Below are 57,671 nucleotides of genomic sequence, written 5' to 3'. Positions count from 1 at the left end.
ACTCCGTGATCTGAACGACCAGCGATAGAGGCTGTGTGCTCCCCTCCACGAAGAATCCTGGTGCGAGACAGTTCCTGCGGGTCCGCTGTCGCGCTAATCCCCAGCACATAGGTCACGAACTCGTCCTCGGTGTATCCGCGATAGTGCATGGTGTGCGTCGCCTGCACCACCCCAACGAATAAAGGCTCATCGCCGTCATAGGTGTAGGAGTACTGTTCAGCCGTGATCTTGTAGTTGTCGCGATCAGGTAGTGCTACGAGGTCCGGCCCGGTGCCGAGTAATTGGTTCGCGTCAAGCCTGGCAATCGTGCCATCAGGCAGTTTCACATCACCAGAGCCAGTCATGCCAAAATCGGTGCTCACGCGCTCAGGCAGTTCAAAAGGCCCTACTGCTGCCCATTCCGTGGTCGTGCTGGCGTTCGATTCCACCTCACCGGGTTGGTTGTCTGCACATCCTGCAAGCAGCAACGCACCGGTCGCGAATAACGCGGCCAGTGCGAGCGTTGATCGGGGCCGGCCAGTTACTAGATGCATAGCTGCGGCCCAAGCTCTTCGGTCTTCCCGTCCACCATGATGGTTGCCAGACCGCAAATTCGTGCTGCCGTGTCTGGTTCAATAATCATTGGAGTGTACAGCGATTGCAGCCCAATGTCAGTGCGTGATTGAGCTCTCGTGCTTTGCGGATCGTCAAGCGGCCAGACGCGCATGGACATCGTATTTCCATCAGTTTCGCCGTCGTATCTCGTTACCCGCCCCCACACCGCCATGCAGTCGTTCGAATACATCAGCTGCACGTGCACCTGATTGTCGAGTCTTGCTTCAGAGGCTGCGATGACGGCATCGTCACGGCACGAGGTGAGCATCGGGTCGATCCCGTTGGCCGGTTCAGAAAGATGTCGGCCACCCTCGGCCAGAGCAGGTTCGCTGGCACCAAACCCGTTCATCGTGACGACCGTGCCGAATACTCCTAACACTGCGGCAACCGCGGCAATAAGGGCTGTCTGAAGGAGTGAGAACCGGCGTGACCGATCCATTGATTCTGGCGCAGGATCTAGAACCGTGCTTCGTGGCGCGAGTGCGTTTCTTCGGCTTCTCCACGTCTTTGGGTCGCCGCCGAACAAGCCGACGAGCTTGAGGACGGTGTTCTCTGTCGGAAGCGACTTGCCAGAAAGCGCGACTGAAATCACGCTCTTAGAGACTCCGGTCTGGTTGCTAATTGCCGCGAGCGTTGGGTTGCCCGCTGCAGTCTTGAGGTCTCGCAACCCCTCCGCGAACGCCTCTACCGTGTCGACGGGTTCCCCTAGATTGGCGCCGGACTGCGGCGCAGTCGAATTCGACATTCATCCTCCCCATGACGAGTTCAAAACCTCGAACGCTTGTGTTCGGCTATCAAAACACGATGTTTTGCCTACTTGAGCAACCATATATTGATCCAAGAAAGCGAATGCCGTTGCCAGGGATATTCCAGTCGTTGCCCTGGAGTTTTGGCACCAATACAAGGATCCCGATATTTCGTTCGATGGCCGAACGAACCTCCTTGCGTAAGTTTTGTCGAGAGCGGCCTGCGCGAGGCCCGCCGATAGGTAGCCGCTCACAGATGGGACAGTTTGTACGCGTCAGAAGGGTCTAAAGCGCACAAACTGTCCCATCTGTTGCGTGGAGTGGCACAAGCGGCCACGGGCCGTCGCGCGGCCCACCCGATCCGATCAGGAGCGGTCCGACTACTGCGCGTGCACCACGCGGCCGTCGACCACCGTCAACACGAACGGAATCTCAGGCAGCTCGTCTGTCGAGGCCTCGACCGGGTCGCTCCCCCACACCGTGAGGTCGCCCACCGCTCCCACCTCGAGTACGCCGCGGTCTGAGAATCCTCGAGCCAGCGCGGGCCACAGCGTGTACGCAAAGAGGGCTTCTTCGCCGGTGAGGCACTGATCCGGCTCGAACACATGGGCCGCAGAGTTACCGGGCGTGTGCCGCCCACGCGCCCAGGCCATACCGAGCCGGGGGTCGTACTGCGCGACCGGCCAGTCAGAGCCGAGGGTCACAGTGACGCCCGCGTTGAGCACGTCGCGCACGCGGTAGCCGGTGGCGGCGCGCTCTCCCAGGCGCTTCGCCCAGGGGTCGCTGTCGTCGGCCGCGCGCCACTGCATGTGCAGCGGCTGCATCGACGCGGTGACGCGGCTCGATGAAGCTCCGCCAAAGCCGCGCAGCTGCTCAATGTCTGAGTCAGAGAGCACCTCGAGGTGCTCGATCGAGTGTGCGGGGAGGCCCGGCCTAGCGGGTAGTGCGCCGTAGACGTCGAGCACGCGGCTCACCGCGTAGTCGCCCACGGCGTGCGTCGCGATCAGCATGCCAGCGTCGTGGTAGGCGCGCACGACCTCTTCGAACCTCGCCCACGACGGCCAAAACGCGGCGCGGCCGTCGCCGCATGCGTCGGCCTCGTGCAGCCAGGCGGTGCCCGTGTCGATCACGCCGTCGCTAAACAGTTTGATTGCATTCTGGTCCCAGAGCCGCCCGGCCGTGCCACGGGCGGCAATGCGAGCAGCCACGTGAATGTCGGTGTCACCGACGGCGTGCCAGTGGTGCACGGTGAGGCGTTGGTCGAGCTCGCCACGCGATTCGAGCTCGGCAAGCAAGGTAGCGGTCGCGGGCTTACCATCCATGACGGCGCCGCCGGTGAGGCCAACAGCGGCGAGAGAGCGCAGCATGTCGCGCAGCGCATCGCGCTCGTCGTCGTGGGAGCGCGTGGGCGCCGCCGCAAACAGCAGGTTGTAGGCGCTCGGCTCGCGCAGCATGCCCGTGGGCTTGCCCTCGGAGTCGACCACGATCTCGCTCGCGTCGGCAAACTCGCGCGTGCCCGTAATACCGGCCGCCGCGAGCGCCGGGCCCGTGCCCAGCGCGGTGTGCAGGTCGTAGCAGATGAGCGCGACGGCCCGGCCCGGGGCGGCGCTTTCGATCAGGTCGCCGCGCATGCCGGTTTCTTCGAACGGCGCGTAATCAAGGTTCCAGCCGCGAAGCCAGGCACCCTCGGGCAGCCGCTCGTGCTCTGCGGCGAGCGCCTCGCGCAGCTGCTCGATGGTGACGAGCCCGGCGAGGTCGATGCCCGCGGTGACGTCTGCCGCCCAGTGCGGGTGGGTGTGTGAGTCGAAGAGGCCGGGGGTGACAGTCGCGCCCGCGACGTCTCGCACCTCAATGCCGAAGGCGGCGGCGCGCTCACGCACCTCGTCATCGCTGCCGATGAGGGTGATGCGACCGCCCTCTACGAGCAGCGCGGTGGCGTCGCATGCGCGCCCCAGGTGGGCGTTGCTGCGCAGGTTTGCGCCGGTGATGGCGAGCGAGCCGCCCGCGGCGGCGAGCTCGGCGCCACTACCCGCGGCGGTATCGATGTCGTTGCCGTTCAAGGTCATCAGCTGCTCCTCGTGTGTCTGGTGGTCTCAGTGCCGGCCAATGGCGCTGTAGCCGGTACGGGTGGTCACGCCCCGAAACCGTGCCGGGTTCCAGTGGCGCTGAAACTCGGGGTCGCCCGCGCCGCCCTCAACGAGGTCGGTGAGATACTGCCCCATAAACGCAGCGTACTTGAACCCCTCGCCCGAGTCACCGCAGGCGAGCACAACGTTCGAATGCACGCGGCCGACGACGAAGTCGCCGTCGCCCGAGTCCGTCCACGTGCACACCTGTGTGGCGAGCACGTACGGTTCAATCGCGGTGAGATCACGCGCGACGCGCGCGCGGATGATCTCGGTGCGCTCTGGCACCGCGGCGCGGTCGAGGTCTTCACCCAGCGTGCCGCCCGCGAGCGGCCGCAGCGGCTGGTCGAGGCCGACCTTGTACCCGCGCTCTGCGTCTGGCATCGCGTAGATGCCCGGCGCGTCACCGATCGGGCAGTCCACGAGCCCCGGCAGCGCCGGCGCGGGCCACTCGGGCGGCTGCGCGGCGGGCGACCCCAGGTGCACCACCTGTTCGATGTAGGGCGTGAGCGGCAGCTCGAGGCCCAGCCCCGGTAGCAGCTCGCGCGTGCCGGGGCCCGCGGCGACGAGCACCTGCTCGGCCTCGAGCACTTCGCCGCCCGCGATCTGCACGCGCGCGGCGCGCGGCGCGGTCCCTGCAGCATGATCCGGATCAATGCCGGTCACCCGTGTCGCGGGCCGGTAGTCGCCGCCCGCAGCGATGAACGCGGCGAGCGCGCCCGCAAGCAGCCTGTCGGCGTGCACGACCCCTGCCTGTTCGACCCACAGGGCCGGGCGCCCGTCTGGGCGCAGGCCGGGAAACGCGTCGCCCACCTGGGCGGGGGCGAGGCGTTCGACCGGCTGGCCGATTGACGCGAGCGCCGCCGCGACCGCTGGCAGTGATTCGTCGTCACGCCACACGAGTCCGGTCGTGCTGTGGATGGAGGCACCGAGGCGCTCACCCAACCGCTCCATGGCGGTGCGTGTGGCGATCATGCCACGCGCCCGCCACGCTTGCGTGTCGGCGAGCCGCCACAGGCGTGAGCTGCCGCCGCTTGACGCGTACGGGCTGCCGGGTGCGAAGCGTTCGATGAGGGTGACGTGCCAGCCACGGTCTTGGAGTTCGAGGGCGGCCGGGAGCCCCCAGGCCCCCGCGCCCACGACGATCGCTCGAGAGTGCGTCATGTTGACTTCGGTTTAGTCCTGGATCGTCGTGTAGTGCTTGCGCAACGGTTCGGTGACGTGCCAGGTGCCCTCCCAGCCCGACGGCATCACCATGATGTCGCCTGGGCCAAACTCGATATCTGCCTCGCCCGCCACCTCGACGGTGACACGGCCCGAGAGGATCGTGCAGATCTCGGTGTAGCCCTCGCGGTGCGCGGTGAAGCTGCCCGTGGTGCACTCCCAGAGGCCCGTGTCGATATTGCCGGCTTGCCACACGCTCGTGCCAGCCTCGGTGAGGCCCGCGGTCGTGGCCGTGGGTTTAGGCGCGTGCGGGCCGAGGTCTTGCGCTGCGGTGTCGTGGGCTCCGATGGTGGGTATCTGGGTCATTGCTGCTCCTTTGCAACGGGATGGATTGATGGGTGGATTGATGGGTGGATTGATGGGTGGATTCTGCGACTCGTTCCTCGCGCAGAATGACGTTTGTGTTTTGAGGCGCAGTGCTAGCTGCGGCCAGTCACGATGTCTGCGAGGTGCGCGATGGGCGACGTTTTCTGCTTACCGCCCAGCTCTTGCTTGTCTGCGAACCCGTAGGCTGCGTAGAGGCCCTTCGTCGCGATCCAGCGCAGCGGCTCGGGCTCCCACTTGCGTACGCGGTGGTTCACCCACGGCAGCCCCGCGATCTCGGTGTCGTTGCCGAGGATCAGGTCGGTGATGGTGCGGGCCGCGAGGTTCGTCGATGTGACCCCCGTGCCCACGTAGCCGCCGCCCCAAGCGATGCCGGTCTGCTTATCGAGGCCCACCGTGGCGGCCCAGTCGCGCGGCACGCCCAGCACGCCCGACCACACATGATCGATCTGTGCGCCGCGGGTCGCCGGGAAGAACCGGTTCATGATCTCATTCAGGGTGTGCGCGGTTGAAGCGGGGGTCTGCCCGTCGGTGTCGGTCTTTGAACCAAACTTGTAGGGGACGCCGCGGCCGCCGATTGCGATGCGGTCGTCGGCGGTGCGCTGCGCATACATGTACACGTGCGCGAAGTCGCCGAGCACCTCGCCCTTGTTCCAGTTCAGCTCGTCCCACACCTCTGCGGAGAGCGGTTCGGTTGCGATCAGCGACGAGTTCATGGGCAGCCACAGCCGGTGCAGCCCCTTGAGGTTGGCGGTGAAGCCCTCTGTTGCCCGCACAATGTACTCGGCCGATACCGTGCCGTGCGTCGTGATGACGCTGTGCGGGGCGATCTCGACGACGCGTGTGCGCTCGTAGATCTCAACGCCCAGTCGCTCGCACGCCTCGGCGAGACCGCTCACGAGCTTGGCGGGCTGAATGCGCGCGGCGTGCGGGTGCCACACCGCGGCGCGGGTGCCCGTGACGTTGATCTTGGCCTTCGCTTCGGCCGCTTCGAGGAGTTCAAGGTCGGTGTAGCGCCACGACTGCTCTTCGGCTGCGAAGGCTCGAATGCGCGCCTCCTGCGCGGGCGTGTAGGCGACGTTAAACTCGCCGCCCTTCTTAATGTCGGCGTCAATGCCCTCGGCTTCAGTGACCCGGATCACCTCGTCGACGGTCTCGTTCATGGCACGTTGAAACCGCTCAGCGGCGTCGCGGCCGTGGGTGGGCTCGTACTGGGCGCGCCCACCCGTCATGGCCGAGGTGAGCCAGCCGCCATTGCGACCCGATGCGCCGTACCCCACGTGCTTCTCTTCGACGACGACGACCCGCAGCTCGGGCTTCGCCTGCTTCAGGTAGTACGCGGTCCACAGCCCCGTGTACCCGGCGCCCACGATCGCGACGTCGGCTGCGAGATACCCGGGCAGCTCGGGGCGCGACTTGGGTGAACCGATTTGTTGCCACCAGTGCGAGACGTTGCCGTTGATCATCGTTGATTCCTTTGCGAGGTGTACTGCTGTAAATGATGCATGTTCTGTGCCCGCTTAGAGGGCAAACTGCGAGGCGAGTGTGGGGCGCCAGCTCAGCCAGGCCTCAGCGTTATCGCCGCTGAGCCACGGAAGCTGTTCGCTGCCGCGCACAACCCCGGTGCTGCCGTCTGGCAGTACAATCTCGTACTTCCAACCCGACCCCAGGTAGATCGCCTGCCGCACGGTAACCGGCACAGCCGCCTGACCGGCGCCAGCTTCTGCCGCCGACGCATGCAGCAGCCCGTGCTCGGGGCGCACCACCGTCACCGCCCGACCGTCGTCGCTCTCAACCTTCGTCGATTCGCCGATGAACCCCGCGACGAACAGTGACGCCGGCTTCTCGTACAGCTCTTTCGAGGTGCCGACCTGTTCGATGCGGCCCTCGTTGAACACGGCGATGCGGTCTGAGAGTGTCAGGGCTTCTTCTTGGTCGTGCGTCACGAAAATGAATGTGCGCCCCACCTCGCGGTGTACGCGCCGAAGCTCGAGCTGCAGACGCTCGCGCAACTGCTTATCGAGCGCACCGAGTGGCTCGTCAAGCAGCAGCACCTTCGGTTCAAACACGAGGGCGCGTGCGAGGGCAACGCGCTGCTGCTGTCCGCCCGAGAGTTCCTTCGGGTAGCGGTCTTCGTAGCCCGCGAGCCCGGCGGTGACAAGCGCCGCGCTCGCCAGCTTCGCCGCCTCGGCCTTGCCGACCTTGCGCTGGCGCAGCGGAAACGCGACGTTGTCACCCACGGTGAGGTGCGGGAAGAGGGCGTAGTGCTGGAACACGATGCCGAGACCCCGCTTGTGCACGGGCACGTCGTCCATGCGTCGGCCGTCGATTTCGACGTAGCCCGTCGTGAGGTCGGTGAACCCGGCGATGAGGTTGAGCGTCGTGGTCTTGCCCGAGCCTGAAGGCCCGAGGAAGGTCATGAACTCCCCCGCCTTGACGTCAAGCGACACATCATCGAGGGCGATGGACTTGGGGTAGTGCTTCGAGACGCCCGAGAGTCGAATCTCGGCGCCACGCTGGCTATGCTTTTCGGCCACGGTTTTTCCTTCCGGTCAGCACGAGCGCCCCGAGAACGAGCGTCGTGGTGAGCACGAGAATGACGGTCGCGGCGGCCGCGAGCGTCGGGTCGGTATCGCGAGTCACACTCGCATACATGAGAACGGGGAGAGTGTTGAGGTAGGGGCTCTTAATAAACAGAGACAGCACCACCTCGTCAAACGAGGTCACGAACGCGAAGAGCGCGCCCGAGACGAGCCCTGGAATAATGTTGGGCAGGGTGACCTTGAAGAACGTCGCCAGCCGCCCGGCACCGAGGCTCAACGCGGCAAGTTCAAGCCGGTCATCGAACCCGGCAAACCCGGCGGTAATAGCGATCACCGTGAACGGCAGCGCAAGCACGGTGTGCGCAAACACGAAGCCCGCGACGGTGCCCACCAGGCCGAGCTTCAAGAACACGGCGTAAATGCCGATCGCCACCACGATCCCGGGCACGACCATGGGCGTGAGCAGCCCGATCCGGAGCGAAGAGGACAGTTTCTTGCTGGTGAGCGCGCGCAGGCCGAGCGCCGAAAGCAGGCCGAGCACGGTCGCGAGCAGCGCGACCAGGAGGCCGATGAGCAGCGAGTTTGACAGTGCCGCCGTCCATGCCGGGTTCGTGAAGAACGACTCGTACCAGCGCAGCGACCAGCTCTCTGGCGGGAAGACGAACGAGGCTTTGCCTGTGAAGCTGAGCGGAATAACGACGAGGGTGGGCGCGATGAGCCAGAGTGCCACGATCATGCTGATCGTCCACAGGACTACGCGTGTGAGTGGGCGAATGCGAATCATCTAGAACACCTCCACGGCGAGACCCTTGCGCTTCGCTGAGCGCACGACGAGGGCTATGAGGCCCAGCATCACGAAAGTTGACACGAGCAGGATCACGCCGAGCGCACCGCCGCGGCCCCACTGCAGCAGACTGCTGACTTGGGCGTAGATCGCTTGTGCGAGCATGCTGTCGGAGGGCGACCCGAGCAGCGCAGGGGTGACGTAGAATCCGAGCGCCTGGATGAACACCATGAGCGCGCCAGCCGCGATGCCGGGAATCGACAGCGGCAAAAACACGCGCAAGAACGCGATCGAGGGGCGCGCACCGAGCGACCTGGCGGCGGTCACGAGGCGGCCGTCGATGCCGCTCATGACGGCGTACAGCGGCAGCACCATGAACGGCATGAGCACCTGGCTGAGGCCAATCATCACGCCCGTGTTTGACCGCAGCAGCTGCATCGGGCCAATGCCCACGGCCTCGAGGATCGTGTTGATGACGCCCGAGTCTTGCAGCAGCACGATCCACGCGAACGTGCGCACCATGAGCGAGGTCCAGAACGGGATCAGCGAGATCACGACGAGCGCGGTGCGGGCTTTGGGCCCCACCACCGTCATGAGAAAGGCGTAGGGGTAGGCCAGCAGCAAGCAGATGAGCGTGGCGAGAAACGCGTTACCAAAGGTGCGCGCGAGGATCTGCAGGTTCTGCGGGTTCTGCAGCGCCCACTCGTAGTTGCCAAACCCGAGCGTCGGGTCGCTCACGCTGCGCCACATGCTCTCGAACACGGGGTAGGCGAACACTCCGAGCAGCAGCGCGTACGCCGGCAGCAGGAGGAGCAGGGCCCGCAGTGGTGCGCGGCGCGAGGTGTTCGCCCCGCGCACCACGGGTAGGTTGGTGGTTGTCACGATTAGCCCTGCAGCCAGGTCATCCAGCGGTCGAGCTCGGAGTCGTAGTTCTCAGCCCACCAGGTGGAGTCGGTCGCCACCATCTGCTTCGCGATCTCGGGTGCCGTCGTGAGGAACTCCATGCCGAGCGGGCTGAGCGCAGGCTCGGCCTCAGTGTTGACCGGCGAGTACGAAGTGAGCTCGGTGAGGGTCTCTTGCTGCTTCTTACCCAGGTAGTAGTTGATGAACGCCATCGACGCGTCGGGGTTCTGGGCGTTCTTCGGTACAGCGAGCGCCTCGGTGATCTGCAGCGCTTCGTTCCAGACCGGCTTGTAGTTTGCGCCGTTCTCAACCGCCGCATAGCCGCGACCCGACCACACCAGCGCCATGTCGGCTTCGCCCGACTCGATCATCTGCTGTGATTCGGCGCCTGTCTTCCAGTAGATCAAGCTGTCACGAATCTCGTCGATCTTGTCGTAGGAACGATCCATGTCGAGCGGGTAGAGCTCGTCGGGCTTCACACCGTCTGCGAGCAGTGCGCCCTCATAGATGCCGGGGCCGATGTCTTCAAAGCCCGCGATGCCGCGCTTGCCCGGAAACTTTTCGGTGTCGAAGAAGTCGGCCCAGCCGGTGGGCGGGGTCGGGTACTTGTCGACGTTGTACAAGATGACGTAGCCGTACTGCATCGCGGGCACGAAGCAATCGCCGGTGAGTCCCTCGGGGACTTTCGACGTGTCGACAATCGACGTGTCGATGTCCATGAGTAGCCCGTCTTCGCCGCACTGCTTCTGGGCCCAGATGATGTCGGTGTCGACGACGTCCCAGGTGACCGCATTGTTGTCGACCTGCGCTTTGATCTTGGCGTACTCAGTGGGCCCGTCTTCGAGCACCGTCGCGCCAGACTCCTCCGCAAACGGCTTGCCTGCCGCCTCCATCTGCCCCTCCTGGAACGTGCCGCCCCAAGAAACGAACGTGAGGGTGACGCCGTCGAGTGCGCCAGCCTTCACCGTGCCAACCTCGGCCGGGCCGGGGCCCAGGTCGATGTCGACGGCGGGGCCTGCGGCCGAGCATCCGGCGAGCAGGGCGCCGACGCCTGCGATGGCGAGCCCCGTCATGACCTTGCGGCGCAGAGATGTGTGTTGCAGAGATGTGCGTTGCAGAGATGTGTTTTTCAAGGTGTGATCCTTCTTCATTGATGATCAGTTGGTCTGTGGCTTGTGTCTGTGATTGGTGTCTGTGATCTGTGTGGCCGCGCGTGAAGCGCGAGCTACGAGACTTGCGCGTGTGGTGTCTCGTCTGGCGTGGGCGGGCTGTTGATCCAGATCACTTTTGCCGGCGCCGCTGATTCGTTCAGCACCCGGTGCGGCACAGAGCTCAGAAATTCGATCGAGTCGTCGGTCTGCATGACGTAGCGTTCTTGACCAAGCTCGAGCACGATTTCGCCTTCAGTGACGATCAACATTTCTTGTGACTGACCGTGGGTGTAAAAGTCGCTGCCCGTTGAACCGCCGGGCTCAAAGACACCCGCGTACACTTCGAGGTTGCGCAGCGGTGGCAGTGAAACCACAAATTTCTGTGCGCCCTCGAGCGGCAGCGTTGGCCGCCCGGCCGCTGCCAGCACCCCGCGGGTGTGAGCTGGGCTGTCGTCAAGCAGTTGTGCCGGGGTGACGCCGAGCGCGGCCGCGATCTTGCGCAGCGAGGCGACGCTGGCGTTGGTGCGGCCGTTCTCGAGCTGACTCAAGAAACTTGAGCTCACCCCTGCTGCCGCGGCGAGCGAACGTAGGCTCAGGCCGCGCACTTCGCGCAAGAGGGCGACGCGCTCACCCAGCTCGGCTTCAACTTCTACTGGCACCGTTCCTCCTTGAACGAGTAAACCCACAACCCCAGTTTGCTGAACACCTTGTTCAGTGAGGTTGGCAACAGCGTACACTCTGGCGAACGACGCGGCAAGTGGGTGGCAGCGTATGCCTCCGCCAGTGACAGCACACGGGCTCGATCGGGTGCAATCGGGGACGGGGCATCGAGTGCCGGAATCTCCGCCCGCCGGGCGTGAGACTAAAGCGTGACGCGAACTTCGTGAGCTCTTAGCAGTTGTTGAAGGCTCACAATTTCGACATCGAGATCTTGACGTTCAAGACCAAAGTCTCGACAAATGAGCTCATCCGTACTATCGGTTTCTAAGTAGTGTAGGAGCAACAACTGGCGCTCAGTGAGGGAATTGTCTGCAAAAGTCTCGGTTTCATCGCTCATCAAAGCTTCGCGCTGCCGTTCAAGCCACGAGAGCCCCCGCACCTCTCGTTCAAGGCATTCAACGATGGCGCTCGCTTCTGCGCGGTTCCCAGCGCGATGCAACATCTCGGCGTGGGATAACTTCGTGCCCACATACTCAGGGTCGGCCAGCTCAATTAATTGTTGCGCCCGCTGCAGGTCGCCATCTCGCAGCGCCAACTGCGCCGAGAGTAACGAAATAATACTCCCGCTTAACCCTTCGCCTGGGTGCGCCGGAAACGGCATTGCCGAAATCTCTTCGAGACGCCTTGCCGCATCAGAGAAACGTGCAGAACGCGTGAGCACGATATACCAAGCCCATGCATAAAATGGCCATAGTTCACCAAGCTCACGTGTGCTTATCGATTCAAGCATCTGCCCCGCGCGCCGCGAATTTCGCGTCTCGAGGAGAGCGCACACGATGGCTTCACTCGTGTCGAGAATACCTTCTGCCCAGCTGCTGGTTCGTGGAATTTCTCGGGCACGATCAAGCAAGCTCCGCGAGGTGTCATTCTCACCAAGAATAGCGTGGATCATGGCTGCCCGCACATACGCGTCACGGTGCAAAAAACCAAGTTCTGGCGCAAGAGGCAGACTTTGTGCTTCAGAAAATTTGCCAATTGCTAATTGGAAATCACCGGCAAGCATCGCGGTGATAGCGTGCTGCACTGCCCCGAATGCACGCCACCCTCTACTCGTGTCATGAATACTCACAGGCCCCAACTTGTGAAGCTCAATGTCTTGCCCAGCTAGAAGACCCTGCACAGGTCTTCCCTGCAGCCGAAACCACAGCATTTTGCCCAATTGCACAAAAAGTCGCGCGCGCAAACGATTGCTCTGCAGAAGTGCGTTCATCTCGCCTACTTGCCTGCGAGACAAGGAAGCGGCGCCCAAGAGAAAAGACTGCACCATCTGGGTGGTTGACCCCAAAGCGACAGCATTGCCAGTGATCACATCAAGGGTTTTCAACAGTTCGGCTGGTTTGAAGTAGTACCAGCACAGCAGAAGCTCGCCTTCGATGACACGAGCAGCCTCGCCAAATTCTCTAGCTGACATATGACGCTCGACCTGGCAGATCTCTGCTGGTCGCAATGCATTGTCTTGCGTAATTGGTTTCTCCCCCGCCTCTTTGATGCGGTCAACTCTCGTTTACGTCTTAGTTCGACCACGTCTTGCGCGCCACCACTGACACCGCAGGACTTCACCATATAACAATGCGGCAAAAGCCATGAGGGTGGGAGTGTGGGGGATCTTCTTAGGGGTAGATCCCCCATTGACGCTATTTCGGTGTATAGGCGACATATCTTGAAGAAGCTTCAACGAGATTTGAAGACAGAGACGAGCACGAAGCCAGCATGCTTGAGCGGGTTTACCGCATGCCGTCGTCTCAAACCAGCTGTCATACAAGGAGGAGTGTTCGGTGCCGTTACCACGTATTACTCACAGGGGTAGGCGTCGTACAGCGACCGCCCTTGCGCTCGGACTTGTTTTACTCGTGGGTGGCTTTGCTCAGTCATTCGAGCCGTTCGCGGCAAATGCGGTCTCGAACGAGCCAACTGACGTGGACCCGACCGTAGTGCCGGCAGACGATGAAGATTCTGTCGATAACGACGCTTCGAACGTAGGGGACGCCTCAGAGCCCGAAGCTGGTGCCGAGTCCAATAAGGAGGCCGACTCCAGTGAACGGACGACCAGAACAACGACACCATCTCCCCAGCGTCAAGGCACAAAGACGCTAAGGGAACCTTCGTTGCTCTCCCTCGATGTCGATGACTTTTGCGTACCTAACACTTACTTTGCCATTGACCAAGCGGCAAACGATGCAACAAACACCCGCATTCGCAGAGTGACCCTTGGCACCGGCGCCAATGTAAACAAACCTAACGGCGCGACAGTCCCGATTCCATCTGCTGGAAACATTGTGCTCTCCGGCTCAAGCGCCCCCGCGGGCTCGGTCAATAGCGTCACGAACGCACTTGGCGTCACCCCAGAAGGAACTTTTTACTTCGTTGGACAGACAAAAGACACAACCGATGGCCCGACCGCAAGCTACAGAGTTTACAAATACGACCTCACGAATTACGCCTCTGGGAATATCACCGGCACTGCGACGGTAGAAGGCAGCTTCACCATGCCCACTTCTGCGGGCAACCATCGCTGGATCGTCGCTGGCGCGGTAGACCCCCACACTGGCGATTATTTCTACGGATACTATGACGCGGCTTTCCAAGGGGGCCAAGGCTCAGTCACTTTGCACCTTTACCAGTTTGAGACGGACACAAAGAACGCGATATACATCGGAGGATTCAAAACTCCCGGTACCGATCTCCACATCGGAAGCACGACAGGTAACGGTGACATTTCATTTGATGGAGCAGGTAATCTCCTTGCACTCGTGAGTAACAACACTGGCGCAAATGCACGTCAAATCACTGTGACAAACTCGCTCCTCAGTGCAGCTGCTCAGTCACCAGGCCAGATTCGCACACTGAGCGCAGGAGCTGTCACTGCCCCACTAACGAACCTGTACGGCAACAACGAATTCAACGGCTCAGCGTTCAATGCGGACGGCCGCATGTTTTTGCAGCGTCGCGGAAACGGCGTAAACAACAACATGACCGTGAACCCCCTCACGATGACCCTTATGGGTCCTCAGTCCACCTCTGCGGGAAACATCGAACCCTCGAATCGAGTAATGAACGACCTTGCTTCGTGCGGCACTCCCCCCACGCTCACGCTGAAGAAAACGTTAGACGGCAAACGGGCCCAGCCCACTGACCAGTTCAAACTTGAAGCAAAATGGCATGCAGCTCAGACCGGCACCAAAACTTCATTTGGATCCGTAACGACAACCGGTTCAGACATCGGACTACAGAAGGATCAGCTCGGGCCTGTCCCTGTGCTGTCGGGCAACTGGTACACGATCTCTGAGACCGGGGTCAACAACGCTGACCTCCAAAACAACTATGAAACATCTTGGGCTTGTTTTGTGAACGGCAACCCCGAACCCGCGTACAAGGGGATCGGCACTACAGGAACGTTCCATTTTCAAGCTTCAAATAGTTACCGTGGCGGAGAAATTGAATGTGAATTCACCAACCGATCGATGCTGCCGAACCTCGTGGTTTCTAAGCAGTCGGACCCTGCTTCGGGTGTCGCGGTCGACCCTGGTAACACGGTGAAGTTTTCGCTCGCATTCGACAATACGGAGGGCTCGGCGGCCGCTACTGAACTGAGTTACACCGATCACCTCGCAGATGTACTCGACGACGCCAACTTCGTAGGCAACTCACTCAAGGTGCGCGACGTTACAGCGACAGACCCGGCTGACCATACTGATATCACAACCGGTTTCTTTGCCTTCTACGATCAGGCTGCCAAGAAGATCAAGATCGCTGGCGCTGCAGACGGCACAGGCACTGCAACGGTGCCCGCCGGCAAGAAGTACGCGGTCGTCTATGAGGTCACGGTAAAACAAAACGTAGACGCCGAGGGGAACACGCGCGAGAGCGGTACGGGAACTACCGCATACCGTCTTACGAACTACCTCGTCAAAGGCAACGAGACCCCGCCCACCACATGCACACCGCCGGCACAGGAAGACGAACAACCGCTGTGCTCCGACCACCATGTGCGCTCTTGGACAGCCTCCAAGAAGGAGTCCAGGCCGGCATCGGGCGCTACGCTGCACGCTGGCGGCAACATCTACTACTCTCTCGAGGTTGAGAAGGCCGACGCGAGCTACCCGATCGATGGCATTGTCGTCACTGATGATCTAACTGACGTCTACGATTACGCTACCTGGGACGCGAGCGCACCCGACCTTTCAGCGCAGGGTGCCCTTACTCGAGGCATCTACTTCTTCAATGCCGCTGGCAACGTCGTGCGAACCATTAACCAGGGTGACCTGCCCACAGGAACGACGCTCGATGAGTGGGTGCCAGCACCGACCGAAGCAGGCGGCAAGTGGACTCTCGCTACCAAACCCTTCGAACTCGAAGCCGGTGAAGTCAAAGCCCAGGTATGGTTCGCCGTGAAGATCAACAATCCCCTCACAGGAGAAGTCGGCGCGCCCTTCATCAACACCTATTCAGCGCTCGCGGGTAGCAGTGAGCCCAAGCCCAACCAGTGCGAGACAGGCGAGCCTTCGACGCACAAGGCCGCATGTAAAACGTCGCATCAGGTCGCCGAAGACTTCTTCGCGATTCGTAAAGACGGCACCGGTACGCTCGCCGACGGCACACGTGGCCCACTCACGAACCTCATCGGTCACCAGTTTGAGATCCGCGTAGATGACAACGGGACTATGGGCACCAATGAACCCGCCAATAAGTGCGACGTCACAGGCTCGAACGCACAGACGTGCTGGTCATTCGCACCGATTGCATCGGGCGAACAGGCTGGGCGTTGGCGCGCCGACAGGCTCCCCGCAGGCACTTACTGGTTGCTTGAGACGCAGGCCCCTAAGGAGCAGCGCGTCGATGCAAACACCAAGCGCTCTGTGACAGGTGTGCAGCTGCTCGCCGAACCCATCAAGTTTCGTGTGGCAAGCTCTGCCGAATCTGGGACAGATCACCCGGCCCCCGGCGTGCCCGATAAGAACGTGATCCTAGGCCAAGTTGACGTGTTCAAACCAGGAGCAACTACGTTGCTTGACCGATGCGATGCCGACGGCACAGATGCTCGCCCCACCGCCTGCAGTAACCCCACCGGGTACCTCATGGTCGTGAGTGACCCAGGCGCCCTGCCGCTCCCCTTCACCGGCGCGGCAGCTCCCTGGCTGCTCGGCGTAGGTGGTCTCGCAGGCCTCGGCCTACTGATCGCAGGTTTCTATTACTGGAGTTCACGGCGCCAAACGCGCGAGCTCTAAGCCCACAAGCTTGTCGAGTCATTGCTCGACATCACCTAACCCCGGTTTGGACCCCCCTCCAGGCCGAACCCAGAAAGGAAAACCGTGAATACACCATCACGTAAACGCGGCCTTCTGGCTGGGATCACTGCCATCGCCGCCTCGGCGATGCTGATCCTCGCCGGCGGCTCCGCAGCGCACGCAGCCCCCTCCGTCGTCGACCCCGACGCCAAGGGCTCGATCACGTTCCACAAGTTCGACCAGCCCGCAGGCGTCACGAACCTGCCGAACGACGGCTCTGCTATCGACCAGGACGCCATCGACGCAGCGAACCTCCAGGCTCTCGGCGGCGCCAAGTTCACAGCCACCCGCGTGGGCACCGGTGCGAACACGAACGTCGCCATCGACCTGGCAACAAACGCGGGGTGGCAGACCGCACAGGACCTCACCGTCGCAGGCGCCGCCACGCAGCTGCTCACTGGTACCGGCAATGTGTTCGAGTCAGGTGCGACTGACGCCGCGTCCGGTGAAGCTTCGGTCACGAACCTGCCCATCGGCCTCTACTACGTGCAGGAGACCACGACGCCTGCCGGTCACATGACCTCGGCGCCGTTCCTCATCACGGTGCCGCTCACGGACCCGGCAGACCAACAGAGTTGGCTGTACAACGTGCACGTCTACCCCAAGAACTCGGCCGTGGGCACCAAGACGGTGAACGATGAGAACGCAGTGAAGCTGGGTGATGAGATCGTGTGGACGATCACCGGTAACGTGCAGGCCCCTGCGCAGGGCCAGTCGATCGACGGCTACGCAATTGCCGATAAGCTCGATGAGAAGCTCGGTTACGTCGCCGCCGACGCCAGTGCGGCTCCGATAAAGCTCGGCGCTGTCGCAGCAATCACGATTCCCGCCGCCGCAGGCCAGCTGACCGCTGACGATTACACGGTCAAGCACTTCGCTGACACCAACACGGTCGTCGCAGTGCTCAAGGCCTCAGGTCTTGCAAAGCTTGACGCAGCGAAGAAGGCAAATGCAGCCACGCAGGTGACCCTGACTGTACCCACGGTGGTCAACCAGGTCGGTGAGATCTCGAACACCGGTCTCATCTTCCCGAACAAGGACTACGTTGACGCGAACCTCGGTGACGACCCCACCGACCCCACCGACCCGACGGATCCCCAGAACCCCTGCGAGGAGTTCTGCCCCTTCGAGACCCCCGAGTCGGTCACCAAGTTCGGTAACGTGAACTTCACGAAGACCGGCAAGGACGGCGACAAGGCTGCCGCGCTCGCTGGCGCTGAGTTCCAGGTGTTCCTCACCGAGGCCGACGCCAAGGCGAAGACCAACCCGGTCGAGTTCACGAAGAACGCAGACGGCACTGCAACAGCCCCGTCACCGAAGGACACCTTCACGTCAGACGCTAACGGTAAGGTCAACATCGAGGGTCTGCGCTACTCCAAGTGGGTCGACGGTGCAGAAATCACCAGCACAGACCCGGTCGACGGTTACCAGGCGTACTGGATCGTCGAGACGAAGGCGCCCGATGGTTACGAGCTGCTTGCTGAGCCCATCAAGGTCGAGGTTAACAGTGCCGATCAGGCTCTGATCGTCAGCGGTGCGACCGGCACCGATGACCTGCTCGGCAATGTCGTCAACAAGCAGAAGAATGCTGGCTTCGAGCTGCCGCTCACCGGTGGTGCGGGCACCTGGATGCTCACGGCCGCCAGCCTGCTGCTTGCAGCGGGCGCGATCACCATGGTGATCCGGCGCCAGAAGCGCGGCATCGCAGCTTAAGCTGTTCTTGCCTAGCGCATAATGTGTGGCGGCTGCAGTGCTCACTGCAGCCGCCACACACCCATTTTTCCCTTTTACATTCACGAAAGCAGCCGTGGCTAAAGATCGTTCACCTCGCAAACGTAGTGTCCAGGTACTTATCCGTGCGCTTCTCGTCACGGTATTCGTTGCTGTTATCTTGTTCACGAGCGGCACTATAGGCCTCGATGTACGCGAGATGCCGCCCAGGCTGTATCTTGCTGCCGGCCTCGGCCGACTGTTCCTCACACTCGCAAGCATCATGCTTGGCCTCGGTGCGCTACTGATGATTCGAAAGTTCAAGAAGGTCAACGATGAGTCTTGACACCTCACTTTCGGGCTACCAAGAGCCATTCTCACCCCGGGTAGCTACACCGGTTCGCAAACGCGGTGATCTCGTAAATGCGATCATGATCCAGGTTATGATCATGGGTGCACTGGTACTCGGTTTTTATGCTCCGGCCGCCGATTGGTTTTCGGCCCGTACGCACAACTCTGAGATTTCTGGCTACGTCGACGCCGTCGAGGCTTCAGACCCTGAAACTCTCAAGCGTGCTCTCGAACTCGCTTATGCCTACAACGACCATATGCCTCAGGGGCCGCTGCGTGACCCTTATACAAGCACCGTGGACCCCGACGGCGATGCTGCCGCACTGCGCGCGTATGAAGACCTCCTGCGGGTAAGCCCGTCAGATTCCATCGGTCACATCACCTATAACGATACAAACATCTCGCTCCCGATCTACCACGGCACTTCGGATCGAGTGTTGCGTAAAGGTGTCGGGCATTTGTATGGCTCTTCCTTGCCCGTGGGCGGTCCTTCTACCCACTCAGTGCTCACGTCTCACTCTGGGCTTGTCAACGCGAGCCTGTTCACGTCGCTTCCCAAGGCAAAATTGGGCGACGTTTTTAGTGTGCAAGTGCTCGGTGAAACGCACTGGTACAAGGTAGACGATATTCGTACGGTACTGCCCGACGAAACAGATGCTCTGCGCATTGTCGATAACGCTGACTACGTCACGCTGATCACTTGTGTGCCTGTAAGCGTCAACACACACCGCTTGCTTGTGCGCGGAACCCGAATCCCGGCCCCTCAAAATGAGTACGATGGTACGGTTGCGGGCGACGGAGTTACTGCCGGGTTCCCGTGGTGGGCTGCCGCAGTCCTCGGCGGATCTGCGGCGAGTGCCTGGTTCTTATTCATCTATCCTAGACATACTCGTAAAATGCACAGTGTTAAAGAACTGGCAGGTATGCCTTAAGTAACTGCACTGTCACTCCTCGTGTTGTTAAGGAAGAATGAACTCGACTCCTTTTGTGCCTAGCCCCCGTACCAGGCAGGTCCAAAGAACCCATCTGGTTCATGTAGCTTGTTCTGCCAGGCCTGCACTTGTGATGGTGCGGGGAGCACGAGGAATGGGCAAGTCCGCGCTTGGTGTGCAACTTGCGCAGGCCGCGCATGAGCGAGGCTCGCACGTTGTATGGGCTGACTGCGCCGGGAACGTAAAGCTCTGGACAGCAATTTCGGCCACTCTTAAGGCTGCCAGACTCGTTGAAGAGGGCGACCTACCGCCTTTGTTTCCGTCGCCTCACGAGTTCCCTGACTGGAATCTGCTCCACACGCTCGCCGCGCGACTTGAACGTCTCGTCATTATTGTCGACAACTACCCTGGCCCTCAGTTTCCACTTCATGATGAGCTCGTACTGACGACGCTCGAACGATTGCCAAATGTTCATCTGATCCTGCTTGGCCATGACATGGGCACGCTAGATGCACCATTGTCTCGTCTTCGCGTCTCAAGCGCGGTAATTGACGACGATATGCTCCAGTTCACTGTTGGTGAAGTGCAGGAACTTCTCGACCTGAAACACGCAGACCTCGCGCCAGACTCAAATGACGCCGCCAAGCTAACGACCCAAGCTGCCCACATCGTCGATGCGACCGCGGGCTGGCCGCTCGCGGTCTTGGGGCAGATTAACCACGGAGAAGCGAGCGCCGGGTTTGCACGAGAGTTCATCACGCACTACGCATCGCAAATGTCGCCTGCGATGCAAGAACTTACGCGTGTAGCTTGCAGTATTGAAGAGATCTCGCCAGACTCACTGGCATCCATTGCGGGCGTGCCTGAATTTGACGCAGCTCGCGTGCTAACGCAACTGTCTGCAACGTTCATGCGCCAGCGCATTGACTCAAATGGAACCCGTTGGTACTCGCTACAAAAGGCCCTCCACCAAGATATTTGGATGGTGATTCGTCCCGACAACGAGGGCAACAACCTTCACAAAGGCGAGGCCTCCCAAAAAATCTCGACAGAACGAGCCGTCGCACTCGCGCTTCGATCGCCCTACCCTGAGCAAGCGCTTCAGGCAGCGTTCGCCCAAAAAAACTGGCATTTGGTCAATGAGCTACTGCTCAGGTGCACTACCATTTCACTGGTAGATCCTGCCAGCGGATTGCTGAGCCTACTCAGCAGCATTCCAGTAGAGGCACAGCACCGGTACCCAATCCTCAGATACAGCATTCTTCTTCCTACCGTTCTTAATAGTGGGGCACCTCGACCTGCGGACGCACTTCGTGCGGGTGAGATTGCCGAGGTGTTGAACGAGGTACCTCACCATCAGGCAGACGTTCTCACGATCGCGATCACTGCAGCCAAAATCCATGCGAGTCGTTTGCAAGGTGATGAACGTACTTGTGTGGACGCGCTCACTCAGTTACAGAAACAATTTGATTCACTCACGAAGGCGGATCTGCGCAGATCGTGGCCCACGTTTGCGACAATCGCTTGCCATGCTGCTGTGACACACATCGCGCTAGGCAATTTCAGTGATGCTGAGTGGTGGAAGAATCTGGCCATCACCATGACACAGGTCATCCCACGCACGCATGGTCTCTCGCCCTCAAGCTCCGTGTACGCTGAGGCATTAGGCGCGCTCATTTCGGCAGCTCGGGGCGATTTACGCTCAGCAGTGACTCGAGTTGAGGAGTGGGAGCGAGCCCACGGTGAGCTAGACAAGCGGAGAAACTTTTCCACTAAGCCGCTTGAGATCGCCAAAGCGATTGTCGCTTTTGAGCGTAACCAAACTCAGCAGGCCTTCGCGTTCTGGCGTTCACTCAACGAACGGGTACGATCACTCGAACTTCGACCATTTGTGATCTGGCTTGGTGCTCAGCTCTCGGCGCAAAGATACGGACCTGCTCAGGCAGCAAAAGAACTCAGCGTTCAGATCCGGGCGCTAAAGCGCGTGGCCATACCGATGCGAGGCAACGATGAGCTACTCAGCGAGCTTCTTGCGCGGCTCTCATTCCTCGGCCAGCAGGATTCACCACATCCCGTCAAAGGTTCGGTCCCCCATTTGGCAAACGCGTACGCCGCGTTTGAAGTCCGACAGTATGCTCGCGCACGGTCGATTGCACGTAGAGTGCACGACCGAGCTATCCAGAATACCCACCTCCGACGATCTGTTGAGGCGCTCCTCTGTGTCGAAGCAGCTGATCTCATGATCGACGGCACGCATGTGCCGCCTGGGCCCTCTCAAAGCCTTACAGCGACGACGAGCGACAGCGGCCGTTTGGCTCGACGTTTGATATGCGACTATGGATTCGTTTCATCTGGCCTTAGCGCCTCCCTCCGCCCCCTTGTCTCCTACGACAGAATTACGACGCCCGCTTCTAACGCTGATGATGCTGTGACTGCCGCAACCGGGCACTCTTCAAGCGCTCAAGGGTCCAATCGCGAAAGCACCGCGTCTCCCGCCAGAACGTCAGTACGCCGTCTCACGGCCGCAGAACTCCGGGTGCTCCAGTCAATCTCAGTGCACGGCACCGCCCCAAACGTTGCCCGGGAGCTCAACCTCAGCGTGCACACCGTGCGTGATCACCTGAAGTCGATCTATCGTAAATTTGACGTTTCAAGTCGAGATGACGCCCTACACGTGGCCCATCAAATTGGCCTCTTGCTGTAACTGCCGCGAACGCACCCCACAAACCCCGTAAGCTAACGGGAGGATCCCACAAGGAACCACGTCTTCAATAGCGCAGGTCATCTCACCACATCGACGTTGCGGGGCTCGCGCTTTCTTCGATCCCCGAAAGTCTCCCCTCTTGAGCACTACGCCCGCTACACCAGCCATACCCACAAACCAACAGGCCCGTACACCGCGCAACTCGACCTCGCGCGTGATTCTCGCGAGCCTCGTCGGCACGACGATCGAGTTCTACGACTTTTACGTCTACGCGACCGCGGCCGTCCTGGTGTTTCCGCACCTCTTTTTCCCCACCGGCAACGAGACGACCGCGCTGCTCGCATCGTTCGCCACGTTTGGCGCGGCGATGCTCGCCCGCCCCGTCGGTGCGATCTTCTTCGGTCACCTGGGTGACCGGCTCGGCCGCAAGACCACGCTCGTGGCATCGCTCATCACGATGGGTGTGGCAACCTTCTTGATCGGTATTTTGCCCACGCACGATCAGATCGGCATGTGGGCAGCGGTGCTGCTGCTCGTCATGCGCCTCGCCCAGGGCTTTGCGATCGGCGGCGAGTGGTCGGGCGCAGCGCTCGTGGCCACCGAGAACGCCCCCGAGGGTAAGCGGGCCTGGTACGGCACGTTCCCGCAGCTCGGTGCCCCCATCGGCTTCATCATCGCGAACATGCTGTTCTATGTCATCAACATGGGCCTCGCCGACCCGACAAAACCCGGCATCGCGTCAGACGCGTTCCTCGCCTGGGGCTGGCGCATCCCGTTCTTGTTCTCGGCCGTGATGGTGGTCGTGGGCCTGTGGGTGCGACTCAAGCTCGTCGAGTCGAGCGCGTTCGAGCGCACGAAGGAGGCTGGCAAGGTCACCAAGATGCCCATCGCCGTCGCGTTCAAGGAACACTGGCGCGCGCTCATTCTGGGCACCTTTGCGATGCTCGCCACCTATGTGCTGTTCTACCTGATGACGTCGTACACGCTCACGTTTGGCACGCGCCCCGGCCTCGAGGTCGCCGAGAAGGCCGCGAACGCCGCAGGCGTCGACTTCGACGCCGCCGCCTACGTGCCCGGACTCGGCTACTCGTACAATGACTTCATTCTGATGCTCGTATTCGGCGTTGTCTTCTTTGGCATCTTCACGCTCGTGTCGGGCCCGCTCGCCGACCGCTTCGGCCGCCGCAAGACGCTCATCTGGGTCACGATCGCCATCGCGCTCTTCGGGTTCTTGTTCGTGCCGCTTCTGGGCGGCGGCACCGCGCTCGTCATGTTCTTCCTCGCACTCGGGTTCACACTCATGGGCCTCACCTTCGGCCCCATGGGCGCGTTTCTGCCCGAGATGTTCCCCACGAACGTGCGCTACACCGGATCAGCCGTCGCCTACAACGTGTCGTCGATCTTGGGCGCCGCCCTCGCACCGATCATCGCGGTGTGGCTGTGGGGTCTCGCGGGCGGCAGCCCGATCTACGTTGGGTTCTACCTCACGGGTGCCGCGGTGCTCACGCTCATCTCGCTGATTCTCACCCGCGAGACCAAGAACATCGACATCGAGGCGTAGCTCCCCACCACCTACGTCATGGATTCTGCGACTCGCTTGGCGCAATGGCGCCAACGTGAATTGCGACAAACGCTGGCGCGTTTCTCCTTAGCAATCCACGCACGCAGAATGACGGAAAGGGTGACACAAGCTCGCGCAGAATGACGAAGGAGGGCACCGCGCGCTTCCCCTCGTCATCCTGCGCGACGAAGGAGTCGCAGGATCCACAACCCTCGTCATCCTGCGCGACGAAGGAGTCGCAGGATCCACACGAACGTGGGTTCTGCGACTCGCTTGGCGCAATAGCTTCGACGTGAATGACCAAGTGAAAGCTCCCGCGAGATGACCACGGAAAACCTCCGCAGGTCGCCTGACGTCGATGCTACCGCGTAGTTAGTCGCGGGGGCAGGTGCAGCGGTCTGCCGCCGCGACGCCCTCGAGCGCCTCTTCAATGTGCTGGCCGCAGCCAGCCCAGGTGGTCTTTTCACACGTCGCGCAGCGCACGGGAGAGCACATAGTTGTTCCTTTCGTCAAAAACCCTTACAGCCTAACCTGCGTCTGCAGTTTCAGCTTGGATACGGCTGGTACCGTGAGAGAATTACGCCACTTCGTGGGGTACGGAAAGGGTTGAAATGACGTCTGCAGAACTCGAACAGCGCATGGCCGAGGCCGAGGCCTGGGCTGCGGCAGACATTGACCCTGCGACCAGGCACCAGGCCCGTTCACTCGTCGCGCGTGCGCGCGAGGGGCAAGAGAGCGCGATCACCGAGCTGCACGACGCATTCGACGGCCGCCTCGCGTTTGGCACTGCCGGGCTGCGCGGCAAAATTGGCGCTGGCTCCAAGCGCATGAACCGAGTGGTCGTGTCGCAAACGAGCGCCGGGTTCGCCGCGTTTTTGCTCGAGCGTGCAAGCAAGGCCGACGCGCTCGCGCAAGACCCGCCCTCTGTCGTGATTGGCTACGACGGGCGCACGGGGTCAGCCGTATTTGCCCGTGACGCCGCTGAGGTGATGGCTGGGGCCGGGGTGCGCGTGTTCATGCTGCCCGAGCCTGGCCCCACCCCTCTCACCGCGTTTGCGGTGAGACACCTGCAGGTGTCAGCGGGCGTCATGATCACGGCGAGCCACAACCCTCCCGCCGACAACGGTTACAAGGTCTACTTGGGCGGGGCCGACGAGGGCGCCCAGGTCGCGCCTCCCATCGACGCAGAGATCGCGTCGCACATTGAGCGCGCCTCACAGATCACGCCGGGCGCCATCTCGCGCTCATATGACATCGTGAAGCTCGGTGCGGGTGTCGCAGACGCCTACGTGGCCGAAACGGCCTCTGCGGTGCTGCTTGGACTGCCGCAAGACCCGAAGCGCCCGGGCCGCGCCCGCGGCGATGACACCGACCTGAAGGTCGTGTACACGGCCATGCACGGCGTCGGCTCTGCCACCGCTCGCCGGGTGTTCTTGTCGGCAGGGCTGCCGAGCGTCACCGTCGTGGCAGAGCAAGACGAGCCAGACCCGTCGTTTCCGTCCCTAGAGTTTCCGAACCCCGAGGAGCCGGGTGCGCTCGACCTCGCGTTTCGTACCGCGGGCGACATGAATGCCGACTTGGTGGTGGCCAACGACCCCGACGCCGACCGCGTGGCGATCGCGGTGAAGGCGCCCGTCCGCACCGCTCAGCCCGCTGTGCGCACCTACCGGCAGCGACCCCGCTTTGCGGCGAACCAGTACCGCAGGCTCACCGGCAACGAGCTCGGGCTGCTGCTCGGCTGGCGTGCGGCCGAGCGCGAAACCGCCGAGGCAAAGCTGCGCGGCCGCACACCGCGTGGCACGCTCGCGTGCACCAACGTCTCCTCCCCCGCGCTGCGCGCCGTCGCCGAAGCTTACGGCCTCGACTACGCCGAGACGCTCTCTGGCTTTAAGTGGGTGGCCCGCGTACCGCGGCTGCTATTTGGGTTTGAAGAGGCGATCGGCTATCTCACCCACGCGGGGCACGTGCGCGACAAGGACGGCATCTCGGCCGCTGCCGACGCGATCGCGATGGTGCGCGAGCTCCACGCCGAGGGGCGCACGGTGTGGGATCTGCTCGACGACGCGAGCGAGCTCTTTGGCCACTTCGCGAGCAGCCAGGTGACGCTGCGGTTCGAGTCAATGGCCGAGGCAACCGCGCTCTCAGCGAAGGTGCGCGAAATGCAGCCCACGGAGTTTGGTGACAGCAAAGTAACTCGGGTGCGTGACCTGCTCACCCCCGGTGAGGCGGCGGTGCCCGCCAACGTGCTGCGCTACGACCTCGAGGGCGGCAGCCGCGTCATGATTCGCCCGAGCGGCACCGAGCCCAAGCTCAAGGTGTACCTCGATACGTTTAGCGATGACGGCGATGCAGTTGCGCGCAGGCAGCATGCCGAGGCAGCGCTCACCCGCCTCGAGTCTGCCGTGCGCGGCTACGTCGACGGGCTCAGGCTGTAGCGTTTGGCGGGGCCGCGCTAAGCCGCTGCGGCGGGCGGCCGTGCGCTGTCGTCACCCGACAGCCACCTGATCCACCACTTGCCAGGGTCGCCCTCAAACAGCAGTGCCCGCACAAGCAGCGTCAACGGAATCGACAGGATCGCGCCGAGCGGCCCGATCACAAGCGTCCAGAAAATCACCGAGAAGAAGCTCAGCGTGAGGCTCAGGTCGACGGCGTCTGCGACAAACTTCGGCTGTACCATCACCTGCAGCACCACGTTCACGACGCAGTAGATCGCTATCACGGCGAGCATCAGCGGCCAGCCGCCCACCGCGAGCGCGACAAGCGCCGGCGGCACGAGCCCCAGCACGAAACCAATGTTGGGGATGAAGTTGGTAATGAAGGCGAGAATCGCCCACACGAGCGGCGCGGGCACGCCGAGCGCCGACAGCGCAAGCCCATCGATCACCGCGACGAGCAGGCCAAAGCTCGCGTTGACCACGTAGTAGCGGCGCACGCTGCTGGCGTACCCCGCGAAGCGCTGCATTGTGGGGGCGACGCGCTCACCAAACTCGTTCGTCGCACGGGCGTAGCGTGCGCCGTCGATCGCGATAAAGATGACGTACGCGAGCACGAAGAAGAACCCGGTGAACACGCCGATCATGAGCCCGCTGAGGTTTGAGACGTAGGCGATGATCGTTTCGGGGCGCAGCACTGACACGAGCGCGTCAGACGCTTGCTTCTCGAGGCCCAGGTCTTGCAGCAGGTGCATGATCTCGGTCACGGTCTTTTGAAACTCCGACGCCGAACTGCGCACGAGCGCCACGAACTCGGCGCCCGCGTAATAGAGCAGCGCGGCCATCGCCGCGAGCACAGCATATGCGACGAGAATCACCGCGGTGGTGGCAGCCCAGCGTGGCAGCCCGATGCGCTCGAGCGGCCTGCGCAGCGGGTGGCAGATCATCACGATCACGACTCCCAGCGCGAGCGGCCCAATCACACCACGGGCCACCCACACGCCAAACAGCACGACCACGGCCGACGCGAGCCCCACGAGCAGCATGACGGCGCTGCCCGGAGCCGGGCTAGACGGAGCCTGGCTAGACTGAGCCGGGCTCGGTTGCGGAGGCCTGGGTGTTGGATTCACGTTACTAGCGTAGTGCCGCCCTCGCTGACAGCACGCCGTGCTCAGTCCTCTTCGGGCAGCCCCAGCGTCTTGTCTTCGCCCACCGCGATCCACGATGCGGTGAGCAACAGCGTGCGGCACACAAAGTTGAACCACAAGAGCAGGGCGACACCGACAGCAAACGTGGCCAGCAGCGGGTTGCGCGACGCCCCGCCCAAGAGCGACGCGCCCAGCAGTTTCAGCACGAGCAGGCCGCCCGCCCCCAGCGCGCACCCCATTAACAGGTGCAGGCGCGGCACGACCACCTCGGCCAGGTACTTGTGCATCGCGACCAGCAGCAGCAGGTCAAACAGGTACACCGCCCCATACCGCGTCACTAACCCCAGGGTGCTAAACAGCCAGTTGCCTTCAGACAATCCCGTCCACCCGAGCACCATGTGGGCGAGACTCGACATCAAGATCGTGAGCGCCGCCGACACCACGATCGCGGCCGAAAACAGCAGCGCGAGCAGAAAGTCACGCAGCTTCAGCAGCACGGCGTTGCGATACTGCTTCACTTCGAGGCCAAAAATGATCCGGATCGAACGCCTGGTGCCCGTGAACCAGTTGAGCGCGATCCAGAGCAGCGAGGCGCTCGCGATGATGCCGCTCACGCTGAGCGCGCGCGCTTCGAGCAGCCCGTTCAGCTGCACCGCCCCATTCTTTCCGAGCAGGCCCGGCACGAACAGGTTGATCTGCTCGACGATCGTCGCGAGCAGTTCTGGGTGCTCGCGCAGCCAGATGCCAAACACGCTGAAGCCCACGTACAACGCCGCAAACACCGCAAACAGGGCCTGGTAGCTCATGCCGCCCGAGAGCACGCTGCCGCCCACGTCGGTGAAGTGCGACCAGGCGCGCACCGGGCGAAGCGCCATCACGCGGTCCTTCAGTCGTGTCCACCGCGCTTTCTGCATATCCAACATCCTAGGGCGCAAGCGGCATCGCGAGGCCGCTCGCGAACGAGCGCGCCGCGCCCGAAACCGGGTCGGTGAACGAGAGCCTGCTCGCGAGCAGCTGCAGCGGGGTCGTGAAATCGTCGATCGCAGCTCCCCGATCTACGGGGTAGAGCGGGTCGCCCACGATCGGTACGCCCGCGGCCCACATGTGCAGCCGCAGCTGGTGCGTGCGTCCCGTGTGGGGCGTGAGCCGGTACAGTCCGAGGGGCCGCGCCACGCCTGGACTCGCCTCGCCACAGGCCTCGCTGGGGGTGTCGTAGCTGCGGGCGTTGGCTGCCTCTGCCGCGGTGAGCTCGCGCTCTAACGCGATGCCGGATCGCGCATTGACGGGCGCACCCGGCACAATTTCGGCGTGCATCACGCCGTGCTCTTTGGCGAGGTGGTTCTCGATTTCGACGGGCAGCGGCAGGGCGGGGTCGATGGGAGCGACCGCGTGGTAGGTCTTTTCGATGGCGCCGGCACGCTGAAACATCGACTGGTACGGCCCGCGCCACCGGCGGTCGGTCGTGAGCACGAGCAGCCCCGACGTAACCCGGTCGAGCCGGTGAATGGGGGTGAGCTCGGGCAACCCTAGTGCGTTGCGCAGCCGCACCACGACGCTCTCTTGCACGTGTTTGCCGCGCGGAATGGTCGACAAGAACGCGGGCTTGTCGATTACCACGAGCCGTTCGTCGTGGTGCACGATGCGAATCTGGCCGGGCACCGGGGTTTCGGGGGCCAGGTCACGGTGGAACCAGACGAAAAGGTTATGCCGGTAGGGATCTTGCGGCTGCACCGGGTCGCCTGCCTGGTAGACGAAGCGGCCCTGCGCAATAAAGTCGTCGACGTCGATGTGCATGCCAACGCGGGCGTGTAGCCAGTCGCGCACAAGCCGCCACTCGGGCGCCCCGCCCGGTACACCGTCGGTCGTGCGCAGCCAGGCGGCGTCAAGGCCGAAGCGCTGCGGCAGCGGGGAACGAGGGGGCACCACACGAGTCTACCGGCGATACGCGAAGCGCCCCGCCCGTCCCCCGGTAGGGGCTGGGCGGGGCGCTTGTGCGTCGCAGGATCTAGCTGGTCTTACCCGTGATGATCGCGTTCTTGACCTCGGCGATAGCCTTGGTCACCTGAATGCCACGGGGGCACGCGTCGGTGCAGTTGAAGGTTGTGCGGCACCGCCACACGCCTTCCTTGTCGTTGAGCACGTCGAGGCGCACCTGGGCGCTGTCGTCACGCGAATCAAAGATGAAGCGGTGCGCGTTCACAATCGCGGCGGGGCCAAAGTACTGCCCGTCCGTCCAGAACACGGGGCACGACGAGGTGCACGCGGCGCACAGAATGCACTTGGTGGTGTCGTCGAACCGCTCGCGCTCCTCAGCCGACTGGATGCGCTCCTTGCCGCCCTCGGGCTTGTTGCCCGCAATGAGGAACGGCTGTACGGCGCGGTACGCGTCGAAGAACGGCTCCATGTCGACGATGAGGTCCTTTTCAAGGGGCAGGCCCTTGATCGCCTCAACATAGATCGGCTTCGTGATGTCAAGATCCTTGATCAGGGTCTTGCACGCGAGACGGTTCTTACCGTTGATGCGCATCGCGTCAGAGCCGCAGATGCCGTGCGCGCACGAGCGGCGGAACGACAGCGTACCGTCCATGTCCCACTTAATCTTGTGCAGCGCGTCAAGAATACGGTCCGTCGGGTACATCTCGACGTCGAAGTCTTCCCAGTATGCCTCCCGGCCCGACTCGGGCAGGTAGCGGCGCACGAGCAGGGTAACCGTGAACGGCTTGATCCCTGCTTCTTCCGAAGGGTTTCCCGGAGCGTGTGAGTTGCTCATGACCTAGTACTTCCTCTCCAGCGGCGGGTACCGCAGCTCGCCGTTTTCGTCCTTCGTGAAGACGACCGGCTTCCAGTCCAAGCGAATGTGGTCCTCGGGGTTGGCCGACTTTGCATCGCCCGTGAGGTACGCCATGGTGTGCTTCATGTAGTTCTCGTCGTCGCGGTTCGGGTAGTCGTCGCGCATGTGGCCGCCACGGCTCTCCTTGCGGTTACGCGCGGTGTACGCGAGCACCTCGGCGAGGTCGAGCAAGAAGCCGAGCTCGATTGCCTCGAGCAGATCGGTGTTGAACCGCATGCCACGATCCTGCACGCCGACGTTCTTGTACCGCTCGCGCAGATCGTGAATCACGCCGAGCACATCGGTGAGCGTCTCGTGGGTGCGGAACACCTGAGCGCCGCGGTCCATGTTCTCCTGCAGTTCACGCCGCAGGTCGGCAACACGCTCGGTGCCATTGCCCTCGCGGAACTGCGCGACCATCTTGATGACCTCGTCGGCGGCGCCCTCGGGCAGCGGCACAAACTCGGCCGTCTTCGCGTAGTCAGCGGCGGCGTTACCGGCACGCTTACCGAACACGTTGATATCGAGCAGCGAGTTGGTGCCGAGGCGGTTCGAGCCGTGCACCGACACGCACGCGCACTCGCCCGCAGCGTAGAGGCCGGGAACGACGGTGTCGTTGTCCATCAGCACCTCTGCCTGCACGTTGGTGGGAATGCCACCCATTGCGTAGTGAGCGGTGGGGAACACCGGTACCGGCTCGGTGACGGGGTCGACGCCCAGGTAGGTGCGCGCGAACTCGGTGATGTCGGGCAGCTTGGTCTCGAGCACCTCTGCGCCCAGGTGGGTGCAGTCGAGGTAGACGTAGTCCTTGTGCGGGCCAGCGCCGCGGCCTTCGAGCACCTCTTGCACCATGGAGCGGGCGACAATGTCGCGGGGAGCGAGGTCCTTAATGGTGGGTGCGTAGCGCTCCATGAAGCGCTCGCCGCTCGCGTTACGCAAGATCGCGCCCTCACCACGGGCACCCTCGGTGAGGAGGATGCCGAGGCCGGCGAGGCCGGTCGGGTGGAACTGGTAGAACTCCATGTCCTCGAGGGGCAGGCCCTTACGCCAGACGATGCCCACGCCGTCACCCGTGAGGGTGTGTGCGTTTGACGTCGTCTTGAAGATCTTGCCGAAGCCGCCGGTCGCAAACACGATCGACTTAGCCTGGAACACGTGAATGTCGCCGGTGGCGAGGTCGTATGCGACGACGCCTGACGCCTTGCGGTCCTTGCCCTCGCCCGTCATCACCAGGTCGAGCACGTAGAACTCGTTGAAGAAGTTGACGCCCAGCTTGACGCAGTTCTGGTACAGCGTCTGCAGAATCATGTGCCCGGTGCGGTCGGCTGCGTAGCAGGCACGACGCACAGCGGCCTTACCGTGGTCACGCGTGTGGCCACCGAAGCGGCGCTGGTCGATCTTACCCTCGGGCGTACGGTTGAAGGGCAGACCCATGTTCTCGAGGTCGATGACCGCGTCGATGGCTTCCTTCGCCAGGATCTCTGCTGCGTCTTGATCGACGAGGTAATCCCCACCCTTGACCGTGTCAAAGGTGTGCCACTCCCAGTTGTCCTCCTCGACGTTTGCGAGCGCCGCGGCCATGCCGCCCTGCGCCGCGCCCGTGTGCGAGCGAGTGGGGTACAGCTTGGTAATGACCGCAGTCTTGGCCTTGGGGCCCGCCTCGATCGCGGCGCGCATGCCTGCGCCGCCTGCGCCGACGATCACTACGTCGAACTGGTGGTAGGTAACGCCGTCCTTGACGGTGACCTCTTCGCCCTCATGGGTATTTGTAGCCACGTGAGTCCTATTCTTCGATTCTCTAGAAACCTGGGGTGACCGCTACTTGGCCGTGCAGAACGACGCGACCAGCGACGGGTCAGCGCCCGCCGGGCAGGGGTCAAGCGTGTAGATCACAAACGTGCCGAGCAGAATCAGCAGCGCCGCCGACAGAAACAGTGCCACGCGAAACGCCTTCGCAAGGCCGGGGCGTGTGACGTAGTCGTTCACAATGGTGCGCATGCCGTTCGCGCCGTGGATCAGGGCAAGCCACAGAAGTAGCGTGTCCCACACCATCCAGAACGGCTGCGACAGCTTGCCGCCAACAAAGCCGAAGTCGATGGCGTGCACGCCGTCACCGATCATCAGGTTCGAGAACAGGTGACCGAACACGAGCACGAGCAACAGCACGCCCGAGACGCGCATGTAGATCCAGCCCCATTTTTCCCAGTTGGTACGCTTTGCCGCCGGGGTCTTGGCGCGCGGGGATTCAATCGTCATAGCCATGGTGCTTCTCCCTCGCCCTAGTGACCGAACACGTTCATCAGGTGGCGCGGCAGGAAGCCGGCCATCGTCACGGCCCACAGCACGATGACGATCCAGAACATGGTGCGGTGGTAACGCGCGCCCTTGCTCCAGAAATCGACCAGAATGATGCGAATGCCGTTGTATGCGTGGAACACGATCGCTGCGACGAGAGCGGCTTCACCCAGTCCCATGATCGGGGTCTTGTAGGTCGCCATCACTGCGTTGTAGGCCTCGGGGCTGACACGCACCAGCGCGGTGTCGAGCACGTGCACCAGCAAGAAGAAGAAAATTGCGACGCCGGTGATGCGGTGCAGCACCCACGACCACATTCCTTCGTTCCCGCGATACAGCGTGCCGCCCGGGCGACTCTTCTTTTTCACCGCTGGCGCGGCATCTGCCGTATGGGCTGACACGAGCTTCCTCCTAGATTCTGCATCGCCGAGCCATACTCGGCACTTAACAGTGCGGCACTCAGACAGTCGCGGGGGCACCCCAAACACAACTCCGCTGAGAATCCGCTGCGCCCCCATTATGACACCATTCGAGAGCTGCCCCGCACACAGCTGCCGTGGGCGCGTGTTCTCGCACCGGATCGTTATGTTCGACTCACCCCTCAGCGGCACAGACTACGCTTAGGCACATGTCCGACGTCGCGAATTCCACGGCCCCTCTCGACCGCTTCACGTGCGTGATTCCAGCCGGAGGTGTCGGCTCAAGGCTGTGGCCACTCTCGCGCGCAAATGCACCGAAGTTTCTGCTCGATCTGACGGGTTCTGGTGATTCGCTGCTGCGCACGACCTGGGATCGGCTCGCACCGATCACTCCCCCAGAGCGCGTGCTCGTCGTGACGGGCGTATCGCACCGTGATCTCGTCGAGAAGCAGCTCCCCCAGCTGCTCCCAGAGAACCTGGTCACCGAGAGCGAACCCAAGGACTCCTCGGCCGCGATCGGGCTCGCGGCCGCGATCCTGGAGCTACGGGACCCCGACGCGATCATTGGCTCCTTCGCGGCCGATCACGTGATCCGGGGCGAGGTGCTGTTTCAGCGGGCCGTCGAGACCGCTGTTCGAGCGGCGGATCAGGGCTACATTGCGACGATTGGCATTCGCCCCAGCCACCCCGCGACGGGGTTTGGCTACATCGAGGCGGGTGAGGCGCGCGGTGACCTGGCGAAGTTTGATCTCTACGACGTGAAGTCGTTCGTCGAAAAGCCCGAGGCGGATGTGGCCCGCGCGTATCTCGAAGATGGCGGCTACCTGTGGAACGCGGGCATGTTTATTGCGCGCGCGACGGTGCTGCTCGACCAGATGGCCCAGCAGCAGCCCGAGATGGTTGCTTCGCTGCGCGAGATCGCGGCGGCGTGGGGCACTGACCGGGGTGCAGCGGTGCGCGAACGTCTGTGGCCCACCCTCCCCAAGATCGCGATCGACTACACCGTCGCTGAGCCGGCCGCGAAGGCCGGCAAGATGGTCTGCGTCGCCGCGCACTTCGAGTGGGACGACGTGGGCGACTTTGCGTCGGTCGCGAACCTGCTCACGCGCGGGCGCGGTAACGATCTCGCCGTGCTCGGCGACCGCGCTCAGGTGCTGTCTGACGCCTCGAGCGGCATCGTCGTCTCAGAAAGCGACCGACTCGTTGCCCTCGTTGGGGTCGAAGACGTCGTGGTCGTTGACACCGCCGACGTGCTGCTCGTGACGACCAAGGCGAAGGCGCAAGAGGTCAAGAATCTCGTGGGCCGCATGAAGGTATCGGGCGGCGGCCACCTGCTCTAGCAGCCCTGGATTCTGCGAGTCGCAAGCTCCCGCAGAATGACGTGAAAATGAGCACCCTCCCCCGTCATTCTGTGGGAGCACCCTCCCCCGTCATCCTGCGCGACGGAGGAGTCGCAGGATCCACACCCAATGATTCTGCGAGTCGCAAGCTCCCGCAGAATGACGAGGAGTGGCCGCTAGGCGGGCATGATGAGCGAGAACGGGTACTTCTCGGAGGTTGCGACCCGCACGTCCTCCCCGAGCTCGGCGACACTCGCCACAGCGCCGACACCGGCGTAGCGGTCGCCCGTTTCGTAGTCGGGATCGGTCGAGATGACCACGCGGCCGCTCGCGTTCACGAGGGTCACGTCCTTGGCGATCGACAGGTCTTTCAGCATTGCGCCCTCGAGTGAGTGCACGAGCACATCGGCGCAGGCGACCCCCCAAAACCCACCTTCGACGATCAGTGGCAGCGCCGAGGTGATCGTGATCTCGTTCGAGCACAGGTAGTCAACGAACGGCCCCGCGACGTGCCGCTTGCCCGTGCTCTCGGGCACTCGGTACCACTCGAGGCGAACGAGGTCGATGGCGGCTTGCCCCGGCCCAAACGTTGACGACGCCAGCAGACTGCGTTCGGGCCCCTGCCACCAGGCGAGCGGATTTCCCTCAGCGACGATCACGTCGCTCGCGCAGTAGCCCGCGCCGTAGAGCGGGCGTTCGGTTTCGTCGAGGATCGCGTGCGCGCCACGCTCAAGCGCGTGCGCGAGCTGCGCGCCCGTGATCCGGCCCCCGGCAAGATGCGTGCGCAGTGTCGCCTCGAGCTCTGGCAGCCAGCGTTCGAGCGGCGCAAAAACGCCGTCGAAGAACGCGTCAACACGGTTCAACAGTTCGTGCAGCACGTCGTCGTACTGCGCCGGATCCTGTGGCATGGTCCCCTCCCCAGTGAGGCTTTTGCCGCTCAGCGTGCGAGGCGGCGTGACTCCAGTGTGTCATGAAGTTCGCTGCCAGGCGGCAACGCGAGGAGCTCAGCGCGAAACCGCACGAGCCAGCGCAGTGACCCGCGCACACTGTCGCGCACCGCAATGCGAGCAGCGGCGACGTCGCCCGCGCGCGTCGCGTCGATTTGCGCGGTGAGCGCGTCGTGCGTCGCAATGCGCGCGTTCTCGTCGAGATCTTGCAGCGCGAGCAGCGGCGTGAACTCGGTCTGCACGCGCACGTGCTCGTTGGTGAGCCGCACCGACTGACTGAGAGCAGCAAGCTCGAGCTGCACCTCGGTGACGCGCTTGCGCCACTGGTCGCGTTCGAGATCGCGCGCCTGCACGAGCACACCCGCCACCACCTCGAGCTCCTCGGCGGTGGCGCGCTGGCAGGCATACTCGGCGCACGCCGCCGACACGACTTCGTAGTGCACGCCGAGGTCGGCGAGCGCGACGCGGGGCATTTCCATGAGCGCACGCGCGTTAACCTCTTCGACCGCACCGCTGCTGGTGCGCACGAAGCTACCGCCGTTGCGCCCGCGCTTCGTTTCGATGAGGCCGCGGTGCCGCAGGCCGCTCAGCGCCTCGCGCACAGTGACGACCGCGACGCCCATGAGCGCCGACAGCTCAGTTTCACTGGGAAGCCGCTCCCCCTCGGTGAAGGCCCCCACCGAAATGGCTTGCACGAGACGTGACTCGACGAGCTCGGTGCGCCCCTCGTCACCAATCGGCGCAAAGGCGGCCGTGCGCAGGCGACTAGGCGGGGACTGCGTAAACGTTGAGCTCACCGCGCACCCTCCATTCGTGTGTGGGATTCACCAGAGTCTGACAGCTGTTGATTCAAGCCTAACTGTGTCGACCGTGACCGAATTGTAATGAACAAATCTTGATCCGTATTTAAACCTATTAAAACGTATGTTAATGTTTCTGCAACGGTTCGACAATGATGTTGAGGAGCGACGACATGTCACATACTTCTTCCCCAGGTGTTGCGGGAGGGTTCGGCAGCAGCCGAACCAGGCCCCGCAAAAACGAGGAACACACCAGCCTGCTCACCACCGCGACGACCGCGGTATCGGTGAAGCAGGTCACCAAGCAGTTCGGCGATTTCACCGCGGTGAAAGATCTCGATATCGAGATTCGCGATGGCGAGTTCTTCTCGATGCTCGGCCCCTCTGGCTCGGGTAAGACCACGGTGCTGCGCATGATCGCGGGGTTTGAAGCCGTCACCTCGGGCAGCATCGAACTGCACGGTGTCGACGTCACCCGCGACGCCCCGTTCGACCGCGAGGTCAACACGGTGTTTCAGGACTACGCCCTGTTTCCGCACCTCACCATCGCCGAGAACGTGGCCTACGGGCTCAAGGTGCGCAAGGTGCCCCGGGCCGAACGCGACAAGCTCGTACTTGAAGCCCTCGAACAGGTGCAGCTTGCGCAGGTCGCCGAGCGTCGCCCCTCGCAACTCTCTGGTGGTCAACGCCAGCGCATCGCGCTCGCCCGCGCCCTGATCCTGCGCCCGCGCGTGCTCCTGCTCGATGAGCCGCTTGGCGCGCTTGACAAGCAGCTGCGCGAGCAGATGCAGGTCGAGCTGAAGCAGATTCAGCGCGAGGTAGGCATCACGTTCATCTTCGTGACGCACGACCAAGAGGAGGCGCTGACCCTCTCAGATCGCGTGGCCGTGTTCAACAACGGCAAGATCGAGCAGGTGGGCTCGCCACGAGAGGTCTACGAGTTCCCTCAAACCGAGTTCGTCGCCAAGTTCTTGGGCACCACGAACCTGCTGCCCGCAGAGCTTTCGGGTCGTCTGCTCGGCGAGGCCTGCGTTCACAGTGTGCGCCCCGAGCGCGTCGAGCTTCTCGGCCCTGCCGACCAGCTTGAGCCGGGCGTCGTCTCGCTCGCCGGCACCATCGCCGAAGCGGTGTATGCAGGGCCCAACACCAAGTACCTCGTCGACACCGACCAGGGCGTGCGCATCATCGCAGAGAAGCACAACTCGCACACCCCGTCTGCGTCGCAGGGCGTGACTCGCGGCGATCGCGTCAACGTAGCGTTTCGCTACGACCACGCGACTCCCATTCCGGGCACCGCGTCGAGCAGCGACCGGGCCGCGGCCTAGGCGCCGTCCCTTCAACCACCCATAAACCCACTACCGCTTCGCGCAGCACAGCTGCTGCGCAGGCAACCACTTCCCCGACACCGGGGCATCACACAAAGGAGTCATGATGAACAAGAAGATGCTGGCCGTTCCGCTGGCCATGGCGGCGGCCCTGGGGCTCGCACTCGTGGGCTGTTCAAGCGGCGATGCTGGGGGCGACGCCTCGGGCGGCGGCTCGAGCGAACTCAAGATCGACGTGCCCGACGTACCCATGCTGGGTGAACTCGGCGACCCCGAGGGCGAAGTCAACATCGTCGCGTGGTCGGGCTTCGTTGAGCCCGAGTGGACCAAGCAGTTCGAAGAAGACACCGGCTGCAAGGTCAACCGCAAGATCGCGGGCACCTCAGACGAGATGGTGCAGCTGATGCGCACCGGCAACTACGACCTCGTGTCGGCCTCGGGCGATGCGAGCCTGCGCCTCATCGTGGGCGGCGACGTGCAGCCGCTCAACCTCGACCTGATTCCCAACTTTGGCGACGACATCGTGGAGGGCATGAAGGGTCAGCTGTACGACACCCTCAACGGCCAGTCATACGGTGTGCCCATCGGTCGCGGCGCCAACATTCTGCAGTACAACACCGACGTGGTGAAAGACGCTCCCACCAGCTGGGACATCGCGTGGGAGTCAGACAGCCCCTACGCCGGCAAGATCATCGCCTACGACGCACCGATCTACATCGCCGATGCCGCCGTCTACCTGATGGCGCACGAGCCCGACCTGGGCATCACGAACCCCTACGCCCTCGACGAAACCCAGCTCGCGGCCGCCGTTGATCTACTGAAGCAGCAGAACAAGATCATCGGCGACTACTGGTCAGACCCCACCGCACAGATCACCGCGTTCAACGGCGGCGACGTCGTGGCGGGCACCTCATGGGAGGTGCTGAAGAAGCTGTCTGAGAACCCTGCGCTCGAGGGTGTGCTGCCCGACGAGGGATCGACCGGCTGGTCAGACGCGTGGATGCTCGCGTCGAAGTCGGCCAACCCCACCTGTGGCTACCTCTGGATGGATTACACCTCGGCCCCTGACGTGAACGGCGCGATCGCCATGAACTTCGGTATGGCCCCGGCCAACGCAGCGTTCTGTGAAACCAGCGACGAGGCACGCGAGCACTGCGAGACGTTCAACGCCACCGACGAGGAGTACTTCTCAAAGGTGTGGTTCTGGACGACGCCCATCGAGCAGTGCATCGACGGTCGCACAGATGTGACCTGCACCAACTTCCAGCAGTGGACCGACGCCTGGATGACCGTTAAGGGCTAAGCCCCGCAGGTCTCCGCACACACTCCGGTGGCGGGAGCATTCCCGCCACCGGACCAAAACCCACCGAATCGCACCCCACGACTCGCACCCCATCGAATCCACTCACGTAAGGAATCGTCGTGTCGACCCCAACCTTCCTCGAGACCCGGCCCAAGCCGGTCTCCTCAGCCCTGCACAGGCACCCCAAGGGCCGCCTCGCCGCGCTGCTGACACTTCCCATGGTGTGGCTCGTCGGCGTCTATATTCTCGCCGTCGTTTTGATGCTCATCACCGCATTTTGGGAGACTGACCCCTTCACTTCAAAGGTGAAGCCGGGGTTTACGCTCGACCACTTCGCGAGCATCGTGACCGTGCCGGCCTACCTCAATGCCGCGCTGCGCACGCTCGGCATCGCACTCGCGGTCACCGCGATCTGCGCCACCCTCTCGATCCCCCTCGCCATCTACATGGCCAAGATCGCACGCCCCTGGCAGCGCGCCGCCCTCGCGGTCATGGTCACCCTGCCACTCTGGGCAGGCTACCTGGTCAAGATTCTCTCGATCCGGATCGTATTTTCTGACGGTGGCTTCATCAATTCAGTGCTTGGGCCGTTTGGTATTCACAGCCCCGGCTACGGCGTCTTCGTCACCATCATCGCGCTCGTCTACCTGTGGTTTCCGTACATGGCGATCCCGGTATATACCGCGGTGAGCCAGGTCTCACACAACCTGTTCGACGCCTCAGCCGACCTGGGCGCGCACGGCATGCGCACCATCTTCACGGTCATCGTGCCGCTTCTGAAGCCCGCCCTGATCGCCGGATCGATCTTCACGTTCTCCCTCAGCCTCGGCGACTACCTCGCCGCGAAGTTCGTGGGTGGATCAACCCAGATGATCGGTACGATCATCGCTTCCAACATCAACCTCAACCCGCCCGTGGCGGCCGCCTTCTCGGTCGTGCCCATCGTGATCGTGGTTGTCTACCTGCTCGTCGTTCGTAAGAGCGGCGCCATCGAGAACATCTAGGAGGCCGCAATGTTGCGCCTTGGCCGGGGTACCAAGATCACCCTCTCGGTGATCACCGCCCTCATTATTGTCTGCACCTACGTTCCACTGTTCGTGATCGTGGTGAACTCGTTCAACGCCAACCGCGTCGCCGGCTGGCCCGTCTCTAACTTCTCACTCGTGTGGTGGGAGAAGGCGCTCACCAACCCGGCGATGCACGCCGCCGTACTTAACTCGGTGATCGTCGCAGCGTCAGCCACCGCGATCGCGTTGCTGCTGGGCACCCTGTCGGCGTTCGCGCTGCAGCGGTTCAAGTTTTACGGTCGCGAGACCGTCAACCTGATCATCATTCTGCCGATCACCCTGCCGGGCGTCGTCACCGGTGTGGCACTGTCAAACACCTTTTACCAGGTGCTCGACCCGATCGGCATCAAGGTCGGCTACATGGGCATGATCATCGCCCACGCCACGTTCTGTGTCGTGATGGTGTTCAACAACGTAATCGCGCGGCTGCGCCGCATGAACCCGAACCTCGAAGAGGCCTCGATGGATCTCGGCGCAGGCATCATGCAGACGTTCCGGTCAGTCACTTTTCCGCAGTTTCGCAGCGCGTTCATTGCCGGTGGCCTACTCGCCTTCGCCCTGTCGTTCGACGAGGTGTACGTGACGATCTTCACCGCCCCACCCGGTGTCGACACGCTGCCGCTGTGGTTCATGAACCAGATGGGGCGCCCCAACGAGGCGAACCAGGTGAACGTGGTCGCGACGCTCATCATTCTGCTGTCGCTCATTCCGGTCTACTTCTCGCAGCGCGCTTCGGCAAACGCCGCGAAAGAGTTGAAGTAGGCGCGACGGGCGAAGGGCCCGGTCTCACTGCTCTCCGGTCGCAGCGGCTTCGCCGCCGCTCCTGCCAGACCCAACCAAGCGGTGAGACCGGGCCCTTCGCCCGTCCCCCAACATGCACAGCCCTGCGCGAACCCCACCCCGCGTCATCCTGCCTGACGCACACCCCTACGTCATCCTGCGTGAGCTTGCGAATCGCAGGATCCAAGACTCAACGCTCAACTTGCACTCATGCAGGAGATCAGCGCTTATGCAGGACCGAATTAGGGTTTTGATCCTGCACGAGTGCTGATCTCCTGCACGAGTGCAACCCGGCTCCTCCGTCGCGCAGAATGACCGGCAGTGGGGTACGTTGCGCAACTCCCACGTCATCCTGCGCGACCCCACCCCACGTCACCCTGCATGAGCTCGCGAATCGCAGGATCCATAGAAACACTCAATCTGCTTGCTGGGTTCTGCGACTCCTTCATTGCCCAGAAAGACAAACTCGATAGACCCAGGGGCGCCACTGCGTTGGGGTCTTCGTCTATGACAAACAATCGAGTGGGTGAGCTGGTTTTCCCGACTCACCCACTCGATTCAGCACTCAAGCGCGTCTACAACTAAGCGTTGGACACTGCTTGCTTGCGCCGTGCTAGAAGCAGCATTCCACCTGCGACGAGGAGCAGGCCGGCCGCACCGGCTCCGATCCATGGGAGCGTCCCACCGGTGGTCGGCAGGTGCTCGTTGTTCGGGCCGGACGGCTTTTCGGTGCCGGGCTTCGAGACCGACACGGTCTGCGCCGCGTCGTTGATGTCCGTATGCTCAGCGATGGGCTTACCGGTTGCCCCCGCACTCTCGAAAAGGTGCTCAAACGCCACGAGCACCTCACCGTCGAACCCTGCCGGGACCGTGAACTCCACATCGACCGTGCCATTGGCCTCGGCAGCAGTGAAGGTCGTGGAGCCCTTGATGCCGGTGGCGCTGCCGTCGGCCTTGTTCATAAGCTCACCGGTGACGGTGTACTCCGTGCCCGGCGTCAGATTCCGGTAGGCGACCGTGTCGATCACCTTGCCACCCTTGGCCGTCAGGACATGGTCCTGGTCGGCTGCATCGACCAGCGAGGTACCCATGACGGGGGTCTCCACGACGGGCGCTTCCTCGACCGTGACGGTCTGCGCTGCGTCGTCGATGTCCTCGTGGACAGCGACAGGCTCGCCGGTAGCCTCGTCGCCCTCGAAAAGCTGCTCGTAGGCGACGAGCACCTCACCGGCGAAGCCGGCCGGTACGACGAAGCTGACCTCTACGGAGCCGTTGGCTTCGGTCGGAGTGAAGGTCGTACTGCCGGTAATAGCCGTCGCAGAGCCATCAGCCTTGTGCATCAGCTCGCCGCTTACGGTGTACCCGGTGCCGGGGGTGAGGTTCTGGTAAGCGACGGTGTCGATCACGGTGCCGCCGTTCCAGCCCAGGATGTGGTCCTGATCGGCCGAGTCCACCAGCGACGTACCGATCGCCGGTTCCTCAACGACGGGCGCTTCCTCGACCGTGACGGTCTGCGCTGCGTCGTCGATGTCCTCGTGTGATGCAACAGGGACGAAAGTAGCTCCGTTCCAGCTGGCCAAGGTCTCGAAGGCCACGAGAGTCTCGCCCGCGTACCCCTCGGGCACGATAAAAGTGATGTCGACGGAACCATTGGTTTCGGTCGGGGTGAAGGTCGTGCTGCCCGTGATCCCGGCGCCCGAGCCATCAGCCTTGTTCATCAGCTCGCCAGTCACGGTGTACTCGGTGCCCGGGGTGAGGTTCTGATAGGCGACGGTATCGACCACCGTGCCGCCGTTCCAGCCCAGGACGTGATCCTGATCAGCCGAATCGACCAAGGAGGTTCCGATGGCCGGTTCCTCAGCGGCGGGCGCCTCCTCGACCGTCACGGTCTGAGCTGCGTCGTTGATGTCTTCGTGAACAGCAACCGGGTCGCCGGTCGCCTCGTCGCCCTCGAAGAGCTGCTCGTACGCGACCAGCACCTCACCAGCAAAGCCAGTCGGCACCGTGAAGGTCACGTCAACAGAGCCGTTGGCCTCGGTCGGGGTGAAGGTCGTGCTACCGGTAATCCCAGTGCCCAAACCATCTGCCTTGTTCATCAGCTCACCCGTCACGGTGTACTCCGTGCCCGGAACCAGGTTCTGGTAGGCCACGGTATCGACGACGGTGCCGCCGTTCCAGGCCAGCACTCGGTCGCCGTCAGCGGAGTCCACAAGCGAGGTGCCGATCGACGGCTCAGCGGCGTCCTGGCCCGTCCATGTCACGTCGGCGCTATCGCCGGCAGTGCTCGTGCTCGCCTGCACGAGGATGATGGACTGGGCGTGACTGCCGGTGGTCGGGGTCTGCGAGCCCTGGACGGGGACCGAGATAATATTCCCCGTCGGGCCTCCCGCTGCTGCAGACACAGACACCGTCGCAGACCCGGTCGTAGTCGCCCCGCGCACATCGAGGTAGATTTCCTGACCGTCCACGACGGCGTCAGTGGCGATCGGGTTTCCTGCGGCGTCGACGATGTCGAAGTCCGGTGTGGACACAGACACCGCTGCCTGGTTCGTACTCACGACGAACGGGCCGACGAGGCTGTCGCTCGTCTGGGCGCCACTCGGCGCGGCGATCGTCGCCGTGACCTCGGCATCGCCCGGAGCCAGGCCAGGGTGGGTGTTCACGCCGTTGACCAGGTACCAGTAGAGGTCTTTTGAGTTGTCGGTTTCCCAGTTCCAGTCCGCGTCCCAGGCCAAGTCCGTGTAGCGCCAGATCGCGTACTGGGTCGCCTCGATGGCGTCGTTCTCGGTGAGCTCGGTGATGCCCGCAGCCGCTTCGAGATCTGTCAGGCTGACCGCCGGGTACCCGTTCGCGAGCACCCAGAGAACCTTGCCCTGAACCGCGGAGTCAACGAAGTGGTTCGAGCCGAGGAACTCGGTGAAGTCACCAACAATCGCTTCTGTGTTCGACCTCGACGACAGGTCGTGCTCGATGCAGTAAGCCCACCCATCCGGTTCTCCTGTCGCGGGGGTTTCGTACCACACCGGCCACATGCCTGTGCCCCCATACCCGACCTTGGCGCCGACGTGAACCGCGTCGCCCGAATCGACTGCTGAGGCGGCCGTCACGGGGGCTGCTACGAGCCCGACCGTGATCAACACAGTCCCCAGTAACCTCGCGAGTCTCTTCAAACGGGGTCTCGCCCCCTCTAGCTTGTCCAATGTGTTCATCCTCTCGATCAGTACCGTGTTGTTCCTTGTCGCCAGTCGGCAGCATCGTTACCGCCCGCGGGGGTCAAATGTTCCGGCACGTCACTCATTTCAACGCATACTTTCAGCATGTACTCAGCCAACGAAGAAAATGACCCCCACGTGGAGGTCACGTCCCGACGGCTGGCAAGGATAGACCGACGTTCTGGAAGTCACGCATTACGCAACAAGCGGTCCCGCACCTGATGCGTTCGGGTGCGGGTGGGGGTGCCTACGCGCAATTCCACGTCATCCTGCGTGACCCCATCGATATGCTGAACCTGTTGTTGTTGGTTCATTCGCGGATCAGGTGAACATGAGACTCATTCGCTCGATCTTCACGGGGCTCGGTGTCACCACCGCGAGCGGTTTAGAGCCCGCCTGGTCCGGTGGAGCCACAAACACACTTCTGAGGTCGATCACCCGGGTTGTGATCACTGCGATCATGGCCTGGCAGGCCGTCATGGTCGCAGTGACGGTGGTATCACTCAGACACCATGGGTGGGACCTCGCGAGCGTCCAGCTCTTGATCGGCGTGCTGGGAGCTCTCGCTGTCCGCTCTCGACGGCCCGACCGCCTGTGGCCAGCGCTCACAATGGCAATGATCGTCGCGGGCGCGTGGAGCTATGTCGCGAGCAGCAGCATCGACTCCGCCCTCACATTCGCAGCCTGTTGGCAGATCAATTTCGCATCGTTCTTTGCTGGATTGCTCATTCTTCGGCGCTACGTCATCTGGCTTGTCGTAGTCGCGGCCGCAGGCGCGTCCGCGACAATCTTACTTTTCCTCCCCCACTGGGGGCTTCAGCTTCCGCTGTCGGTCGTCGTCACGCAGGTGACAATCGTCCTCGCCATTAGGTTGGGAGTTGCTGCGTTACTGCGCGAGTCAACCAGCGTGGACCGCGCAGTCACAAACGCTGACGAAGCTACCCTGCAAAACGAGGCACTGGAGCAGCTCGGTGCACGGTTAGCAGAAGAATCGCGCGTGCTTCACGACACCGCGATCAACACGTTTGCTGCGATTGCCTCTGCTAGTTTGGGGCACGCTGAGGCGACCATGGTCAGGGAGCAATGCGCGAGGGATGTGACCCTACTGGAACAGCTGCGGGGCACCGAAACAGCAGCACCCAAGGTTTCCCTCATGGACGTGTTCGAGCAGCCCGGGCTCCCTGCTCACAGGAGCGGGTTGGAAGATGCAGGACTTGCGCGGATCAACGGCTTGCTTTCCGCTGACGTCATCATTGCGATCGTGGGGTGTGTGCGGGAGGCCGTCAACAACGCAACGAAGCACTCCGGGGCCGAACATGTCGCTGTCGATGTAGCCGCTCACGAGCAAGAACTTGTCATTCGAGTGGCTGACAACGGACTCGGTTTCTCACGAGATTTCGTACAAACACGCGGAATTGTTGCCTCAATTGAGCAGCGAGCGAGACAGCAGGGCTGCACTGCGAACCTGTGGAGCAGCCCAGGGGTCGGCACGACAGTTACGCTCCGAGTTCCGCTGACTCCCCGCGCCTCCGAGTTAAGCCCTATGCCCGATGACCGTGCGCTTGCGCGTGCGGCGGAGTCCGCGCGGCGGCGGGCCAGCACATACTGGGGAATCGGCGTCACTGCCGAGAGTATTGTACTCACCTTGGCCGGAGGCACCAATGAGGGCTTCGCGCTGTGGCCGATGATCGTGATTATGGCACTGGCGGTGGGCATTGCCTGGCTGCCAGCTCATCGCAGAGTAGCCGTACCGTTACTCATCGCCGCAACGCTCGTTGTCTTCGTGCTCTCAGCTCGAGCCACATCATTTGGTACGGTGGGCGCAACGCACTGGCAGGCACTCGCTGCGGCGGGTCCGTTCGTTTTACTACTTTCGGTATCCGGCAGCCGCCGGTGGCGGGTCCTGGCGGCCTCGTCATGGGCGGCGGTTGCCTTTTTGCTTGCAATCACGGTCGCTCCCCAGTCCATTACAGGAGCGGTGATCGTTGTCCTCGCTGGGCTCGTCGGGCTTGGGTTCTCGGGCGTCTGGGCAATGTTTCAGGGTTTCATGTCGAGGCTTTCAGATCTCGCGGCGACCGCACGTCGTGACGAGTTTCAGGCTCGGTTACGAGGCGAACAGGAGGCTGCGGCTCAAATGAGCTATCAGCGCTGGACTGACGCCGGGCTCAGCGAGGCCTCCGAGCTGCTACGGGGAATTCGTGACGGCCTGTTCGATCCGGGTGATGATTCGACTCGCTCGGCCTGCGACGAGGAAGAACTCTACCTGCGGCAGCTCGTTTTGATCGACCCTGGGCTTGTACATCTCGGCACCGTCTTTACACCTCTGCTGTACCTCGCACGTGAGCGTAGAGTCAGACTTACTTTGCGGCTCGGTGATCGCGACACACATGACGCAGACTCAGCCTCCGTGATTGCCGAGGTCGTGCGCGCGGGCATCCTCGCTACAAGCGAGTCCGGATCGTTGGCCGCGACCCTGTTTCCGGTGGAGCGCGGGCTACAGCTCACTCTCACCGGCGCGGACCTCAACGTGCCTGAGCGCTTCGCTGGGAGCTCCCAGCTCCTACACCTCGGAGACGTCGATGTGCTCGAGATTCTATTCGAAGCAACGACTCGACCCAACGCACAGATCTCTGGCTTGTAGACAAGAATAGAGTCAATCGGATTGTTAACCTTCGAGGGAGGCTCCATGTCTGGTGGCGACCCACACAAAGCACGGATCGCAATCGTCGAGGATCACGTACTGCAACGAACACGAACGGAAGAGCTCCTCAAAACATCTGGGCAGTACGAGGTCGTGTTCAGCGGTGAGTCAGCCCCGAACTTCATCAGGTGGTCTGCCGCCGCGGCGCAGTCACTAAGGCCGCACTTGCTCATACTTGACCTCATGGTTGATCGACAACCCAGTGTGAGCCCCGCACACGTCGAGATGATGGTAAAGGGTGGACTAAAGGTTTTGGTGCTTTCGGCGCTTGCCTCTCCTGCTCTCGTGCGGCAGGTGATCAAGGCTGGCGCTGCGGGCATCGTGGGTAAGCGTGACAGTGAAGCGAGCATCCACGAGGCGGTCTCGGCGGTGCTCGAAGGCCGAGAATGGGTCACTGCAGAGCTCGCCTCGGTCATTGCGGGCGACCCAGAGAGGCCGGAGCTGAGTGTTCAAGAGGAACGCGCGCTTGTGCTCTACGCCTCGGGGTTGAGCATCGAGAATGTTGGCCTTGCTATGAATATCAGCCGTGAAACCGCAAAGCAGTACTTGGACCGCGTGAAGAAGAAATATGCGTCGGTGGGAGTGCCCGTGCGTTCTAAACTCGACTTTGGTCGCGTCGCATGGGCGGACGGCTACCTCGGCCCTTCGCTGCCTTCAGGCTCACCAAATCTTCCATGACGATCTGCAGCCCCGGCTCCTTCGATGGGATGCCCGGATCCGGGGCTGCATACCCCCATCGTTATACAGCACGACAGGGGCGGTGCCGGTGTGGCGCTGCCACGCTTCTACGCAGGTCTGGGGGAGCGACCGTAGTAGAACCAGCAGTTCCACTCAACTAGATGCACTCTCCAACTTCCCAGCTAGAACGTGAAATGACCCCGCGTTGGGGGTCACACACGGCGGCCCGAGGGGGCTGGGGCCGCCGATTGGTTGGGTCTGGCAGGAGCGGCGGCGAAGCCGCCGCGACCGGAGAGCGGCGGCCCCAGCCCCCTCGGGCCGCCGTTCCCCCTCTATAGCCGGTCGCCGTGCTTCTCGCGCAGCTCTTCGACCGCGCGCTCGAGCGCCGGGTCATCGCCGCGTGCGAGCGCCGCGTACTGCAGTGTCACACCATCATCGGTCAGCAACGCCTTCACCCACATGCGTCGGCGCGGCACAAACAGCGACCAGATGAGGCCACCGAGCGCGAGCAGCGCGAAGATCAGCACTCCGGTCTGCGCAGGGTTGCGCATCACGTCGAACGCGGCGTAGCGGGGCGCGGCCTCGAACGTGAGCGTGCCCATACCGTCTGGCAGGTCGATCGTCTCCCCGATCGTGAGCTCGAGCGACTTCTTATCGATCGCGCGGCCCGTGAGCTGTTGCATATTCTCGGTATCGAGCGCGTACACCGACTGCGGCACACCGCTGTCGATGCCGAGGTCACCCTCGAATACGTCAAGTGTCAGCACGGGGTTCTCAAGGTCGGGGAAGTTCGAGGTGTATGCGCCCGATTCGAGGTCGACCTTCGTCGGGTAGAAGAACCCGCGCAGCCCCAGCTGGGTGCGCTCACCGTCGCCCTTCTTGATGCCGTACGGCACCTTCACCACGCCGAGCGACACCATGTTCGTGTCTTGCGGAATAAACGGCATCGACTCGCTGTACACGGTCTCGCCCTCGGCGTTACGAATAGTGAGGGTCGGCGCATACCCGTTTGCGATCAGGTAGATCGGTGAACCGTGCACTCGCAGCGGGTGATTCACCCGAATGACTTCCTCCGACTCCGTGCCGTCTGGGTCGGTGAGCTTCATGCTCGCAATGTAGTCCTTCACCTGACCGAGCGCGTCAACGTTGCCATCTTCGGGGGTCATGTAGTCCACCTGCAGCGACTTCAACTGCAGCGTGAACGGCTCAAGCGATTCGCTGTCGAAGCCGTTACCCGAGTTCACAGTGTCGTAGTCGATCAGCTGGTTGACCATCGTCTCGCCCTCGACGAGCACCTTCTGGCCATTGAAGGTGAACGCGCCGCCCACCCCTACACACACGAGCACGCCAAGCAGCGCGGTGTGAAACAGCAGGTTACCGGTCTCGCGCAGGTAACCGCGCTCGGCCGACACCGAGATCTCGGTGACACCGCGGCGGGTCACGCGCTGCACCTCGGTGCGGTATCGCGAGCGCTTTAGCACGTCGCGCGCCTCAGTCACGGCGCGCGCCGCGAACTCTTCGCGCTCTGCGGGCGTCGCGCTCGGGTTCGAGACGCGCACCTCGGTGAAGCCCGCCATTCGGTTTAGCCGCGCGGGAGTCTTTGGTGGCTTACCGCGCCAGGCTTTCCAGTGATGGGCGACGCGCGGCAGCACGCAGCCGATCAACGAGATAAACAGCAGCAGGTAGATCGATGAGAACCACACCGAGCTGTACACATCGAACGCCTGCACGGGGAACGCGTCGAGAATCGGAAACAGCTTGGGATGATCCGCTTCGTACTGCAGCACCCCATTGGGGTCTGCACTGCGCTGCGGCAGCAGGGAGCCAGGGATCGCGGCGACCGCGAGCAGCAAGAGCAGGATCAGGGCCACCCGCATGCTGGTGAGTTGGCGCCAGAACCAGCGACCCCAGCCCTTGAGGCCAAGCTCGGGTGACTCCGCGCGTACCTGCGCGCCAGAGCCGTCATCGTAATCAGAGGGGCGTGACATATCCGCCAATCACCGCCTGCAGTGCATACATCATCTTGCTCCAGAGGCCGGTCACCATCAGGAGACCGATGAGGATCAGCAGCGCGCCGCCGATCACGTTGACGGCACGAATATGCCGCTTGAAGAATGTCATGGTTTGGGTCATCCAGCCAAAGCCGAACGCAGCGAGCACGAACGGCAGCCCGAGCCCGAGGCAGTACCACAGCGCCAGTATGACCGAGCGGCCGACCGAGCCCTGCTGCAGGCTCAGCCCCATGATCACGGTGAGCGTGGGTCCCATGCAGGGGGTCCAGCCGATCGCGAACACGATGCCAAGCACGGGGGCACCTACGAGACCAAAGCGCGGCTTGAGTTTGAGCTTCTTATTGTTCTGCATGAACCCAAACCCGCCAATGAACACGAGTCCCATGAGCGCGACAAAGACACCCATGATGCGGGTCACGAGCGGCTCCCAGTCGAGCAGCCACACGCCCACCGTGCCGGCCGCCGCCAAAAAGGCGACGAGCACCACGGTGAAACCCAAGATGAACAGCAGCGCACCCAGCACCAAACGCCTGCGCGCCGGCTTCGCGTCTGCGCCAGACCCCGAATCGGTTCCCGCGCTGGCGCTCACATAGGCGAGGTAGCCGGGCACGAGCGGCAGCACACACGGTGACAGGAACGAAAGCACACCCGCCGCGATCGCGATCAGTGACGCGACGAGCAGCTGGCCATCAGCTACGAGGTCTTGCACCCCCACCGTTACTGCTCGCTCGCGGGCTTTTTATCGGCCGAGGGCTTCGAATCAGACGCTCCCGTGCCGGCAGACTGCTCGTCGAGTGTCTCGTTGATGAGCGTGCGCAGCTGCGACTCACCCGCGAGCATGCCGAGCACGCGGTGCGCCACGCGCCCCTCAGTGTCGAGCACGAGCGTGGTGGGCACCGCGTTGAGCGGCACCTGGCCCGCGAACGCCTTCTGCACGGTACGACCGCCGGGGTTGTCCATAATCGAGGGGTACTCGATACCAAACTCTTCAGAGAACTGGGTCGCCTGGGCAACCTGATCGCGGGTGTTGACGCCCAAGAACTTCACACCCTGCGGCGTGAACTCGTCATAGGCTGCCACCAGGTCGGGCGCTTCGTACCGGCACGGTGCGCAGCCGGCGTACCAGAAGTTCACAACCGTCACAGAGCCGAGTGTGTCTGCCGAGCTGAACACATCGCCGGTCTCGGTCTCCCCCGAGTACTCGACGGGTTCGGTGCGCTCAGACGGCGCGAAACTCGCAGACGAGCCGTCGCCCGCCACGTACCCCTTATCGCTCGACTCCTGCCACTGCTTCGCGAGGTCGTTCCCGCCGCCGCTGCAGCCCGCGAGACCCACGAGGCCCGCAAGTGACAGGGCGAGCGCGGCACCGATCCGGCGCGAACGCGTGTTCTCTAGCTTCATTACACCGCTCCCACATCGATCGCATCGCCCTGCAGCCCAGCTGCGGGCGTGCGATACTCCACCTCAAACCAGCGTTCGCCGCGCTTCTCGAAGCTCGTGATGCTCGAGAGCTCACAACGGCGTGAGGCGGGGCTGTGAAACAGGGGCTTATTAGCGACGTCCAGGTGCGTCACCCAGATCGGGTTTTGGTGCGCGACCATCACGATGTCGCCGCCGCGCGTCGAGTTCCAGGCATCGTCCATCGCGGCTCGCATGCGCGCCGCGATGCGCCGGTACGGCTCGCCCCAGCTGGGACGCAGCGGGTTGAGCAGCTTGTGCCAGTGACGCGGGTTTTTGAACGCCGAGTCGGGGCCAGAGTTGACCATGCCCTCGAAGTAGTTGGTGGGTTCGATGATGCGCTCTTCGGTGATGATCTCGAGGCTCAGCGCGCTCGCGATGGGGCGCGCTGACTCCTGGGCGCGCTGCAGCGGTGAGGCATAGAGCCTGGCGACCGCGCGATCGGCCGCGGCGATCTCGAGGGCGGCGGCCTCGGCCATCAGATGCCCGCGCTCAGACAAGCGAAAGCCAGGAAGGCGGCCGTACAGCACGAGATCTGGGTTGTGCACCTCGCCATGGCGCACCAGATGCAGGAGTTTGTCGCTCACACCCGCCATTCTACGTTCGCCGCGCTGCCGCTCTCTGAGAACTTGGGCAGTTTGGATGTGCACGCAACCAAGCTGCGCGGCGGCTAGACTATCGGGGTGACTGAGCGCGTATTAATAAAGGACCTCCCCACCGTTGACAATGGCGCGACCGTGCGCGTGTCTGGCTGGGTCGAGAAAGTGCGCGACCAGCGCTACGTACAGTTCGTAGTGCTGCGCGACGAATCGGGCGCGGTGCAGCTCGTGAACGGCGGCGTGCTGCGCGAACCCGACGCAGACAACCCCCGCTCAGACATTCTCGTGCCCCGCACGAACACCATCTCTGAGCTCACCCACGGCACCTTCATCACCGTCACCGGTGAGCTGCAGCACAATGAGCGCGTCAAGCTCGGCGGCGTTGAAGTGCAGATCGAGACGATCGAGGTTGTTGCGAAGTCGCTGCCCGACAACCCCGTCGCCGGCGACTCGAACATCGACGTGCGCCTCGACTGGCGCTTCCTCGACCTGCGTCGCCCCGAGCAGAACCTCGTGTTCCGCATTCAGACCACGCTGCTGCACGCGATGCGCAACGTGTGGGTGGACCGCGGCTTCATCGAGATTCAGACCCCCAAGCTCATGGCGTCGGCGTCTGAGTCGCGCGCTGAGCTCTTCGAGGTCGACTACTTCGAGGGCAAGGCGTTTCTCGCGCAGAGCCCCCAGTTCTTCAAGCAGATGGCACAGGCCGCTGGCTTCGGTGGCATCTTCGAGGTAGGCCCCGCCTTCCGTGCCGACCACTCGTTCACCTCGCGCCACGCGACCGAGTTCACCTCGATCGACACCGAGCTGTCGTGGATCGACTCGCATGAGGACGTCATGGAGCTGCACGAGGAGCTGCTCGTTGCTGCCCTCACCGCGGTGAAGGAGAAGCACGGCGAGGAAATTCAGAAGCTCTTCGGCATCGACGTCACCGTGCCGTCGCGCCCGTTCCCCCGCATCCCCCTGGCCGAGGCCAAGGAGATCGTCAAGGAGGAGGGCTACGAGATTCCCCGCGCCGACGCCGACATGGACCCCGAGGGCGAGCGCCGCATCTCGGCTCACGTCAAGAAGAAGTACGACCACGACTTCGTGTTTCTCACGGACTACGCGACGTCGATTCGCCCGTTCTACCACATGCGCCACGCAGACAACCCCGAGCTGACCAACAGCTACGACCTGATCTACCGCGGCACCGAGATCTCGACCGGCGCTCAGCGCGAGCACCGCATCGACGTACTCGAGGCACAGATCGCCGACAAGGGCATGGACGCCGCCGAGTTGAATTTCTACCTCGACTTCTTCCGCTACGGCGTGCCCACGCACGGCGGCTTCGGCATGGGCCTGAACCGCGTGCTGATGCTGCTGCTCGAGCAGTCCTCGATCCGCGAGGTGACCTACCTCTTCCGCGGCCCGACGCGCCTCATGCCGTAATTTTCACGGATTCTGCACCGTAGCTGCCCGCGTGCGTGGCAGCTACGGTGCCGGGTTTTGATCCGGATCAAGGGGAGCGCCCCACGCTTGTGCGTAGGGCGCTCCCCTTTTTTGTATCAGGTTCGAACTTTGTCTCCGTGCTGAGTAGAGTGGGGGTATCCGGGTTCTTTCGAGACACTTGTCTCGTCCTGGTACGTAGCGGGGGGTCACTACGTACAGCCTGACCGGCTTGGTCGTCGGCGCTCCTCGCGTACGCATAGGGGAGGGAAACATGGCTACCACAGCAAATTCATCGCGGCGCACACGCAAGATTGCGGCCATCGCGGCAGGCATTCTCGTCGTGGGCGTCGCCGCCACGTACACGCTCGCTTCATGGACTGACTCAGAGTGGGTCTGGGGCGGTGCTGACGGCGACGCAGTTGGCACCTCGAAATTTGAAGTAGAGCAGTTCACTGAAGGCGATTGGCACCAGGATGAAACCAATCCCGGTGGCGCGCTCGATTTCACGGCTGCCGCGCAAGCACTGGCGCCAGGCGATACCGTCTACGCACCCGTCTCACTACGCACCGTCACCGGTTCGGTCGGCGGCGACGTAACCCTGCAGGGGGCTGTCCAGTCCGCGAGTGCTACGGCCGGAGCAGACGCGCCGGGAGTCGGCCTATGGAGTGCAGTCAACCTCACGGTTCACACGTCGGCCGCCACTGTCGCGCCCGATTGCACGAGCGCGGCCTTCACCGCTGGTGACTGGACCGAGGTTCCCGGTGTCTCAGCTGCTTCGCTGTCGGCCGGAGCGACTCCGACCACGGGAGTGCAGACCCTCGCCGCGGCTACTACTGCCCTTCCCGGAGCACCCCAGCATTACTGTTTCGTCATCAACCTGCCCACAGACGCTGAAACGACCTTTCAGCAGGCCAACTCCGGCATGACACTGCAGGGCCGCACGATTGCCCCCGCTTGGGAGTTCGCAGCAGAGTCTAACTAATAACCCTCGTCAGGTTGCGAAGCTCGGCTGCTCGCTGGAATTTCGCGACCTGAGCGACCTCTAAGGTGCACATGTTGAGCAAGATTCTCGGGGCCGCCGTGACGACGCTTCTTGTCGTCGCGGCCCTCGGGCTTGCCTCATGGTTTGCATTCTCTGCGGCGACCGGCGCGACACTCATCACGTTTCGCACGGGCTCCATGAGCCCGACGATGCCGCAGGGAGCGCTCGCACTATCGATGCCGGTCAAAGCTGGCGACATCGAGGTGGATGACGTCGTCACAGTGAAGCGTTCTGGTGAGGAGTTACCGGTTACGCACCGCGTCGTTGAGGTGCGAGACGCAGACTACGCAACGCAAGAGCAACGCATTCCCGATGACGCCCGCGAGCTCGTGCTCAAGGGCGACGACAACGCGACCATCGACATGCTGCCCTACGTCGTGAAAGATGCGCGGCGTGTGGTGTTCGCCACACCGCAGGCAGGGGCAGCGCTCATGCTCATGCAGTCGCCCATCGGGTTGGGTGTGCTGATCTTGCTCGCGGGCACCGTTACCACCTGGGCGTTCTGGCCAAAGCGCGAGGTCGGCTCTGTCGATGTCGACGACGCTAGTACCCCCGACGAACCAGCCACACGTAATGATGCATTGGAGGTAGACGCATGACTCAGAGTCGAAGCCGGTCGCGCGCGGTATCTTCTGTGCTCGTTATTGTGTTTGCCGCCGTTGCAGGGCTTGGACTAACGCTCACCGCTTCGCGCGCGTCTGCAGTGTTCACCGAGATCACTGAGACCGGCACTCCCGGGTACATCACACTCTCCCGTGACACCGCTACTCCGCTCTGGGCCACCCTCGAACCGGGCCAGTCAACGCACTGGCGCATTCGCGCATCGCTCGAGAGTGCTACCTCTGGGTCTCTGGCGATCGAACTGCGCGGCAGTGGTGATCTGATTGATGATGCGGGCCTCACAGGCAGCGTAGACGCCTGTGCCGGAGCGTTTGATCTCGCCTCGCTCCAGTGCTCTGGTGTGGCAACTTCAGCTGTTTCTACAGTCGCGCTGCGTGATCTGCCGACGGTGGGCGACAGGATTCAACTTGCAGACATAGAGCAGGGCGCACCGCGCGAGTTTCTAGTCACTCTGACTTTGCCCGCAGACGCAGTGATTGCAGAGGGGGCTTCGCAGACCGCTCGCGTAGGGCTCGGCGTCCATGCTTCTGGCGACACCGTTTCCCCAACTACCCCTACTCCCGCGAAACCAGCTGCTCCGCAGCTGACGCTCACGGGCGCTGACCTCTTGCCCCTCGGGGTATTAGCGGTCGGTCTCGTTGGCCTCGGTGCCGCGCTTGTAATGCGAAGGCGGGCAGCACGATGAGCTTCTTCAAACACCGCCGCACGGGCAGGCGTACCATGGGCGGCGCTGCCGTAGGCGTGATCGCGGCCACCGCTCTCGTGGCACAGATGAGCATCGTCTCAAACGCGTCCTGGCTCGACAGCGAGTGGGTAAGTGCACCGTCGGTAGGCACCGTAGATTGCACGGACCCGGAGGGCGCATTTGTTACCCGAGGTAACGGCCGAGCGCTGAGCGGGTCACTGCTCGGCATCGATCTCGATGACGTTGCCGAGGCGAGCGGCGTGACGGTTACCAATGACGGCCAGCGTGACGTCCACACTCCGCAGGGGGCCCTCCCCGCGACCGCTCCGCCAGCGTGGGCCGACCCACTGAACGTCGGGCTCCTCAGTCAAGCAATCAACCTCGATCTCGGTAATGGTCTGCTGCAGCTACCGCTCGACAACAGCACTGGCGCAGTCGGTCAATTCGGATCAGCTTCAACCTTTGGGGTGGCGGAGGGTGCCGCCGGGTTCATTACGTCGAGCGGCGGCATCGCTACCGCGCCGGGCAGTGGCTACCCAGAACTCGCGACGCTGAAGCTGAAGCAGCTGCTCGCTCAGACAAATCCAATAGTGGCGGACACGCTTGGCGATGTGACTGACCTATCTCTAGAAATCGGGGCACTCACTGGCCGAGCAGAACTAGACGGCTGCTCGGAGTCTTGGTCAGCTCTAGCTTCGGATGCCATCACGAGAGAGTACCTAATCGCTTCTCTGTCCAGCACCATCGAATCACCCACTATTGTTACTCTCCGAGACGCTGTAAGTGACGCAATCGCTGCCCTCCAACCAGCTGTCAACGGGATACTTGCGGATCAAGGGCTGTTGAACTCGATTACAGGACCTCTTGTCGCGAATCTCACGAGCATCTTGGCTGGACCGAATGGTTCGGGGCTTCTTCGCATTGATGGCACCGACATAGCGATCACGGCAACCGTTGATACGTCCGCTTTGACCGCGCTATTGTCCTTGCCAATCACCGATAGTCACAACATCGTATCGATCGATTTAACGGGCGGTAAGGTCTCCATTGACTTTGCTGCACTAGTCGGCAAAGCGTATAGCGGTCAGCAAGGTCTCGGGCTTAACGGACTACCCCCAAACACAGATCTATTAGCGAACGCAAGCGTGCTGAACGTACTCTCGCTCGCGATTTCTGAAGCACTGAGCGATTGGATCGGGGTTGTCGAAGACACGCTAACCGCAACCATAGATTCCATCGATATTGTTGTCGCCCTGCAGGTAAATCTCTCGGTATTTGTAACAGTTTTGGTTACAAGTTCCTGGATTGAAATCGGCAGTATTTCTGCCACTGTTTCCGGATCCCTGCTCGACCTCTTAGCCGACACCGGCACTATCGATGCTGAGCTTGTCTTGCTCTCAGGGTTGAGCAGTATTCCTATACTTGGCACGGCGCTTGTTGCGCTACTTAATGGCGCACTCAAACCAGTAACAAACCTGCTTACGTCGACGATTAAAAGCACATTGGGCGGTCTCGTCGGGGCCGCGCTTGATGGTGTACTTGATGGGCTCCGGGTTCTACCCCCAACCGTGAACGAAGCAGTCACCGGAATCCTAGATCTCGTTGAATCAATATCAGCGGCCCTTTTTTTGTCAGGCACAATCCAACTATTAGTCAACGCACAAAACCGTCCTGAATCAGGTGCACCCGCGCCTCTAGATTGGGCAGAAATTCCGCCAGGCCAGTATGACGTCGCAGCTTTACGGGTTGGGATCCTTGGTCTCCTCAGCGAGAATGATGTCAGGCTCTACCTCGGCAGGGGGTCGGTAGGGCCTGTCTGTTCCCAGGCCGAAGTAGCCGCGGGTGCATGTGCAAACTACTAATCCCTGACGCTCCTCGCGTCACGCCCGCGAGCGTTCTAGCTTGCCCGCCGCACCACCACGACCGTGTCTTCAAGGTGGTGTTCGTGGCCGTCTGGGCCCGCAGCTGTACGTTCTCGCACCTCGGCTATCTCGACCGTCCACCCGTCGACCTCTCGCCCCTCTGAGCTGAGCCCCAGTGCGAGCAGTGCGAGCTCACCGGCCGGTGACAAGAACTCACCGGGGTGGTTCTTCGCCCACGGCGGCGGAGCCGCGTGCGACAAGATCACGAGCCGGCCGCCGGGAGCGAGCCGCGTCAACGCCGTGCGCAAGATCAGCTCCCGCGGCAGCTCAACGGGCGACTGCATAAAACTCGCGGTGATGAGATCGAACGGCTCGCCTGAACCGTCGACCTCAGCAGCGCGCAGCGTCCACTCCCCCAGGTCGGCGGCAATAAATCGCGCGCTCTCGAGCCCGCGGGCCGAGGCTTCGGTGATGCCTCGCGCCACGGCCGTGGGCGACAGGTCGATGCCGGTCGCGCTCCAGCCGTGTTCGGCGAGCCACAGCACGTCACCGCCCTCACCACACCCCAGATCGAGCGATCGCCCGGGCTCCCAGCGCTCCGCGACCTCGGCCAGCACTCGGTTCACCCTGCCCGACCACACCTGCCCAGCCTCGGCATAGCGCCGCTCCCAGAACTCAGCAGGGTTGGCCTGCGGATCCGGAGCTGAGTGCGCACCAGCGTGCTCAGCTGAGCACGCGGCAGCAGGGGGCAAGTGAGGGGCCGTCGAGTCAGTGGGTTCGTGCGATGCCATATGCCCAGCATGGCCCGCGACGAGCCTTACGCGCAATCGTGTTCGCGCACGACGTTGAACCTCATGCCGAATCGATGCTTGAGCTGGCAGAATGATCTGCACTGCTTCTGAATTACCTTGGAGAAGAAATTATGCCGCTTCGTTCTTCGCGCGCTGGTCGCCTAGCGACCGCGGCCCTAGCCGGAGCTGCGGCAGTGTCGCTACTCACAGGCTGCACACTATTGGCTGGCGTGCC

General features: G+C 62.7%; 48 protein-coding genes (2 of these 48 cut by a window edge). 20 read left to right on the top strand and 28 right to left on the bottom strand.

Annotation, left to right across the window (positions count from 1 at the left end):
* From ACXR2W_RS08500 to ACXR2W_RS08445, 12 genes are all read right to left on the bottom strand, one after another.
* On the bottom strand, window positions 1-362 hold the 5' portion of the coding sequence (locus ACXR2W_RS08500; protein ID WP_489948841.1) for a hypothetical protein. Its footprint begins 304 nt before the window's first position; only the first 362 of its 666 coding nucleotides appear in the window; its start codon is at window positions 360-362; its stop codon lies off the left edge, out of view.
* A 161-nt stretch (window positions 363-523) separates the two neighbouring features.
* Window positions 524-1,339, bottom strand: a complete 816-nt coding sequence (locus ACXR2W_RS08495) for a DUF2690 domain-containing protein (RefSeq protein WP_458814509.1) — start codon at window positions 1,337-1,339, stop codon at window positions 524-526.
* A 381-nt stretch (window positions 1,340-1,720) separates the two neighbouring features.
* Window positions 1,721-3,406 carry an amidohydrolase gene (locus ACXR2W_RS08490; RefSeq protein WP_458814511.1) on the bottom strand — a complete coding sequence of 562 codons (1,686 nt, stop codon included), beginning with the start codon at window positions 3,404-3,406 and terminating at the stop codon, window positions 1,721-1,723.
* Window positions 3,407-3,433: 27 nt separating this feature from the next.
* A complete protein-coding gene (locus ACXR2W_RS08485; protein WP_458814513.1) occupies window positions 3,434-4,630 on the bottom strand; it encodes an NAD(P)/FAD-dependent oxidoreductase in 1,197 nt (398 codons plus the stop codon).
* A 12-nt stretch (window positions 4,631-4,642) separates the two neighbouring features.
* A complete protein-coding gene (locus ACXR2W_RS08480; protein WP_458814515.1) occupies window positions 4,643-4,996 on the bottom strand; it encodes a cupin domain-containing protein in 354 nt (117 codons plus the stop codon).
* A 113-nt stretch (window positions 4,997-5,109) separates the two neighbouring features.
* Window positions 5,110-6,480: an NAD(P)/FAD-dependent oxidoreductase gene (locus tag ACXR2W_RS08475; RefSeq protein WP_458814517.1), complete on the bottom strand. Its 1,371-nt coding sequence runs from the start codon at window positions 6,478-6,480 to the stop codon at window positions 5,110-5,112.
* A 54-nt stretch (window positions 6,481-6,534) separates the two neighbouring features.
* Window positions 6,535-7,551, bottom strand: a complete 1,017-nt coding sequence (locus ACXR2W_RS08470) for an ABC transporter ATP-binding protein (protein ID WP_458814519.1) — start codon at window positions 7,549-7,551, stop codon at window positions 6,535-6,537.
* Window positions 7,535-8,341, bottom strand: a complete 807-nt coding sequence (locus tag ACXR2W_RS08465; protein WP_458814522.1) for an ABC transporter permease — start codon at window positions 8,339-8,341, stop codon at window positions 7,535-7,537. The genes ACXR2W_RS08470 and ACXR2W_RS08465 overlap by 17 nt, the downstream gene beginning before the upstream one ends.
* Window positions 8,342-9,223: an ABC transporter permease gene (locus ACXR2W_RS08460; RefSeq protein ID WP_458814524.1), complete on the bottom strand. Its 882-nt coding sequence runs from the start codon at window positions 9,221-9,223 to the stop codon at window positions 8,342-8,344.
* 2 nt (window positions 9,224-9,225) lie between these two features.
* The gene (locus tag ACXR2W_RS08455; protein ID WP_458814526.1) at window positions 9,226-10,377 is read right to left on the bottom strand and encodes an ABC transporter substrate-binding protein; all 1,152 of its coding nucleotides are present in this window, start codon (window positions 10,375-10,377) and stop codon (window positions 9,226-9,228) included.
* A gap of 92 nt (window positions 10,378-10,469) precedes the next feature.
* Window positions 10,470-11,054, bottom strand: coding sequence for a helix-turn-helix domain-containing protein (locus ACXR2W_RS08450; RefSeq protein ID WP_458814528.1), 585 nt, complete (start codon window positions 11,052-11,054; stop codon window positions 10,470-10,472).
* A gap of 203 nt (window positions 11,055-11,257) precedes the next feature.
* Complete coding sequence (locus ACXR2W_RS08445; RefSeq protein ID WP_458814530.1) at window positions 11,258-12,526, bottom strand: hypothetical protein; 1,269 nt, start codon at window positions 12,524-12,526, stop codon at window positions 11,258-11,260.
* A gap of 1,639 nt (window positions 12,527-14,165) precedes the next feature.
* Between ACXR2W_RS08445 and ACXR2W_RS08440 the strand changes: the two genes are divergently transcribed.
* From ACXR2W_RS08440 to ACXR2W_RS08415, 6 genes are all read left to right on the top strand, one after another.
* Window positions 14,166-16,340 carry a DUF7927 domain-containing protein gene (locus tag ACXR2W_RS08440; protein WP_458814532.1) on the top strand — a complete coding sequence of 725 codons (2,175 nt, stop codon included), beginning with the start codon at window positions 14,166-14,168 and terminating at the stop codon, window positions 16,338-16,340.
* 84 nt (window positions 16,341-16,424) lie between these two features.
* Window positions 16,425-18,113: a SpaH/EbpB family LPXTG-anchored major pilin gene (locus tag ACXR2W_RS08435; RefSeq protein ID WP_458814534.1), complete on the top strand. Its 1,689-nt coding sequence runs from the start codon at window positions 16,425-16,427 to the stop codon at window positions 18,111-18,113.
* Window positions 18,114-18,207: 94 nt separating this feature from the next.
* On the top strand, window positions 18,208-18,456 hold the full coding sequence (locus ACXR2W_RS08430; protein WP_458814538.1) for a hypothetical protein: 249 nt from the start codon (window positions 18,208-18,210) through the stop codon (window positions 18,454-18,456).
* The gene (locus ACXR2W_RS08425) at window positions 18,446-19,393 is read left to right on the top strand and encodes a class C sortase (RefSeq protein WP_458814540.1); all 948 of its coding nucleotides are present in this window, start codon (window positions 18,446-18,448) and stop codon (window positions 19,391-19,393) included. Before ACXR2W_RS08430 ends, ACXR2W_RS08425 begins: the two co-directional genes overlap by 11 nt.
* Before the next feature lie 154 nt (window positions 19,394-19,547).
* Window positions 19,548-22,097 (top strand): helix-turn-helix transcriptional regulator, encoded by a 2,550-nt coding sequence (locus ACXR2W_RS08420; protein WP_458814542.1) that lies wholly within the window; start codon window positions 19,548-19,550, stop codon window positions 22,095-22,097.
* Between the two features lie 139 nt (window positions 22,098-22,236).
* On the top strand, window positions 22,237-23,658 hold the full coding sequence (locus ACXR2W_RS08415; RefSeq protein WP_458814544.1) for an MFS transporter: 1,422 nt from the start codon (window positions 22,237-22,239) through the stop codon (window positions 23,656-23,658).
* A gap of 372 nt (window positions 23,659-24,030) precedes the next feature.
* Here ACXR2W_RS08415 and ACXR2W_RS08410 read toward each other — a convergent pair whose 3' ends face one another.
* The gene (locus ACXR2W_RS08410) at window positions 24,031-24,153 is read right to left on the bottom strand and encodes a DUF8730 family Cys-rich protein (RefSeq protein ID WP_458814546.1); all 123 of its coding nucleotides are present in this window, start codon (window positions 24,151-24,153) and stop codon (window positions 24,031-24,033) included.
* Between the two features lie 116 nt (window positions 24,154-24,269).
* Here ACXR2W_RS08410 and ACXR2W_RS08405 point away from each other — a divergent pair, with 116 nt between their 5' ends.
* Window positions 24,270-26,093: a phospho-sugar mutase gene (locus ACXR2W_RS08405; protein ID WP_458814548.1), complete on the top strand. Its 1,824-nt coding sequence runs from the start codon at window positions 24,270-24,272 to the stop codon at window positions 26,091-26,093.
* 17 nt (window positions 26,094-26,110) lie between these two features.
* On the opposite strand, the gene ACXR2W_RS08400 is transcribed toward ACXR2W_RS08405, so the two are convergent.
* From ACXR2W_RS08400 to sdhC, 7 genes are all read right to left on the bottom strand, one after another.
* Window positions 26,111-27,220: an AI-2E family transporter gene (locus ACXR2W_RS08400; RefSeq protein ID WP_458814550.1), complete on the bottom strand. Its 1,110-nt coding sequence runs from the start codon at window positions 27,218-27,220 to the stop codon at window positions 26,111-26,113.
* Window positions 27,221-27,261: 41 nt separating this feature from the next.
* Window positions 27,262-28,113, bottom strand: a complete 852-nt coding sequence (locus ACXR2W_RS08395) for a YihY/virulence factor BrkB family protein (RefSeq protein WP_458814552.1) — start codon at window positions 28,111-28,113, stop codon at window positions 27,262-27,264.
* 49 nt (window positions 28,114-28,162) lie between these two features.
* Complete coding sequence (locus ACXR2W_RS08390) at window positions 28,163-29,161, bottom strand: pseudouridine synthase (protein ID WP_458814554.1); 999 nt, start codon at window positions 29,159-29,161, stop codon at window positions 28,163-28,165.
* Between the two features lie 82 nt (window positions 29,162-29,243).
* The gene (locus tag ACXR2W_RS08385) at window positions 29,244-30,008 is read right to left on the bottom strand and encodes a succinate dehydrogenase iron-sulfur subunit (protein WP_458814556.1); all 765 of its coding nucleotides are present in this window, start codon (window positions 30,006-30,008) and stop codon (window positions 29,244-29,246) included.
* Window positions 30,009-30,011: 3 nt separating this feature from the next.
* Window positions 30,012-31,844, bottom strand: coding sequence for a succinate dehydrogenase flavoprotein subunit (gene sdhA / locus ACXR2W_RS08380; RefSeq protein WP_458814558.1), 1,833 nt, complete (start codon window positions 31,842-31,844; stop codon window positions 30,012-30,014).
* 42 nt (window positions 31,845-31,886) lie between these two features.
* The gene (locus ACXR2W_RS08375) at window positions 31,887-32,330 is read right to left on the bottom strand and encodes a succinate dehydrogenase hydrophobic membrane anchor subunit (RefSeq protein WP_458814560.1); all 444 of its coding nucleotides are present in this window, start codon (window positions 32,328-32,330) and stop codon (window positions 31,887-31,889) included.
* Window positions 32,331-32,347: 17 nt separating this feature from the next.
* A complete protein-coding gene (sdhC, locus tag ACXR2W_RS08370; protein ID WP_458814562.1) occupies window positions 32,348-32,764 on the bottom strand; it encodes a succinate dehydrogenase, cytochrome b556 subunit in 417 nt (138 codons plus the stop codon).
* Window positions 32,765-32,991: 227 nt separating this feature from the next.
* Between sdhC and ACXR2W_RS08365 the strand changes: the two genes are divergently transcribed.
* Window positions 32,992-34,122: a mannose-1-phosphate guanylyltransferase gene (locus ACXR2W_RS08365; RefSeq protein ID WP_458814564.1), complete on the top strand. Its 1,131-nt coding sequence runs from the start codon at window positions 32,992-32,994 to the stop codon at window positions 34,120-34,122.
* A 176-nt stretch (window positions 34,123-34,298) separates the two neighbouring features.
* Here the strand turns inward: ACXR2W_RS08365 and ACXR2W_RS08360 are convergent, their stop codons facing one another.
* Entirely contained in the window at window positions 34,299-35,030 is a 732-nt protein-coding gene (locus ACXR2W_RS08360; RefSeq protein WP_458814566.1) for a PDC sensor domain-containing protein, read from the bottom strand.
* A 29-nt stretch (window positions 35,031-35,059) separates the two neighbouring features.
* Complete coding sequence (locus tag ACXR2W_RS08355) at window positions 35,060-35,866, bottom strand: FadR/GntR family transcriptional regulator (protein WP_458814568.1); 807 nt, start codon at window positions 35,864-35,866, stop codon at window positions 35,060-35,062.
* Between the two features lie 176 nt (window positions 35,867-36,042).
* On the opposite strand from ACXR2W_RS08355, the gene ACXR2W_RS08350 reads away from it, so the two are divergent.
* The 4 genes from ACXR2W_RS08350 to ACXR2W_RS08335 all read left to right on the top strand — a co-directional run bounded on the left by ACXR2W_RS08350 (window position 36,043) and on the right by ACXR2W_RS08335 (window position 40,326).
* Window positions 36,043-37,194 carry an ABC transporter ATP-binding protein gene (locus ACXR2W_RS08350; protein WP_458814570.1) on the top strand — a complete coding sequence of 384 codons (1,152 nt, stop codon included), beginning with the start codon at window positions 36,043-36,045 and terminating at the stop codon, window positions 37,192-37,194.
* A gap of 106 nt (window positions 37,195-37,300) precedes the next feature.
* Window positions 37,301-38,497, top strand: a complete 1,197-nt coding sequence (locus ACXR2W_RS08345) for a type 2 periplasmic-binding domain-containing protein (protein WP_458814664.1) — start codon at window positions 37,301-37,303, stop codon at window positions 38,495-38,497.
* 119 nt (window positions 38,498-38,616) lie between these two features.
* Window positions 38,617-39,501 (top strand): ABC transporter permease, encoded by an 885-nt coding sequence (locus ACXR2W_RS08340; protein ID WP_458814572.1) that lies wholly within the window; start codon window positions 38,617-38,619, stop codon window positions 39,499-39,501.
* Window positions 39,502-39,510: 9 nt separating this feature from the next.
* Entirely contained in the window at window positions 39,511-40,326 is an 816-nt protein-coding gene (locus ACXR2W_RS08335; protein WP_458814574.1) for an ABC transporter permease, read from the top strand.
* A 599-nt stretch (window positions 40,327-40,925) separates the two neighbouring features.
* On the opposite strand, the gene ACXR2W_RS08330 is transcribed toward ACXR2W_RS08335, so the two are convergent.
* The gene (locus ACXR2W_RS08330; protein ID WP_458814576.1) at window positions 40,926-43,484 is read right to left on the bottom strand and encodes a VaFE repeat-containing surface-anchored protein; all 2,559 of its coding nucleotides are present in this window, start codon (window positions 43,482-43,484) and stop codon (window positions 40,926-40,928) included.
* 403 nt (window positions 43,485-43,887) lie between these two features.
* On the opposite strand from ACXR2W_RS08330, the gene ACXR2W_RS08325 reads away from it, so the two are divergent.
* Complete coding sequence (locus ACXR2W_RS08325; protein ID WP_458814578.1) at window positions 43,888-46,197, top strand: sensor histidine kinase; 2,310 nt, start codon at window positions 43,888-43,890, stop codon at window positions 46,195-46,197.
* Between the two features lie 45 nt (window positions 46,198-46,242).
* Window positions 46,243-46,935, top strand: coding sequence for a response regulator (locus tag ACXR2W_RS08320; protein ID WP_458814580.1), 693 nt, complete (start codon window positions 46,243-46,245; stop codon window positions 46,933-46,935).
* 332 nt (window positions 46,936-47,267) lie between these two features.
* Here ACXR2W_RS08320 and resB read toward each other — a convergent pair whose 3' ends face one another.
* From resB to ACXR2W_RS08300, 4 genes are read right to left on the bottom strand one after another with little or no spacing between them, the layout of a single operon-like run.
* Complete coding sequence (resB, locus tag ACXR2W_RS08315; RefSeq protein WP_458814582.1) at window positions 47,268-48,923, bottom strand: cytochrome c biogenesis protein ResB; 1,656 nt, start codon at window positions 48,921-48,923, stop codon at window positions 47,268-47,270.
* On the bottom strand, window positions 48,907-49,662 hold the full coding sequence (locus tag ACXR2W_RS08310) for a cytochrome c biogenesis CcdA family protein (RefSeq protein ID WP_458814584.1): 756 nt from the start codon (window positions 49,660-49,662) through the stop codon (window positions 48,907-48,909). Before ACXR2W_RS08310 ends, resB begins: the two co-directional genes overlap by 17 nt.
* 2 nt (window positions 49,663-49,664) lie before the next feature.
* Window positions 49,665-50,348, bottom strand: coding sequence for a TlpA family protein disulfide reductase (locus ACXR2W_RS08305; RefSeq protein ID WP_458814586.1), 684 nt, complete (start codon window positions 50,346-50,348; stop codon window positions 49,665-49,667).
* The gene (locus tag ACXR2W_RS08300) at window positions 50,348-51,001 is read right to left on the bottom strand and encodes a histidine phosphatase family protein (RefSeq protein ID WP_458814588.1); all 654 of its coding nucleotides are present in this window, start codon (window positions 50,999-51,001) and stop codon (window positions 50,348-50,350) included. The genes ACXR2W_RS08305 and ACXR2W_RS08300 overlap by 1 nt, the downstream gene beginning before the upstream one ends.
* Before the next feature lie 87 nt (window positions 51,002-51,088).
* Here ACXR2W_RS08300 and aspS point away from each other — a divergent pair, with 87 nt between their 5' ends.
* The 5 genes from aspS to ACXR2W_RS08275 all read left to right on the top strand — a co-directional run bounded on the left by aspS (window position 51,089) and on the right by ACXR2W_RS08275 (window position 56,645).
* A complete protein-coding gene (gene aspS / locus ACXR2W_RS08295) occupies window positions 51,089-52,435 on the top strand; it encodes an aspartate--tRNA(Asn) ligase (RefSeq protein ID WP_458814590.1) in 1,347 nt (448 codons plus the stop codon).
* 271 nt (window positions 52,436-52,706) lie between these two features.
* Window positions 52,707-53,417 carry a SipW-dependent-type signal peptide-containing protein gene (locus tag ACXR2W_RS08290; protein WP_458814592.1) on the top strand — a complete coding sequence of 237 codons (711 nt, stop codon included), beginning with the start codon at window positions 52,707-52,709 and terminating at the stop codon, window positions 53,415-53,417.
* Window positions 53,418-53,488: 71 nt separating this feature from the next.
* The gene (locus ACXR2W_RS08285; protein ID WP_458814594.1) at window positions 53,489-54,076 is read left to right on the top strand and encodes a signal peptidase I; all 588 of its coding nucleotides are present in this window, start codon (window positions 53,489-53,491) and stop codon (window positions 54,074-54,076) included.
* Window positions 54,073-54,783, top strand: coding sequence for a hypothetical protein (locus ACXR2W_RS08280; RefSeq protein ID WP_458814596.1), 711 nt, complete (start codon window positions 54,073-54,075; stop codon window positions 54,781-54,783). The genes ACXR2W_RS08285 and ACXR2W_RS08280 overlap by 4 nt, the downstream gene beginning before the upstream one ends.
* Window positions 54,784-54,818: 35 nt before the next feature.
* Entirely contained in the window at window positions 54,819-56,645 is a 1,827-nt protein-coding gene (locus tag ACXR2W_RS08275) for a choice-of-anchor G family protein (protein ID WP_458814598.1), read from the top strand.
* Between the two features lie 35 nt (window positions 56,646-56,680).
* Here the strand turns inward: ACXR2W_RS08275 and ACXR2W_RS08270 are convergent, their stop codons facing one another.
* Window positions 56,681-57,436 carry a class I SAM-dependent methyltransferase gene (locus ACXR2W_RS08270; protein WP_458814600.1) on the bottom strand — a complete coding sequence of 252 codons (756 nt, stop codon included), beginning with the start codon at window positions 57,434-57,436 and terminating at the stop codon, window positions 56,681-56,683.
* A gap of 131 nt (window positions 57,437-57,567) precedes the next feature.
* Between ACXR2W_RS08270 and ACXR2W_RS08265 the strand changes: the two genes are divergently transcribed.
* A protein-coding gene (locus ACXR2W_RS08265) for a hypothetical protein (RefSeq protein ID WP_489948840.1) crosses the window boundary here: on the top strand, window positions 57,568-57,671 show its 5' end (the start). The gene runs 1,141 nt beyond the window's last position; only the first 104 of its 1,245 coding nucleotides appear in the window; it begins with the start codon at window positions 57,568-57,570; its stop codon lies beyond the right edge, outside the window.

It is taken from the genome of Leucobacter faecis, from assembly GCF_054456695.2.
This window is presented reverse-complemented; position numbering and strand designations above follow the sequence as displayed.

Coding starts and splice junctions, on each gene's coding strand:
- ACXR2W_RS08270 (WP_458814600.1), bottom strand. CDS start 57,436: ATGGCATCGCACGAACCCACTGACTCGACGGCCCCTCACTTGCCCCCT.
- resB (WP_458814582.1), bottom strand. CDS start 48,923: ATGTCACGCCCCTCTGATTACGATGACGGCTCTGGCGCGCAGGTACGC.
- ACXR2W_RS08385 (WP_458814556.1), bottom strand. CDS start 30,008: ATGAGCAACTCACACGCTCCGGGAAACCCTTCGGAAGAAGCAGGGATC.
- ACXR2W_RS08480 (WP_458814515.1), bottom strand. CDS start 4,996: ATGACCCAGATACCCACCATCGGAGCCCACGACACCGCAGCGCAAGAC.
- ACXR2W_RS08345 (WP_458814664.1), top strand. CDS start 37,301: ATGAACAAGAAGATGCTGGCCGTTCCGCTGGCCATGGCGGCGGCCCTG.
- ACXR2W_RS08485 (WP_458814513.1), bottom strand. CDS start 4,630: ATGACGCACTCTCGAGCGATCGTCGTGGGCGCGGGGGCCTGGGGGCTC.
- ACXR2W_RS08410 (WP_458814546.1), bottom strand. CDS start 24,153: ATGTGCTCTCCCGTGCGCTGCGCGACGTGTGAAAAGACCACCTGGGCT.
- ACXR2W_RS08275 (WP_458814598.1), top strand. CDS start 54,819: ATGGGCGGCGCTGCCGTAGGCGTGATCGCGGCCACCGCTCTCGTGGCA.
- ACXR2W_RS08495 (WP_458814509.1), bottom strand. CDS start 1,339: ATGTCGAATTCGACTGCGCCGCAGTCCGGCGCCAATCTAGGGGAACCC.
- ACXR2W_RS08395 (WP_458814552.1), bottom strand. CDS start 28,113: ATGGCGCTTCGCCCGGTGCGCGCCTGGTCGCACTTCACCGACGTGGGC.
- ACXR2W_RS08465 (WP_458814522.1), bottom strand. CDS start 8,341: ATGATTCGCATTCGCCCACTCACACGCGTAGTCCTGTGGACGATCAGC.
- ACXR2W_RS08325 (WP_458814578.1), top strand. CDS start 43,888: ATGAGACTCATTCGCTCGATCTTCACGGGGCTCGGTGTCACCACCGCG.
- ACXR2W_RS08305 (WP_458814586.1), bottom strand. CDS start 50,348: ATGAAGCTAGAGAACACGCGTTCGCGCCGGATCGGTGCCGCGCTCGCC.
- ACXR2W_RS08420 (WP_458814542.1), top strand. CDS start 19,548: ATGGGCAAGTCCGCGCTTGGTGTGCAACTTGCGCAGGCCGCGCATGAG.
- ACXR2W_RS08335 (WP_458814574.1), top strand. CDS start 39,511: ATGTTGCGCCTTGGCCGGGGTACCAAGATCACCCTCTCGGTGATCACC.
- ACXR2W_RS08405 (WP_458814548.1), top strand. CDS start 24,270: ATGACGTCTGCAGAACTCGAACAGCGCATGGCCGAGGCCGAGGCCTGG.
- ACXR2W_RS08320 (WP_458814580.1), top strand. CDS start 46,243: ATGTCTGGTGGCGACCCACACAAAGCACGGATCGCAATCGTCGAGGAT.
- ACXR2W_RS08350 (WP_458814570.1), top strand. CDS start 36,043: ATGTCACATACTTCTTCCCCAGGTGTTGCGGGAGGGTTCGGCAGCAGC.
- ACXR2W_RS08440 (WP_458814532.1), top strand. CDS start 14,166: ATGAACGACCTTGCTTCGTGCGGCACTCCCCCCACGCTCACGCTGAAG.
- ACXR2W_RS08425 (WP_458814540.1), top strand. CDS start 18,446: ATGAGTCTTGACACCTCACTTTCGGGCTACCAAGAGCCATTCTCACCC.
- ACXR2W_RS08290 (WP_458814592.1), top strand. CDS start 52,707: ATGGCTACCACAGCAAATTCATCGCGGCGCACACGCAAGATTGCGGCC.
- ACXR2W_RS08365 (WP_458814564.1), top strand. CDS start 32,992: ATGTCCGACGTCGCGAATTCCACGGCCCCTCTCGACCGCTTCACGTGC.
- ACXR2W_RS08280 (WP_458814596.1), top strand. CDS start 54,073: ATGACTCAGAGTCGAAGCCGGTCGCGCGCGGTATCTTCTGTGCTCGTT.
- ACXR2W_RS08445 (WP_458814530.1), bottom strand. CDS start 12,526: ATGTCAGCTAGAGAATTTGGCGAGGCTGCTCGTGTCATCGAAGGCGAG.
- ACXR2W_RS08360 (WP_458814566.1), bottom strand. CDS start 35,030: ATGCCACAGGATCCGGCGCAGTACGACGACGTGCTGCACGAACTGTTG.
- ACXR2W_RS08285 (WP_458814594.1), top strand. CDS start 53,489: ATGTTGAGCAAGATTCTCGGGGCCGCCGTGACGACGCTTCTTGTCGTC.
- ACXR2W_RS08490 (WP_458814511.1), bottom strand. CDS start 3,406: ATGACCTTGAACGGCAACGACATCGATACCGCCGCGGGTAGTGGCGCC.
- ACXR2W_RS08375 (WP_458814560.1), bottom strand. CDS start 32,330: ATGGCTATGACGATTGAATCCCCGCGCGCCAAGACCCCGGCGGCAAAG.
- ACXR2W_RS08475 (WP_458814517.1), bottom strand. CDS start 6,480: ATGATCAACGGCAACGTCTCGCACTGGTGGCAACAAATCGGTTCACCC.
- ACXR2W_RS08300 (WP_458814588.1), bottom strand. CDS start 51,001: ATGGCGGGTGTGAGCGACAAACTCCTGCATCTGGTGCGCCATGGCGAG.